General features: G+C 70.0%; 48 protein-coding genes, 2 pseudogenes and 2 riboswitches (1 of these 52 running past the window's edge). Of the genes and pseudogenes, 24 read left to right on the forward strand and 26 right to left on the reverse strand.

Annotated features, from left to right (window positions below; genetic code table 11):
• Positions 1 to 374, forward strand: partial view of a class I SAM-dependent methyltransferase gene (locus G9U51_RS09925; protein WP_166196512.1) — the 3' portion only. The gene continues 265 nt to the left of window position 1, outside the view; the window shows 374 of its 639 coding nt (coding positions 266-639); its start codon lies beyond the left edge, outside the window; the stop codon is at positions 372 to 374.
• Here the strand turns inward: G9U51_RS09925 and dapF are convergent.
• Together dapF and miaA are read right to left on the reverse strand one after the other, a co-directional pair.
• Positions 358 to 1,233, reverse strand: coding sequence for a diaminopimelate epimerase (gene dapF, locus G9U51_RS09930; protein WP_166196514.1), 876 nt, complete (start codon positions 1,231 to 1,233; stop codon positions 358 to 360). The genes G9U51_RS09925 and dapF overlap by 17 nt on opposite strands.
• Entirely contained in the window at positions 1,230 to 2,147 is a 918-nt protein-coding gene (miaA, locus tag G9U51_RS09935) for a tRNA (adenosine(37)-N6)-dimethylallyltransferase MiaA (RefSeq protein ID WP_166196516.1), read from the reverse strand. The genes dapF and miaA overlap by 4 nt, the downstream gene beginning before the upstream one ends.
• A 370-nt stretch (positions 2,148 to 2,517) precedes the next feature.
• Here miaA and G9U51_RS09940 point away from each other — a divergent pair, with 370 nt between their 5' ends.
• The 4 genes from G9U51_RS09940 (at position 2,518) to G9U51_RS09955 (ending at position 5,989) form a co-directional block, all read left to right on the forward strand.
• Positions 2,518 to 3,687 carry an RtcB family protein gene (locus tag G9U51_RS09940; protein ID WP_166196518.1) on the forward strand — a complete coding sequence of 390 codons (1,170 nt, stop codon included), beginning with the start codon at positions 2,518 to 2,520 and terminating at the stop codon, positions 3,685 to 3,687.
• Between the two features lie 118 nt (positions 3,688 to 3,805).
• A complete protein-coding gene (locus G9U51_RS09945; RefSeq protein ID WP_166196520.1) occupies positions 3,806 to 4,741 on the forward strand; it encodes a DNA polymerase III subunit beta family protein in 936 nt (311 codons plus the stop codon).
• Complete coding sequence (locus tag G9U51_RS09950; RefSeq protein WP_166196522.1) at positions 4,738 to 5,019, forward strand: hypothetical protein; 282 nt, start codon at positions 4,738 to 4,740, stop codon at positions 5,017 to 5,019. Before G9U51_RS09945 ends, G9U51_RS09950 begins: the two co-directional genes overlap by 4 nt.
• Positions 5,020 to 5,038: 19 nt before the next feature.
• Positions 5,039 to 5,989, forward strand: a complete 951-nt coding sequence (locus tag G9U51_RS09955) for a hypothetical protein (protein WP_166196525.1) — start codon at positions 5,039 to 5,041, stop codon at positions 5,987 to 5,989.
• Here the strand turns inward: G9U51_RS09955 and trpS are convergent.
• Together trpS and G9U51_RS09965 are read right to left on the reverse strand one after the other, a co-directional pair.
• Entirely contained in the window at positions 5,983 to 7,053 is a 1,071-nt protein-coding gene (gene trpS / locus G9U51_RS09960; protein WP_166196527.1) for a tryptophan--tRNA ligase, read from the reverse strand. The two genes, G9U51_RS09955 and trpS, sit on opposite strands and share 7 nt — an antisense overlap.
• A 149-nt stretch (positions 7,054 to 7,202) precedes the next feature.
• Entirely contained in the window at positions 7,203 to 8,432 is a 1,230-nt protein-coding gene (locus G9U51_RS09965) for an MFS transporter (RefSeq protein ID WP_166196529.1), read from the reverse strand.
• Between the two features lie 88 nt (positions 8,433 to 8,520).
• Between G9U51_RS09965 and G9U51_RS09970 the strand changes: the two genes are divergently transcribed.
• From G9U51_RS09970 to G9U51_RS09980, 3 genes are read left to right on the forward strand one after another with little or no spacing between them, the layout of a single operon-like run.
• Complete coding sequence (locus G9U51_RS09970; RefSeq protein WP_166196531.1) at positions 8,521 to 9,381, forward strand: LysR family transcriptional regulator; 861 nt, start codon at positions 8,521 to 8,523, stop codon at positions 9,379 to 9,381.
• Positions 9,382 to 9,383: 2 nt separating this feature from the next.
• On the forward strand, positions 9,384 to 10,061 hold the full coding sequence (locus G9U51_RS09975; RefSeq protein WP_328823414.1) for a class I SAM-dependent methyltransferase: 678 nt from the start codon (positions 9,384 to 9,386) through the stop codon (positions 10,059 to 10,061).
• Positions 10,062 to 10,070: 9 nt separating this feature from the next.
• Positions 10,071 to 10,424, forward strand: coding sequence for an ArsC/Spx/MgsR family protein (locus G9U51_RS09980; RefSeq protein WP_166196533.1), 354 nt, complete (start codon positions 10,071 to 10,073; stop codon positions 10,422 to 10,424).
• A gap of 7 nt (positions 10,425 to 10,431) precedes the next feature.
• On the opposite strand, the gene miaB is transcribed toward G9U51_RS09980, so the two are convergent.
• Entirely contained in the window at positions 10,432 to 11,976 is a 1,545-nt protein-coding gene (gene miaB / locus G9U51_RS09985; protein ID WP_166196535.1) for a tRNA (N6-isopentenyl adenosine(37)-C2)-methylthiotransferase MiaB, read from the reverse strand.
• Positions 11,921 to 13,303: an MFS transporter gene (locus tag G9U51_RS09990; RefSeq protein WP_166196537.1), complete on the reverse strand. Its 1,383-nt coding sequence runs from the start codon at positions 13,301 to 13,303 to the stop codon at positions 11,921 to 11,923. The genes miaB and G9U51_RS09990 overlap by 56 nt, the downstream gene beginning before the upstream one ends.
• A gap of 72 nt (positions 13,304 to 13,375) precedes the next feature.
• Between G9U51_RS09990 and G9U51_RS09995 the strand changes: the two genes are divergently transcribed.
• Positions 13,376 to 14,248 carry a LysR family transcriptional regulator gene (locus G9U51_RS09995; RefSeq protein ID WP_166196539.1) on the forward strand — a complete coding sequence of 291 codons (873 nt, stop codon included), beginning with the start codon at positions 13,376 to 13,378 and terminating at the stop codon, positions 14,246 to 14,248.
• Between the two features lie 25 nt (positions 14,249 to 14,273).
• Here the strand turns inward: G9U51_RS09995 and G9U51_RS10000 are convergent, their stop codons facing one another.
• The 6 genes and pseudogenes from G9U51_RS10000 to G9U51_RS10015 form a co-directional block, all read right to left on the reverse strand.
• Positions 14,274 to 14,846 carry a regulatory protein RecX gene (locus G9U51_RS10000; RefSeq protein WP_328823415.1) on the reverse strand — a complete coding sequence of 191 codons (573 nt, stop codon included), beginning with the start codon at positions 14,844 to 14,846 and terminating at the stop codon, positions 14,274 to 14,276.
• Between the two features lie 2 nt (positions 14,847 to 14,848).
• Positions 14,849 to 16,090 (reverse strand): hypothetical protein, encoded by a 1,242-nt coding sequence (locus G9U51_RS18005; protein ID WP_407941436.1) that lies wholly within the window; start codon positions 16,088 to 16,090, stop codon positions 14,849 to 14,851.
• Positions 16,091 to 16,198: 108 nt separating this feature from the next.
• Positions 16,199 to 16,396, reverse strand: a pseudogene (locus G9U51_RS18010) (hypothetical protein); the annotation flags it as partial.
• A pseudogene (gene recA, locus G9U51_RS17860) lies at positions 16,388 to 17,017 on the reverse strand (recombinase RecA); the annotation flags it as partial. The pseudogenes recA and G9U51_RS18010, both read right to left, overlap by 9 nt.
• Before the next feature lie 234 nt (positions 17,018 to 17,251).
• Positions 17,252 to 18,055, reverse strand: coding sequence for a transglutaminase-like domain-containing protein (locus G9U51_RS10010; RefSeq protein WP_166196543.1), 804 nt, complete (start codon positions 18,053 to 18,055; stop codon positions 17,252 to 17,254).
• On the reverse strand, positions 18,055 to 18,288 hold the full coding sequence (locus tag G9U51_RS10015; RefSeq protein ID WP_166196545.1) for a DUF3046 domain-containing protein: 234 nt from the start codon (positions 18,286 to 18,288) through the stop codon (positions 18,055 to 18,057). The genes G9U51_RS10010 and G9U51_RS10015 overlap by 1 nt, the downstream gene beginning before the upstream one ends.
• A gap of 77 nt (positions 18,289 to 18,365) precedes the next feature.
• Between G9U51_RS10015 and G9U51_RS10020 the strand changes: the two genes are divergently transcribed.
• The 3 genes from G9U51_RS10020 to G9U51_RS10030 all read left to right on the forward strand — a co-directional run bounded on the left by G9U51_RS10020 (position 18,366) and on the right by G9U51_RS10030 (position 24,233).
• Positions 18,366 to 23,012, forward strand: a complete 4,647-nt coding sequence (locus G9U51_RS10020; protein ID WP_166196547.1) for an ATP-dependent helicase — start codon at positions 18,366 to 18,368, stop codon at positions 23,010 to 23,012.
• Between the two features lie 6 nt (positions 23,013 to 23,018).
• Positions 23,019 to 23,801, forward strand: coding sequence for a DNA-formamidopyrimidine glycosylase family protein (locus G9U51_RS10025; RefSeq protein WP_166196549.1), 783 nt, complete (start codon positions 23,019 to 23,021; stop codon positions 23,799 to 23,801).
• Between the two features lie 129 nt (positions 23,802 to 23,930).
• Entirely contained in the window at positions 23,931 to 24,233 is a 303-nt protein-coding gene (locus G9U51_RS10030; RefSeq protein WP_166196551.1) for a helix-turn-helix domain-containing protein, read from the forward strand.
• 33 nt (positions 24,234 to 24,266) lie between these two features.
• On the opposite strand, the gene G9U51_RS10035 is transcribed toward G9U51_RS10030, so the two are convergent.
• The 3 genes from G9U51_RS10035 to rimO are packed head-to-tail and all read right to left on the reverse strand — an operon-like array spanning position 24,267 to position 26,820.
• Positions 24,267 to 24,731 (reverse strand): CinA family protein, encoded by a 465-nt coding sequence (locus G9U51_RS10035; protein WP_166196553.1) that lies wholly within the window; start codon positions 24,729 to 24,731, stop codon positions 24,267 to 24,269.
• Positions 24,728 to 25,369 carry a CDP-diacylglycerol--glycerol-3-phosphate 3-phosphatidyltransferase gene (pgsA, locus tag G9U51_RS10040; protein WP_407941435.1) on the reverse strand — a complete coding sequence of 214 codons (642 nt, stop codon included), beginning with the start codon at positions 25,367 to 25,369 and terminating at the stop codon, positions 24,728 to 24,730. Before pgsA ends, G9U51_RS10035 begins: the two co-directional genes overlap by 4 nt.
• A complete protein-coding gene (gene rimO, locus G9U51_RS10045; RefSeq protein ID WP_166196555.1) occupies positions 25,366 to 26,820 on the reverse strand; it encodes a 30S ribosomal protein S12 methylthiotransferase RimO in 1,455 nt (484 codons plus the stop codon). Before rimO ends, pgsA begins: the two co-directional genes overlap by 4 nt.
• A gap of 56 nt (positions 26,821 to 26,876) precedes the next feature.
• On the opposite strand from rimO, the gene G9U51_RS10050 reads away from it, so the two are divergent.
• Positions 26,877 to 28,055: a dipeptidase gene (locus G9U51_RS10050; RefSeq protein ID WP_166196557.1), complete on the forward strand. Its 1,179-nt coding sequence runs from the start codon at positions 26,877 to 26,879 to the stop codon at positions 28,053 to 28,055.
• Positions 28,056 to 28,910: 855 nt separating this feature from the next.
• Here G9U51_RS10050 and G9U51_RS10055 read toward each other — a convergent pair.
• The 4 genes from G9U51_RS10055 to G9U51_RS10070 all read right to left on the reverse strand — a co-directional run bounded on the left by G9U51_RS10055 (position 28,911) and on the right by G9U51_RS10070 (position 34,487).
• A complete protein-coding gene (locus G9U51_RS10055; RefSeq protein ID WP_166196559.1) occupies positions 28,911 to 30,917 on the reverse strand; it encodes an HNH endonuclease signature motif containing protein in 2,007 nt (668 codons plus the stop codon).
• 872 nt (positions 30,918 to 31,789) lie between these two features.
• On the reverse strand, positions 31,790 to 32,095 hold the full coding sequence (locus tag G9U51_RS10060) for a hypothetical protein (RefSeq protein WP_166196561.1): 306 nt from the start codon (positions 32,093 to 32,095) through the stop codon (positions 31,790 to 31,792).
• A complete protein-coding gene (locus G9U51_RS10065) occupies positions 32,092 to 33,693 on the reverse strand; it encodes a radical SAM protein (protein WP_235945882.1) in 1,602 nt (533 codons plus the stop codon). Before G9U51_RS10065 ends, G9U51_RS10060 begins: the two co-directional genes overlap by 4 nt.
• On the reverse strand, positions 33,690 to 34,487 hold the full coding sequence (locus tag G9U51_RS10070; protein WP_166196563.1) for a prolipoprotein diacylglyceryl transferase: 798 nt from the start codon (positions 34,485 to 34,487) through the stop codon (positions 33,690 to 33,692). The genes G9U51_RS10065 and G9U51_RS10070 overlap by 4 nt, the downstream gene beginning before the upstream one ends.
• Positions 34,488 to 34,567: 80 nt before the next feature.
• Between G9U51_RS10070 and G9U51_RS10075 the strand changes: the two genes are divergently transcribed.
• Entirely contained in the window at positions 34,568 to 35,608 is a 1,041-nt protein-coding gene (locus G9U51_RS10075) for a TlpA family protein disulfide reductase (protein ID WP_166196565.1), read from the forward strand.
• 295 nt (positions 35,609 to 35,903) lie between these two features.
• On the opposite strand, the gene G9U51_RS10080 is transcribed toward G9U51_RS10075, so the two are convergent.
• Genes G9U51_RS10080 through G9U51_RS10090 form a run of 3 tightly spaced genes read right to left on the reverse strand, consistent with a single transcriptional unit; the run spans position 35,904 to position 40,073 of the window.
• The gene (locus tag G9U51_RS10080) at positions 35,904 to 36,845 is read right to left on the reverse strand and encodes a hypothetical protein (RefSeq protein ID WP_166196567.1); all 942 of its coding nucleotides are present in this window, start codon (positions 36,843 to 36,845) and stop codon (positions 35,904 to 35,906) included.
• A gap of 34 nt (positions 36,846 to 36,879) precedes the next feature.
• Positions 36,880 to 37,578, reverse strand: coding sequence for an ion channel (locus tag G9U51_RS10085; protein ID WP_166196569.1), 699 nt, complete (start codon positions 37,576 to 37,578; stop codon positions 36,880 to 36,882).
• Positions 37,575 to 40,073 carry a DNA translocase FtsK gene (locus tag G9U51_RS10090; protein WP_166196621.1) on the reverse strand — a complete coding sequence of 833 codons (2,499 nt, stop codon included), beginning with the start codon at positions 40,071 to 40,073 and terminating at the stop codon, positions 37,575 to 37,577. Before G9U51_RS10090 ends, G9U51_RS10085 begins: the two co-directional genes overlap by 4 nt.
• Positions 40,074 to 40,418: 345 nt before the next feature.
• Positions 40,419 to 40,533, forward strand: a riboswitch (SAM riboswitch).
• 42 nt (positions 40,534 to 40,575) lie between these two features.
• On the opposite strand from G9U51_RS10090, the gene G9U51_RS10095 reads away from it, so the two are divergent.
• Positions 40,576 to 41,958, forward strand: coding sequence for an aminotransferase class V-fold PLP-dependent enzyme (locus tag G9U51_RS10095; protein WP_328823416.1), 1,383 nt, complete (start codon positions 40,576 to 40,578; stop codon positions 41,956 to 41,958).
• A gap of 34 nt (positions 41,959 to 41,992) precedes the next feature.
• Here the strand turns inward: G9U51_RS10095 and G9U51_RS10100 are convergent, their stop codons facing one another.
• On the reverse strand, positions 41,993 to 42,949 hold the full coding sequence (locus tag G9U51_RS10100; RefSeq protein ID WP_166196573.1) for an endonuclease/exonuclease/phosphatase family protein: 957 nt from the start codon (positions 42,947 to 42,949) through the stop codon (positions 41,993 to 41,995).
• A gap of 216 nt (positions 42,950 to 43,165) precedes the next feature.
• On the opposite strand from G9U51_RS10100, the gene G9U51_RS10105 reads away from it, so the two are divergent.
• The 4 genes from G9U51_RS10105 to G9U51_RS10120 all read left to right on the forward strand — a co-directional run bounded on the left by G9U51_RS10105 (position 43,166) and on the right by G9U51_RS10120 (position 46,151).
• Entirely contained in the window at positions 43,166 to 43,798 is a 633-nt protein-coding gene (locus tag G9U51_RS10105) for a SatD family protein (RefSeq protein WP_207948181.1), read from the forward strand.
• 31 nt (positions 43,799 to 43,829) lie between these two features.
• A complete protein-coding gene (locus G9U51_RS10110; protein ID WP_166196575.1) occupies positions 43,830 to 44,225 on the forward strand; it encodes a hypothetical protein in 396 nt (131 codons plus the stop codon).
• A 209-nt stretch (positions 44,226 to 44,434) separates the two neighbouring features.
• A riboswitch (cyclic di-AMP (ydaO/yuaA leader) is annotated at positions 44,435 to 44,592 on the forward strand.
• Positions 44,593 to 44,596: 4 nt separating this feature from the next.
• Positions 44,597 to 45,334, forward strand: a complete 738-nt coding sequence (locus G9U51_RS17865; protein WP_166196577.1) for a transglycosylase family protein — start codon at positions 44,597 to 44,599, stop codon at positions 45,332 to 45,334.
• A 79-nt stretch (positions 45,335 to 45,413) separates the two neighbouring features.
• The gene (locus tag G9U51_RS10120) at positions 45,414 to 46,151 is read left to right on the forward strand and encodes a transporter substrate-binding domain-containing protein (protein WP_166196579.1); all 738 of its coding nucleotides are present in this window, start codon (positions 45,414 to 45,416) and stop codon (positions 46,149 to 46,151) included.
• Here the strand turns inward: G9U51_RS10120 and G9U51_RS10125 are convergent.
• The gene (locus G9U51_RS10125; RefSeq protein WP_166196581.1) at positions 46,148 to 47,830 is read right to left on the reverse strand and encodes a ribonuclease J; all 1,683 of its coding nucleotides are present in this window, start codon (positions 47,828 to 47,830) and stop codon (positions 46,148 to 46,150) included. The two genes, G9U51_RS10120 and G9U51_RS10125, sit on opposite strands and share 4 nt — an antisense overlap.
• Positions 47,827 to 48,714 (reverse strand): 4-hydroxy-tetrahydrodipicolinate synthase, encoded by an 888-nt coding sequence (gene dapA, locus G9U51_RS10130; protein ID WP_166196583.1) that lies wholly within the window; start codon positions 48,712 to 48,714, stop codon positions 47,827 to 47,829. Before dapA ends, G9U51_RS10125 begins: the two co-directional genes overlap by 4 nt.
• Before the next feature lie 235 nt (positions 48,715 to 48,949).
• Here dapA and G9U51_RS10135 point away from each other — a divergent pair, with 235 nt between their 5' ends.
• Both G9U51_RS10135 and G9U51_RS10140 read left to right on the forward strand, forming a co-directional pair.
• Entirely contained in the window at positions 48,950 to 49,762 is an 813-nt protein-coding gene (locus tag G9U51_RS10135) for a thymidylate synthase (RefSeq protein WP_166196585.1), read from the forward strand.
• Positions 49,759 to 50,712 (forward strand): dihydrofolate reductase, encoded by a 954-nt coding sequence (locus tag G9U51_RS10140; RefSeq protein WP_166196587.1) that lies wholly within the window; start codon positions 49,759 to 49,761, stop codon positions 50,710 to 50,712. The genes G9U51_RS10135 and G9U51_RS10140 overlap by 4 nt, the downstream gene beginning before the upstream one ends.
• 4 nt (positions 50,713 to 50,716) lie before the next feature.
• Here the strand turns inward: G9U51_RS10140 and G9U51_RS10145 are convergent, their stop codons facing one another.
• A complete protein-coding gene (locus tag G9U51_RS10145; protein WP_166196589.1) occupies positions 50,717 to 51,913 on the reverse strand; it encodes a PucR family transcriptional regulator in 1,197 nt (398 codons plus the stop codon).
• Positions 51,914 to 52,007: 94 nt separating this feature from the next.
• Here G9U51_RS10145 and G9U51_RS10150 point away from each other — a divergent pair, with 94 nt between their 5' ends.
• The 3 genes from G9U51_RS10150 to G9U51_RS10160 all read left to right on the forward strand — a co-directional run bounded on the left by G9U51_RS10150 (position 52,008) and on the right by G9U51_RS10160 (position 55,607).
• Positions 52,008 to 53,090 carry a ferredoxin reductase gene (locus G9U51_RS10150; protein WP_166196591.1) on the forward strand — a complete coding sequence of 361 codons (1,083 nt, stop codon included), beginning with the start codon at positions 52,008 to 52,010 and terminating at the stop codon, positions 53,088 to 53,090.
• A gap of 45 nt (positions 53,091 to 53,135) precedes the next feature.
• On the forward strand, positions 53,136 to 54,314 hold the full coding sequence (locus tag G9U51_RS10155; RefSeq protein ID WP_166196593.1) for a fatty acid desaturase family protein: 1,179 nt from the start codon (positions 53,136 to 53,138) through the stop codon (positions 54,312 to 54,314).
• Between the two features lie 75 nt (positions 54,315 to 54,389).
• Positions 54,390 to 55,607, forward strand: a complete 1,218-nt coding sequence (locus tag G9U51_RS10160; protein ID WP_166196595.1) for a phospholipid scramblase-related protein — start codon at positions 54,390 to 54,392, stop codon at positions 55,605 to 55,607.
• Positions 55,608 to 55,885: the final 278 nt, after the last annotated feature.

Below are 55,885 nucleotides of genomic sequence, written 5' to 3' on the forward strand. Positions count from 1 at the left end.
TGCAGTCACCCGCGGCGACGGTCTATGCCGTCGACGTCAACGAGCGCGCCCTGGATCTCACCCGCCGCAACGCCGAACGCTTGGGCTGCAAGGGGATTCGTGCCGCGCTGCCGGATGAGGTGCCGGCCGACGTGACCTTCGACCTGATCTGGTCCAACCCGCCGATCCGGGTCGGCAAGGGGGCCCTGCACGAACTGATGCAGACCTGGCTGACCCGGCTGGCGCCGGGCGGATCGGCATACCTCGTGGTGCAGAAGAACCTCGGCGCGGACTCGCTCGCGAAGTGGATCGACGCGACGCTCGACGGTGTGGTGACCCGGCGGCACGCGGTCGGCAAGGGGTTCCGGGTGCTGCACGTCAGCCGGGCAGAGTGACCCGGCCGGTCGCGACGATCGCGGCCGGACCGGAGAGCGCGACGCGCTCGGCATCCAAGTGCACGCCGAGGCGGCCGCCCGGCAGGTCGACGGTCCAGCTGGTCTGGTCAGCCGGCCGGCCGGCCCACCACCAGGTCGCCAGCGCAGCCGCGGCGGCACCGGTGCCGCAGCTGAGCGTCTCCCCCACCCCGCGTTCGTGCACCCGCATGCTGATGTGGCCCGGCTCAAGCGCGCGGACGAATTCGACATTGGTGCCGTGCTCGGGGTGCGGGTCGACATGGGGCGCCTGGGCCAGGTCGAGGGCGTCCAGGTCCACCTTGAGCGGGAGTGCGACCACGGTGTGCGGGTTGCCGAGGTCGAGGCTGAGGGCCGGGAGCGCGTCGGCGAAGCCGTGCACCTGCACGACGCTGTCCATGCCGCGTTGCTCGGCCTCGTCGCCGCGCGCCAGCCGCCAGCCGCCGAGGTCGGTGCGATAGCTGTCGTCGGCGAGCACGGTGATCCGCTTGGTGCCGGCGCGGGTGGCGATGTCGTAGGACTGCGCGGTCTCGAGGCCGTGGGTGCGCAGGTAGTGGGCGAAGACGCGGGTGCCGTTGCCGCACATCTCAGCGGCGCTGCCGTCGGCGTTGCGGTAGTCCATGAACCAGCGGGTGCCGGGGTTGAGCTGTTGCACATCCTGCGGGGCCAGCTGCGTCGGGACGATCCGGATCACGCCGTCGCCGCCGATCCCCGCGCGGCGGTCGGCGAGGAAGCGCACGTCGGTGTCGGCGAGGTCGAGGCGCCCCTCCACGTCCTCGACGAGCACGAAGTCGTTGAGCGTGCCGTGGCCCTTGCTGAACTCGATGGTGGTCACGGGTCTCATTGTCGCTGCTCTTGGCGCACGATCGCGAGGGCGAGCTCACGCAGGTCTGCCGCGCCGGCCGGCAGCCAGTGGATGCGCGGGTCCGGCCGGAACCACGATCCCTGCCGCCGGACCAGCCTGCGGGTGGCCGCGGTGGTCTGCTCGATGGCCTCCCGCTCGGTGAAGTCACCGTCGAGTTGCTGGAGGGCTTGCTGGTAGCCGATCGCCCGGCTGGCGGTGCGCCCTGCGCGAAGTCCTTGCGGGACAAGGGATTTCACTTCGTCCAGGAGTCCGTCGCGCCACATCTGCTCGGTGCGGGCGGCGATGCGTTGGTCGAGTGCGGCCGGGTCCGCGGTGAGGCCGATGGTGACGGTGGGTTCGGCATACTCCCGCCGAGGCATCGTCGCGCTGAACGGGCGCCCGGTGAGTTCGATGACCTCGAGCGCGCGCACGATGCGGCGGCCGTTGGTGGGCAGGATCGCGGCGGCGGCCTGCGGGTCCTGCTGCTCGAGCCGGGCGTGCAGGGCCTGGCTGCCGCGCTCGTCGAGCTCCTGCTCGAGCCGGCCCCGGACGGCCGGGTCGGTCGGTGGGATCTCGAGCACGTCCAGGGCGGCCCGCAGGTAGAGGCCCGAACCGCCGACGAGGATCGGGACGCGGCCGCGCTCGCGGATCGCAGTCAGGTCGGCACGCGAATCCCGTTGGTATGCCGCGACGCTCGCCTCCTGGGTCACGTCCAGCACGTCGAGTTGATGGTGCGGTATGCCGCGCCGCTGCTTGGGCTTGAGCTTCGCAGTGCCGATGTCCATGCCCCGATAGAGCTGGCTCGCGTCGGCGTTGACGATCTCGCCGTCGAGGGCCTCGGCGAGCTCCAGCGCGAGGTCGGACTTGCCGGTCGCCGTCGCGCCGACGACGGCGACGATCGGGTGGGACGGCATACGCCCAGTATCCCGCCCCCTATCGCTGGTTGAGGGCTGGCCTTCTTCGCTGGTAGAGCGTTGTCCTTCTTCGCTGGTTGAGCGAGGGCCGAGGAACGAGGCCCGAGTCGAACCACCCTCACCACCGAAATTCGTTGGCGCGCAGCACCCTTCGTCGCGCACACTCTCCGGGTGGACATGACTTCGGTGCCGACCAGCCCGCAGCGCAAGGACCCCCGCAGCTACCGCTGCGAGGGCACCTTGCCCTGCGCGGACGCCGGCATACCGAAGGAGGAGTGAACGCTCGACCCGTTCACGACCACCCAGACGCCCGGCGATCGTTCGCCGGGCGTTTCGCATGTCCGCGACCCACCGAAGGAGGATGAAGGAGATGGAGAGAATCAATGACCGGCTGCTGAACTGGGCCAGCATCCTGGAGGACAACACTCGCGCGCAGGCGGAGCTGACGGCGTCGATGCCGTTCATCCACCCGCACGTCGCGCTGATGCCGGACGCTCACCTCGGCCGCGGCGCGACCGTGGGTTCGGTGATCCCGACGCTCGGCGCGATCATCCCGGCCGCGGTCGGCGTGGACATCGGCTGCGGCATGATCGCGGTGCGGACCCAGTTCGCGGCCGGTCAGCTGAGGGACGACCTCGGCACGCTCCGGCAGCAGATCGAGCGGTCGATCCCGTTGTCGGCCGGCGGTTTCAACCGCAAGGTCAGCCGGCAGCACACGCAGGATCGGCTGGACGAGTTGAGCACCCTCGCTCGCGAGGCGGGCTTCGACCCGGCGGCCTACGCCAAGCGGTGGGACCTGCAGCTGGGCACGCTCGGCTCCGGCAACCACTTCATCGAGGTCAGCCTCGACGAGCAGGACCGGGTGTGGCTGTTCCTGCATTCCGGCTCGCGGGGCGTGGGCAACCGGATCGCCGGACACCACATCAAGGTCGCCCAGGAGCAGGTCAGCAAGTGGTGGATCTCGTTGCCGGACAACGACCTTGCCTACTTGGTCGAGGGCACGGACGAGTTCGATCACTACCTGCGCGAGCTGCAGTGGGCGCAGCACTACGCCCTGCTCAACCGGGAGGAGATGATGGACCGCGTCGTCACCCAGGTGGAGCACTGGATGGGTGCGCCGGTGCAGCAGCAGGAGCGGATCAACTGCCACCACAACTACACCGCGAGGGAGCGGCACTTCGGCAAGGAGGTGTGGCTGTCGCGCAAGGGCGCGATCAACGCCGAGCTCGGCCGTCCGGGGCTGATCCCGGGGTCGATGGGCACCGCGTCGTATGTCGTGGTCGGCAAGGGAAATCCGTTGTCGCTCAACAGCTCTCCGCACGGTGCGGGTCGTGAGTACTCGCGGAGCCGGGCTCGCAAGACCTTCACGCAGGACCAGCTGCGGGAGGCCATGCACGGCATCGAGTACCGAGACACGGCGGCCTTCATCGACGAGATCCCGCAGGCGTACAAGGACATCGACGTGGTGATGCGGGACGCCGCGGACCTGGTCGAGGTCCGGCATACGCTCCGGCAGATCGTCAACGTGAAGGGCGACTGACGACGGGCGGCGAACCTCTGCTGAGGAGATTCGCCGCCCGTTCGGCTCGCCTCGGCCGAGCTGCTGAATGACTGACCGGCTTGACCCTGGACCAGGTCGAGGGTCTTAGCTGTGCGACGTGACGGACCTGTTGTCGATCGGGGAGCTGGCGCGCCGCTCCGGGCTGACCGTGAGCGCGCTGCGCTTCTATGACCGGGAGGGCGTGCTCGAGCCAGCCTTCGTCGATCCGAGCACCGGTTATCGACGGTATGCCGCGGCGCAGATCCGCGTCGCCACCGTCGTTGCGTCGCTGCGCCGAATCGCGTTGCCGCTCAGCGAGATTCGCGCCGTCGTCGAAAACATCACCGACCACGATCTTGTGCGCGACGTCGTTGCTCAGCACCTCGACCGGCTCGCCGACGGCCTGCGCGACGCGCAGCGCGAGGCGGCCCGACTGGACGGCATACTCGCTCCTCCGGGCGACGGCAGCGCGACCGTCGCGGCAGCCGACCTGCGCCGCCTGCTCGATGCCGTCACCTTCGCCGCCGCCACCGACCCCGAGCATCCGGTGCTCTGCGGCGTCCTGCTCGAAGCCGAACCCGGCCGCCTGCGTGCCGTCGCGACCGACCGTTACCGGCTCGCCGTGCACGAGGTGCCCGCCGACGTCGACGGGGTATGGCGGTGCGTCGCGCCCGCCGCGTGGGTCAGCGGCCTCCGCGAGCTCTCCGCGGCCACCACGATCAGCCTGACTGGCGAGACCGTCCGAGCCGTCAGCAACGGCGAAACCCGTTGGGCGACAACGATTGACGGTGACTTCCCCGACTACGCACGGATCCTGCCGACGGACGACCGCGCCGGGCAGCCGCTGGGCCAAATCACCACCACTCCCGCGGTCGACGGGCTGGTGCGGATCGACGATCACGACGTCACGGTGCAGCGCGCGTTCCTGCTCGAGGCGACCGAGGCAGCCGACGGACAGGCCACTCTTGCGCTCGACGGCCCCATCACCCCCCTGGTGATCCGCAGCTCCGACGGCGCGGTCAGCCTGCTCATGCCGGTGCGGACCGACCCATGAGTGTGCTGGTGCACGAATGCCGCACCTGCGGCCACAACGCGACCTGGCACGAGTCGCGCGAACGCGCCTACACCGCGTGCCGCTGCTGCATCGCCGGCACGGCCGATCCGGACCCGGAGCCCACGCTGCGCCCGACCTGGACCTCCCCTGGCGGCCGACTGGAGCCCCTCGCGCCCCCAGGAACGGTCCGCAACGAGCGAACCATGCACCAGACCGTCACCTGTGACTGCGAGGCGTGCCGGGCGGCATACGACCACCACTCGACGCGCTCCCCCTGAGCGGTGATCTACTAGAGGCGTGAGCATCTTTCGCCGCAAGCGGACCGCTCTGCCCGAGCCCGACCCGGAGGGTCCCCGCGACGAGCACCTGCCGATGCTGTCGGTCGACGAGGCCGCCGCGGTCGCCCGGCTCGTGCGCGAACGGCTCGCCATGCGCGGCCGCGAAGGAGTCGTCGGCGCCGGAGCATTGCGCCTGGACGACGGCACCGTGCTCGGGCTGCACAATCTCGCCACCGCCCTCGTCGGCCGCCCGTATGCCGAATGGCCGGCCGCCGTGGACCGTCACCTGCGGGTGCTGATGGACTCCTTCGACCGCTCGGTGACCACCGCGGCCGATCCCCGCTCGGTCTACGTGCGGCTGCGCGCCACCTCGGACCTGCCCGCCCCGGTGACCTACGACCCAGCCGAACCCCTGCCCGGCATTGTCGCGATCCTCGCGGTCGACGAGCCCCATGTCGTGCGCGAACTGCTGAGCGGCGATCTCACCGAGGTGGGCGGCGACCGCGACACGGCTTATCGCAACGCGTGGGCCAATCTGGCTGCGCTCCCCGTGCCTGCGCATGACACGATCACACCGGACACCGATGCGCCCAACTCGATGATCCACGTCTTCACCGCCGAGGATTTCTTCGGCGCGAGCCGGCTGGTGGTGCTGCCCTCGCTGCTCGAACGGGCGATGGGTGCGGCGATTCCGCCGCACGGCGTGCTCGTCGCGGTGCCCAACCGGCACCTGCTGCTCGTCCATTTCCCCCAGGACGAATCCGTGCTCCTGGCCGCCCACGCGATGATCGCGATCTCCCGCACCGAATCGAGCGGCCGGCCCGGGCCGATCAGCAGCGAGCTCTTCCACGTCACCCCGGATCTGGTCGGCACCCGCCTCAGCAGCACGACCGACGACGGCGTCAGCTTCGAGGTCACCGGCCCGGTGGAGGACATGTTCCGCTCCCTCGGGCTACTCGACGATCAGTAGGCCATCCCCATCACCGCCCGCACGGTCGCGAGCGTGGCCTCGGCGATCGCAGTGGCGCGCTCGTTGCCCTCGCGCAGCACTGCATGCAGGTATGCCGGGTCGCGCGCGAGATCCGCACGTCGACGCCGGTGCTCGGCCAGACCGTCGTTGATCGCTTGTGTCACAACGGCTTTCAGCTTCGCCGCGCCACCGTCACCGATCTCGTCGGCGAGTGCGGCGGGGTCCTGGTCACGGAAGCCCGCGGCGATGGTGAGCAGGTTGGCGACCTCGGGACGCCGGTCAGGCTCGAAGGTGATTCGGCGCTCACTGTCCGTGCGAGCTCCGCGAATCAGCATCGCGGTCTCGTCCGCCGTGGCACCCAGCCGGATGGTGTTGCCCCGGCTCTTGCTCATCTTGTGCCCGTCCACACCCTGCAGCAGCGGCGCCGAGGTCAACAGGGCGTCCGGTTCGGCGAAAACCGACTCACCGCCGGCATACCTGCGGTTGAAGCGGCGCGCGATGACGCGTGTCTGCTCGACATGCGGCAGGTTGTCGCGCCCCACCGGCACCACCGTGCCGTGGCAGAAGAGGATGTCGCATGCCTGGTGCACGGGATAGGTGAGCAGCAGACCGGACATGGGCCGCCCGTCGGTCGCCTCGAGCTCGGCCTTGACCGTGGGATTGCGGCGCAGTTCGGCCTCGGTCACCAGCGAGAGGAAGGGCAGCATCAACTGGTTCAGCGCGGGCACCGCCGAGTGGGTGAAGATCGTCGTCCGGGCGGGATCGATGCCGGCGGCGAGATAGTCCAGCAGACAGCCCATCACGTTGGCGCCGATGTCGCCGACACCGTCGCGGTCGGTGATGACCTGATAGTCCGCGATGATGACGAAAGACTCGATTCCCTTGTCCTGCAGGGCGATTCGGTTTCGGATGCTGGCGAGATAGTGGCCGATGTGCAGCGGTCCCGTCGGCCGGTCACCGGTCAGCACGCGCAGCCGATCACGGCCCGGTGCGGACGGGTCGTCGATCAGCGCTTGCAGCGTGTCGCTGCGGACCTGGGCAGCCTGGAAGCTGTCGTCGGGCATGGTGCTCCTTGTGGGTTCGTGCCCCACGCAGACCTGCTGCACCACATGCGCATCGCCGCCTGCGAGAGGCGGCGATGAGTGATCTCGGGGTATGTCTCGTCGGGCCGCCTACGAGGACGGCCACCACTGCTGGATGCGAGACATGGCGATCAGGTTAGCCGACGGGCGTGGCGGCGACGCAGCAGCGGCAGGACGGCGGCAAGCAGCAGCGCGAGGACGACGAGGGTGGCGACATAGCCGACGACACCGCTCCAGGCTGCCGCCGAGTAGGCGATGCCGGCCGTCGCGCCCAACACCGAGCTGCCGAGGTAGTAGGCGAACAGATAGAGCGCGCTCGCCTCGGCTCGGTGGCGGTGGGCGATCGAACCGACCCACCCGCTGGCCACCGCGTGCGCCCCGAAGAAGCCGGCGGTGAACACCAGTACGCCGGTGATGACGCACACCAGATTGGCCGGCAGCGTGATGAGGACACCGACCAGACACACCACCTCGGAGACAACGAGCACCCGCTTGCGGCCGACCCGGTCGGCGAGGCGGCCCGCCATACCGGAGGAGACCGTGCCGGCCAGGTAGAGCAGGAAGACCAGGCCGACGACCGACTGCGGCAACGCGAAAGGCTTTGCCAGCAAACGGAATCCGAGCATGTTGTAGACCGCGACGAAGCCGCCCATGAGCAGGAAGGCGGTGCAATAGATCGCGAGCAGTCTCGGGTTGCGCAGGTGGTCGAGCACATTGGCGGTGGTGACCCGCACACCGACCGGGTTCGCCTCGAAGTAGACCGAGCGCGGAGCCTGCGCGAGAAAGGCGCCGGTGAAGGCGAGGGCGGCCAGCGCCGCAGCCTCCAGCGCCCAGCGCCAGCTGGTGTGGTCGAGCACGAAGGACGCGAGCACCCGCCCGCTCAGGCCACCGATCGTCGTCCCGGCGACATAGCGACCCATCGCGGCGCCGAGGTCGTCGCGGTGCACCTCCTCGGCGAGATAGGCCATCGCCGTGGCGGGCACCCCCGCGAGGGCGATGCCCTGCAGGCCACGCAGGGCGAGCAGCAGCGGCAGGTGGTGCGCGAGCGGCACGAGCAGGCCGAGGACGGCAGAGGTGAGCGCCGCGATCGCCATCGTGCGGACCCGGCCGAACCGCTCGGACAGCGCGCTCGCCGGGATGATCGCGAAGGCGAGCAGGCCGGTCGTCGCCGACACCGCGAGGGCTGCCGTCGCCGGGCCGGTGCGGAACTCGCGGGCGAGTTCGGGCAGCACGGCCTGGGCGGCATACATCGCGACGAAGGTCGCCATCCCGGCGGCGAAGAGCGCGAGGGTGATCTGGCGGTAGCCGGGTTCGCCGCGCCGGTAACCGGCGGCGGGGCTGCGCTGCGCGAGGTCGGTCATGATGCGACCAGTCTGGTCGCGCGATCGTCATAGCGGAAATGCGTGACGGACAGATGATTGATGCTGTTGGTGCATTAGCGTGATGGCCATGCGCGATGCAGTGCACTGGCTGGTGGTGCTCGCCGAGGAGGAGAACGTCACCGCCGCGGCCGATCGGCTGGGCCTGACCCAGCCGACGTTGTCCCGCATGCTCGCCCGGCTCGAGCGCTCGCTCGGCCAGCAACTCTTCGATCGACAGGGTCGACGAATCACGTTGAACGACAAGGGTCGTGGGTATGTCGACCACGTGCGGCGGGCCGATGCCGAGCTGGCCCTGGCCGAGCAGTCGCTGCGCGTCGACCAGCCGCGGGTGATTCGCTTCGGTTTCCTGCACTCCTTCGGGACCTGGCTGGTGCCCGCGCTGATCGGCCGGGCTCGCACCCGCGATCCGGGGCTGCGCTTCGAGCTGGTGCAGGGTGCCGCCGACGAGATGGGGCGCCGGGTGCTGGACGGTTCACTCGACCTGGCGGTGGTGTCACCGCGGCCGACCGATGCCGCGCTCGCGTGGCGACTGATCCGGCGCCAGCATCTGCACCTCGCCCTCCCCCGGGATCACCCGCTCGCGGCATCGACCCGGCTGCGGATGGCCGACCTGCGCGGTGAGACCTTCGTCGGACTCGAGCAGGGCTACGGCATGCGGCGGCTCCTCGATTCCGCTTGTGCCGCAGCGGGTTTCGAACCCACCATCGCGTTCGAGTGTCAAGAGTTGAGCACCGTCGCCGGCCTGGTGGGTGCCGGCGTCGGGGTCGCGCTGCTGCCCGTCGAGGACGCGCCGCACTACCCCGCCGGCGTGGTCACCGTGCCGTTGGACGGCACGGACACGGCCCGCGACATCGGCGTTGTCTGGGCGCGACGCCGATCACTGCCCACGCACGCCCTCGCGGTCCGCGACCTGTTGCGGAGCAGCTGACCGTGCCCGGCTGCAACCCTCGGTCCACCGACTCCTCGGCGCTGCGCCGGGTGAGCGCTGGACTCGCCGCCCTGAACGCACGGCACCCGTGGAGTCACAACGATCACTTCCACGGTTGGATCCTGCGACATCTGCCGTCCGCACGTGGGGCGGCGCTCGACATCGGTTGTGGCACAGGCGGACTCGCGATCGCATTGGCCGACCGGTTCGAGCAGGTGACGGCGATCGACGCGGACGCCGCGATGGTGCGCGCCGCCCGCCTGGCAACTGCGGCTCTGCCGAACGTCGCGGTCCGGCAGAGCGGACCCGAGGACGTCGAGGGTCGGTTCGATCTGGTCACGATGATCGCGGTGCTGCACCACCTGCCGCTGCGTCCCGCACTGCTGCGACTGCGCGAGCTCGTCGCCCCTGGCGGTCGGGTGCTCGTCGTCGGGCTCGCCCCTCCGGCGTCGGTGAGCGACACCGTGTGGGACCTGTCCTGCGCCGTGACGAATCCGCTCATCGGCCTGGTCAAGCACCCGCGGGTGGCTCGGACGCCGTTGGACCGGGCACCCTTCCCCGTCGCGGAACCCAGCGCGACTATCGCCGAGATCCGCAGTGCCACACGGGAGGTGCTGCCCGGCTCGCGGCTGCGCCGCCGCGAGGGATTCCGCTTCACGCTCGCCTGGACCGCACCGTAGGTTGGGACCATGGCCGAGTTCACCCTGCTGCACAACCCCCGCTGCTCCACCTCGCGGGCCGCACTCGATGCCGCCGAAGGCGCTGACGTCGAGGTCGTCCGCTATCTCGACACGCCCCTGTCGTATGCCGACCTGCTCGCCCTGATCGGCAAGCTCGAGGATGCTCCGGGCGACCTGGTGCGTCGCGACGCGCGATTCAAGGAGCTCGGCCTCTCCGACACGGACGTCGAGACGCCCGAACAGGTCGCCACGGTGCTCGCCGAGCATCCGGCGTTGATGCAGCGGCCGGTGCTGGTGCGCGGCGACCGCGCGATCATCGGCCGGCCGAAGGACCGGGTGCCGGCGTTCCTGCGCGGCGAGTAGTCGGAGTTCAGCGGATGTCGCAGGCCGGCACCGCGACCGGAGCCGGTGCGCCGATGGACGGCATACCGAGGGAGACGGCCGGCTTGGCGGCAGCACCTGGGGTGCGGCCCTCCTGCAGGGCCTCCCACGCGTCGCCACCGCGCGACCGGCGGACCGCGAAGACCTCACCGTCGGCGATCAGGTGATGGGGCGCGGCATACGTGATCTGGACCGTGGCGAAGTCGCCCGGCCGCGGCCGCTCCGCACCCTCGGGGACGGTGAAGTGCACCAGGCGGTTGTCCTCGGCGCGCCCGGACATCCGGCCGGTGTCAGAGTCACGCCGGCCCTCGGTCGGCGCGACGAGCACCTCGACGGTGCGGCCCTCCAGCGCACGGTTTTCGTCCCAGGAGACCTGCTCCTGCAGCTCCAGCAAACGGTCGAACCGTTGCTGCACAACGGATTTCGGCAACTGATCGGGCATCGTCGCGGCGGGCGTGCCGGGGCGGATGGAGTATTGGAAGGTGAACGCCGAGCTGAACCGCGCAGCCTCGACCACGCGCATCGTCTCGGCGAAGTCCTCCTCGGTCTCCCCCGGGAAGCCGACGATGATGTCGGTGGTGATCGCCGCGTGCGGGATCTGCTCGCGCACCCGCTCGAGGATGCCGAGGAACTTCGCCGAGCGGTAGGACCGCTTCATCGCGCGCAGCACCCGGTCCGATCCGGACTGCAGCGGCATGTGCAGGCTCGGCATCACGTTGGGCGTCTCGGCCATCGCGGTGATGACGTCGTCGGTGAAGGCCGCCGGGTGTGGTGAGGTGAAGCGCACCCGTTCCAGACCCTCGATCTCGCCGCACGCGCGCAGCAGCTTGCCGAAGGCCAGCCGGTCACCGAACTCGACGCCATAGGTGTTGACGTTCTGACCGAGCAGGGTGACCTCGACGACGCCCTGGTCCACCAGTGCGCGGATCTCGGCCAGGATGTCGCCGGGCCGGCGGTCCTTCTCCTTGCCGCGCAGCGACGGGACGATGCAGAAGGTGCAGGTGTTGTTGCAGCCGACCGAAATGGACACCCACGCGCTGTAGGCCGAATCGCGCCGGGTGGGCAGCGTCGAGGGGAAGGTCTCCAGCGACTCCAGGATCTCCACCTGGGCTTCGGCGTTGTGCCGGGCACGTTCGAGCAGCACCGGGAGAGCTCCGACATTGTGGGTGCCGAAGACGACGTCGACCCAGGGGGCGCGCCGGGTGATCTCGGCGCGGTCCTTCTGCGCGAGGCAGCCGCCGACCGCGATCTGCAGGCCGGGGTGGGCGTCCTTGAGCGGACGCATGTGACCGAGCGATCCGTAGAGCTTGCCGGCGGCGTTCTCGCGCACCGCGCAGGTGTTGAACACCACGACGTCGGGGATCTCCGGCCGGTCGGCGGCGCCGAGGGATTCGGCGTCGACGAAGCCCGCCGTCTCCAGCAGACCGGCAATCCGCTCGGAGTCGTGCACGTTCATCTGGCACCCGTGGGTGCGCACCTCATAGGTCTTGGCCATGACCGCACAAGGGTACGCGCGCTCCCGCTGCGTCCGCATATCCGCACGTGCTGTGCTGCCGATCCGCGGACACGCGGCCGTCGGTCGCCCCTGCGTCCGCATATCCGCACGTGCTGTGCTGCCGATCCGCGGACACGCGGCCGTCGGTCGCCCCTGCGTCCGCATATCCGCACGTGCTGTGCTGCCGATCTGCGGACACGGGGTTGCCCGTATGCCGGCCCGCTACCAGCGCGGTCGCCGTCGTGAGCAGCCCCGCCGCCACCAGGGTGGTGCGGAAGCCGAGCGTGGCCAGGATCGGACCGCCGGCCAGCATCCCGAGCGAGGCTGTGGCGTTGACGATCGTGGCCTGGCCGCCCATCAGCGTCCGCCGGGTCGCACCGGCCGAGGTCGTCGTGATCGCCCGGTTCACCGCGGCGATGCCGAGCACCAGCGTCGCGCCACCCAGCGCTGCGGAGGTGGCGATGCCGATCTCGCTGTCCCACAACGCCATTCCCACCCACGCCAGACCACCGACCGACCACGCGAAGCGAGCCAACGCTCGCGTCGGGCAGCGGGGAACGATGCGCGGGGCGAGCGCGGTCGCGATCAGCGACCCGAGGCCGTAGCCCGTCATACCCCACGCATAGAGCACACCCGGCCGCCCGAGTTCGACACCTCGGACGGCGAGGCCGAGGCTGAAGGCGAACCAGGTCGCGCAACTCATTCCCCGCATGACCCAGCCGCGAGCGACATCGGTGCGGCCGCGCAGGCTGGCCCGGATGGTCGGGTGTTCCTGGGGTTCGTCGTCGGGCACGGCAGTCCCCGGGACCGGCCAGACCGCCATCGCCGCCCCGACCTGCACGACGGCGACCACCGCAAGGACCGTGACACCCGATCCGAACCCGACCGCCACTGCGCCGACACCCGGCCCCACGAGCATGGCCACCCGGCGCAGGCCGTCCTGCCAGGTCAGCAGCGTGACCGCGTGCTCAGGGCCGATGCGGTCGCCCACCTCAGCGATCAACGCCGCCGCGCCCGGGATCGCCAGTGCCTCGAAGATGCCGATCACCAGGTCGGCTGCGACCAGAGTCGCCGGGTTCATCCGATCGAGCACGGCAAGCAACGGCAGCAGGCCGAGACCGACGGCCATGCACGCCCGGACCAGGGCGACCCGGTGCCCGCTGTTGACCCACTGCCGGGCGCGTCTCGTCCACCACGGCGCGAGCAGCGACGGTATGCCGGCCACGCCGCCGACGATCCCGGCCATGGCGACGCTGCGGGTCTGGGCGAGCACGACGAGAGGTATGGCGACCTGGGCCAGCCGGAAGCCGAAGTCCTCCACGAAGCCGGAGCCCAGCATCAGGGCGGCGTCATGTCGTGGAGTCACCCCATCACTGTCGCGGTGCGCACCGGTGCCGGGTAGCTGGCGGGGACGAGCGACCCGTCATAGATTCACCCTATGAGCGCCATGCCTTCGGTCGATGATCTGGAGCTGATCGCGCAGATTGCCGAGACCGGCTCGGTGACTGCCGCCGCACGCCGGCTGCATGTGGCCCAACCATCGGCGAGTGCACGCCTTGCCCGCATCGAAAGAGCCGTGGGCACAACGCTTTTCGAGCGTGACACCACCGGTGCGCGCCCCACCGCCGCAGGCTCGGCGCTCGCCGATCAGGCGCGCCACATCCTCGGCCACCTAGCGGGCGCGTATGCCGCGGCCCGGGACGCCTCCCAGGCGGATTCGTTGACGGTGGGCACCTTCGGCAGCCTCACCGCGTCGCTCTTCCCGGCGTTGGATGCCTTGTTGCCGCAGGTGTCGATCGACCAGGTCACCGACCACGGTGACGTGCTGGCCGCGCTCGTCGCCGAGGGCCGGATGGACGCCTGCGTCATCGCGATCGCCGACCAGATCCCGATGCCCACCGGAGTGGTCGTGCACCCGCTGGGCGAGGACGAGCTGGTGATCTTCCGGGCGGTCGGGGTGTCACGTGCGGGGCGCGGGCGGCTGCCGCTGCGCGAGCGGCAGGTGGTGTTCACGACCTATGACACGCGCAGCGATCTGTTGCGCGCCGACCTAGAGCGGTGGGGCGCGACCGCCCGGCTCGGCATCACCTTGCAGACGACGGTCGCGATGGCCCGGCGCCGGGGACATCTGGCGGTGCTGCCGCGCTCGGCGGTCGCCTTCGACCTGCGCGAGGGCGAGCAGGTGGATCCGCTCCCGACACCGCGCAGGTTGCGGCTGTCGCTGGTCACCGGGCGCGCCGCCGATCCGCGGCTGATGCGGGTGCTGCCGGGGTTGCGGCGTGAGCTGGGGTTGCGACCACCGAAAAGCTGATCGGCCCGGGTTGCCCCCGAAGGGCCTAATCGCGTTGGTGCTCAGGGGCGTCGGCGATGGCTTCGCGGATCACCTGCCAGGACACCGAGGAGCTGTATCCCTTGCGGGCGAGCATGCCCGCGAGCCGGCGGGTCTGCACCTGGGCGTCCAGGCCGTGCATGGTCCGTAGCTTCTTGGCGACCAGCTCGCGGGCGCGGTCCGCTTCGTCCTCGGGGTCGATGCGTTCGAGAGCGTCGGCGACCACCTCGTCGTCGATGCCCTTGCGCCGTAGCTCCTGCCCGAGCGCCCGCTTCGCCAAGCCGCGACCGGTCTGCTGGGAGCGGACGATGGTGTCGGCATACGCCGCGTCGTTGACCAGGCCGACCTGTTCCAGCCGGTCCAGCACGGTGCCCGCCACCTGCGGGTCACACCCCTTGGCGGCGAGTTTGTCCTCCAGTTGCTTGCGGCTGCGTGGAGCCATCGTCAACTGCCGCAACACGATTGCGCGGGCGATGTCGTGCGGATCGGGCTCGCGGTCGTCCCGACGCGGGTCCTCCGGCGGCGCCGGCGGGACAGCCTTGAGCCTGCCCCGCCGGGACCGTGATGGTGGCGTCGGCACGCTCAGAAGTCGACCGCCGCCTCGGCCGGCTCGTCGTCCTTAGCCTCACCCTCGGAGCTCTCGGGCTGGACGCCGATGCCGAGCTTGGCCTTGATCTTGCGGTCCAGCTCTTCGGTCAGGTCGGGGTTGTCGCGCAGGAACTGCCGCGCGTTCTCCTTGCCCTGGCCGAGCTGGTCGCCCTCGTAGGTGTACCAAGCACCGGCCTTGCGGACGAAGCCGTGCTCGACGCCCATGTCGATCAGGCCGCCCTCGCGCGAGATGCCCTGGCCGTAGAGGATGTCGAACTCGGCCTGCTTGAACGGCGGGGACACCTTGTTCTTGACAACCTTGACGCGGGTGCGGTTGCCGACCGCGTCGGTGCCGTCCTTGAGGGTCTCGATGCGCCGCACGTCGAGCCGGACCGAGGCGTAGAACTTCAGCGCCTTGCCGCCGGTCGTCGTCTCGGGGCTGTTGTGCACCATGACCCCGTCGACGAAGTAGTTGTGCGTGCCACCGACTTCGATGTCGAACCGGTGCATCGAGCGAGCCTGCGGCTTCACGTGCACATCCAGCACCCGTGACGGCACCAAGACCTCGCGAGGCTCGACGAACTCGGGCTCGGTAGCGAACTTTCCTTGATAGCGCGGCAGCAGCTTGTACGCCATCGACGGGTGTACGTGCTCGGCAATGACCTCCTGGAAGCGGTCCGTGCCGGCCCGTGTCATGCTGAGGACAGCGACCTCACGGGCCCCGCTGGAGCGCACGCCGCAGGCGACCCCATGGACGTCCCTCAGATAGCTCGCAACCCGCTCACGACTCGCCGGGCTGAATGCCTCCACACAGATCTCGATCCGACCACTGCCGCCCTCTGTCCGCTGCTGCAGTCCCTTCGAGCGGATGCTGAGCGACCCGTCGTCCATGTACCAGACGGCCAGGGCCAAGGGTGTGAGTGCCTTCAAGAAATCTTCGGTGATGTGCTTCTTACCGTCACCCCAGTAGACGACCTCGCGCAGCTCGCCGAGTTCCGGCAGTGGCGTGAGGTCCACGTGGACTGCTCCGGTCGGACGCATCGAGCGGCTCTGCCCGATGTTGCCGAACATCGAACACTTCCAGTCGAGATAGTCGACCTGCCGGGCACCGTGTCCCATCCGGAAACGCACGCCGTGACGATCACGAGTGTTTGCAGCCAAGTGACCGTCACCCATCAAGCCACCCAAGATCACCTGCCACTGCTGGTCGCTGAGGCGCGCAGTCTCACTCGTCATGACCCGGTCACCCGCGATGATTTCGCCGGCCTCGCGCCATCCACCGGGAGTACGGATGAGGTGGTTCTCGGTGGCCGCGAACTGAGAGCGACCGTTGCCTCCGGACTTCTCGACCGTGAACTGCAGGAACCGGTCGGTGGGCCCGTTGTCGAACCAATTGGTCACCGGACGATTGACGATGCGATTCGAGTCGGGGTCGTAGGTGCGCACCTCGACGGGAAGCTTCTGATTGACGATCTTGCCGATCTTCTCCGTCGATCCATCGGCGAGGGTCACCCGGGTGCCGTAGGAGAAGCACCCGAACATGACCCCGATCTTCTCGCGCAACTGGTTGATGAAGATTGCGGTGGTGCCGGTGGAGTTCAGCGCACCGGTGATCTTGCGCAGCGCCTGGCTCATCAGCCGGGCCTGCAGACCGACGTGGCTGTCGCCCATCTCGCCCTCGATCTCCGCGCGCGGCACCAGGGCCGCCACCGAGTCGATGACGATGATGTCGAGGGAGCCGGAGCGGATCAGCATGTCGGCGATCTCCAGCGCCTGCTCACCGGTGTCCGGCTGGCTGACCAGGAGCGCGTCGATGTCGACACCGAGCTTCTGGGCGTATTCGGGATCGAGCGCGTGCTCGGCGTCGATGAACGCCGCGATGCCGCCGTTCTTTTGCGCGTTGGCCACCGCGTGCAGCGCGACGGTGGTCTTGCCCGAGGACTCGGGGCCGTAGATCTCCACCACCCGGCCGCGCGGCAGGCCGCCGATGCCGAGGGCGACATCGAGGGCGATCGCCCCGGTCGGGATCACCTCGATCGGCGGGCGAACGTCGTCGCCGAGCCGCATCACCGATCCCTTGCCGTGTGCCTTCTCGATCTGGGCCATGACGGCGTCCAGCGACTTCAACTTGTCGCCGTGACCCGGTCCTGCGATGACTGCCATGAGCTCAACTCCCTGCGTGATCGTCGTGGTCGCGTCCACCGGCGACCGTCCGCGCACCGCGTGCCCGCGGCGGATGAGGTCAGACGCTAGATGCGAGGTCCGACAGTCCGGGAGAACCCATCCCGCACGCTGTGGATGACCAGACCTTGTGGTCCTCGGCACCTGTGGAAAGCGTACGCCACCATCCGAACACCCGTACGAAGGAGGCCGCGTGTCGGCGTGTCGGGCCAGCGGCTACCGCGACAGCAGCAGCAACCCGCTGTGGTCGTCCAGCGGCAACGGCCCGTCCACCACCGCGGACACCTCGATCGACTGCAGCGTCACCGCCCCACCATAGCTGGACAGGAAGGAGGTGTCGGCGGCGTCGCGCCCGGTCGCGATCCGCAGCAGCGACTGCCGCGGCGCCAGCCCGGTCGCGTCCAGCACCCACCAGGTGTCGTCGACATACGCCTCGACCACCGCGTGGAAGTCCATCGGGTCCAGGCCCGGTGCGTAGACCGCCACCAGCCGCGCCGGCACATCCTGCGCGCGCAGCAGCGCGATCACCAGATGCGCGAAATCCCGGCAGACGCCCTCCCCCTGCAGATAGGTCTGGGTGGCACCGTCGGTCGGGCGGCTCGCGCCCGGCACATAGAGCGTGCGCCCGGCCACGAAGTCGCGCACGGCGAGCACCAGCTGGGCGCCCTCCAGCGTCCCGAAGCGTTCGCGGGCGAGCACGGCCAGCTCGTCGGACTCGGCATACCGGCTCGGCGTGAGGTAGTCGAGTTGATCGGCGACGGTCTGCTCGACCGAGGTCTCCGCGCCGTCGGCGTCCGCGCGATAGCTGATCGCATAGTCACCCGGCTCGGCGTCCAGCACGTGCAGCACCCCGCCGTGGCGGGTCGGCACCTCGCGCACGGAGCAGTCGGCTCCGTCGCGGCGCACGAGCAGTTCGTCCTCGATCGTCAGGCCCGGCACCCGTGCGGGCACCAGGGCCAGCACCAGCCGCGCGCGATCGGCCACGGTCGCGGTCAGTTCGACGGTCACCCGGCGGCGCATCACTCGGCTCCCTTCTCACGCAATGGCAAGTCTCGACCCAGCCAACGGTTCGCAGGCACCTGCAGGTCCACACACAAAGCCCGCCATACCTCCCGCGGTGCGATGCCCGCCTCCAAAGCCTGCGCGGGGGTCCGCTCGCCCAGCGACTGGATCACGTGGTCGCGCACCAGCGAGCGCCCGTAGGCGTCGCCGAACTCGTCCTCCACCAACCGCCAGAACTCGCTCACCCGCACCCGCCCAGTCTCGCAAACCCTCAGGTATGCCGGCCGCGGGGCCTTTGTCGGTGCCTCGTGGCACGCTGGTCGCTGCCATGACCGATGTCCTCGAGCGCTTCTCGCCCGCCACAGCGAGCTGGTTCCGCGCGTCCTTCAGCGAACCGACCGCGGCCCAGGCGGGCGCCTGGGATGCGATCAGCCGCGGCGAGCACACGGTCGTGGTGGCTCCGACGGGCTCGGGCAAGACGCTGTCGGCCTTCTTGTGGGCGCTCGACCGGATGGCGAAGGAGCCGGTGCCCGAGGATCCGATGCGCCGCTGCCGGGTGCTTTATGTCTCGCCGATGAAGGCGCTCGCGGTCGACGTGGAGCGCAACCTGCGCTCGCCGCTCGTCGGCATCAAGCACGCGGCGACCAGGCTCGGGCTGCCCGAGCCGGAGGTCGGGGTCGCGGTCCGCTCGGGCGACACCTCGGCGGCCGAGCGCCGGGCCTTCGCCAAGCGACCTGCGGACGTGCTCATCACCACCCCGGAGTCGCTCTTCCTGCTGCTGACCTCGGCCGCGCGAGAGGCGCTGGCCGGCGTCGAGACCGTCATCATCGATGAGGTCCACGCGGTCGCCGGCAGCAAGCGCGGCACCCACCTGGCGGTCTCCCTCGACCGGCTCGATGCCTTGCTGCCCCAGCCGGCCCAACGGATCGGTCTATCGGCGACGGTGCGGCCGGTCGAGGAGGTCGGGCGCTATCTGACCGGTGGTCGTCCGGTGACGATCGTGCAGCCGCCGGCCGACAAGCAGTGGCAGCTCGACGTCGTCGTGCCGGTGCCTGACCTGGCCGACCTCGGCGCCTCGGCCGACGACCAACCGCTGACCGAGCCGGCCGACCCGCGCGAGCGCGCCTCGATCTGGCCGCATGTCGAGGAGCGGATCGTCGACCTGATCGCCGAGCACCGCTCGACCCTCGTCTTCGCCAACTCCCGCCGTCTCGCCGAGCGCCTCACCGCCCGGCTCAACGAGATCTGGGCCGAGCGCCTCGACGAGCCGCTGCCCGAAGACACCTCACCGGCTCAGCTGATGGCCCAGTCGGGAGCCTCGCGCGGCGCGCCGCCGGTGCTCGCCCGAGCTCACCACGGCTCGGTGAGCAAGGAGCAACGCGCCGACATCGAGGACGCCCTCAAGGCCGGCCGGTTGCCGGCGGTCGTGGCGACCTCCTCGCTCGAGCTCGGCATCGACATGGGCGCGGTCGACCTGGTGATCCAGGTCGAGTCGCCGCCGTCGGTGGCGAGCGGATTGCAACGGGTCGGCCGGGCCGGCCACCAGGTCGGGGCGGTCTCCCACGGCGTGCTCTTCCCCAAATACCGCGGCGACCTGGTGCAGACCGCGGTCGTCGTCGAGGGCATGCGCGCCGGCACGATCGAACAACTGAAGATCCCCGCCAACCCCCTCGACGTGCTCGCCCAGCAGATCGTCGCGATGTGCGCCATGGACGACTGGAGCGTCGGCGACCTCGAAGCGTTGCTGCGCCGGAGCGCGTCATACATCTCGCTCACCCGGCCGGTGCTGGAGTCGGTGCTCGACATGCTCGCCGGCCGCTACCCGAGCGAGGAGTTCGCCGAGCTGCGGCCCCGGATCGTGTGGGACCGGGTCGCCGACACCCTGTCAGCGCGTCGCGGCGCTCAGCATCTGGCGGTGATCAGCGGCGGCACGATCCCTGATCGCGGCCTCTTCGGCGTCTTCCTCGCTGGTGGCGACGGGCCTGGCCGCCGGGTCGGCGAACTCGACGAGGAGATGGTCTACGAGTCCCGCGTCGGCGATGTCTTCACCCTTGGCACGACGAGTTGGCGGATCGAGGAGATCACCCACGACCAGGTGCTCGTCACCCCGGCGCCCGGCCAGCCGGGCCGGTTGCCGTTCTGGCGCGGCGACAGCCTGGGCCGCCCGGCCGAGCTGGGCCGCGCCGTCGGAGCCTTCGTGCGCGAGGTCGGGAGCGCCGACGACGAGCGGGCCCGCGAGCGGGTTGCGCAGGCCGGCCTCGACGCCTGGGCCACCGACAACCTGATCGCCTATATCCGCGAGCAGCAGGACGCCACCGGTCACCTGCCGCACGACCGCACCCTCGTCATCGAGCAGTTCCGGGACGAGCTCGGCGATTGGCGGATCGTGCTGCACTCCCCCTTCGGCGCGCCGGTCCACGCCCCGTGGGCGCTGGCGATCGGCGCGCGCCTGCGCGAACGCTTCGGTGTCGAGGTGCAGGCGATGCACGCCGACGACGGCATCGTCCTGCGCCTGATGGACCTCGATCTCGACGAGGGCTCACTCGCCGCGCAACTGACCGAAGCCATCACCCTCGACCCGGACGAGGTGGCGCCCCTGGTCACCGAGCAGATCGGCGGGTCGGCGCTGTTCGCCGCGCGCTTCCGCGAGTGCGCGGCCCGCTCGCTGCTGCTGCCGCGGCAACGCCCCGGCCGCCGCCAGGCCCTGTGGCAGCAGCGTCAGCGCGCGTCCCAACTGCTCGAGGTCGCGCGCGGCTATCCCACCTTCCCGGTCGTGCTCGAAGCCGTCCGCGAATGCGTGCAGGACGTCTTCGACGTGCCCGGCCTGACCTCGTTGATGCGCGATCTCGCGGCCCGGCGGGTGCGCTTGGTGCACGTGGAGACCGCCACGCCGTCCCCCTTCGCCAAGAGCCTGCTCTTCGGCTATATCGCCCAGTTCCTGTATGACGGCGACTCACCTCTCGCCGAACGTCGCGCCGCCGCGCTGGCGCTCGACCCGGCCCTGCTCGCCGATCTGCTCGGCGGTGAAGCCGCCTCGCTGCGCGACCTGCTCGACCCGCAGGTCATCGCCGACCTCGAAGCCGACCTGCAGCGGCTGTCTCCGGAGCGGCAGGCCCGGCATACCGACGACATCGCCGACCTGCCCCGCGTGCTCGGCCCGCTGTCGATCGAGCAGCTCCGCGCCCGCACCGCGCCGGAGGTCACTGACGAGGCGTTGAGCACGGCCCTCGAGGAGTTGGTGGCGGCTCGCCGGCTGATCGAGGTGCGCTGGGCCGGCAGCCCGCGGTATGCCGCGGCCGAGGACGCCGCACGGCTGCGGGACGCACTCGGTCTGGCGCTGCCACCCGGCATACCTGCGGTGTTCCTCGAGCCGGCCGACGATCCGCTCGGCGACCTCGTCGCCCGCTATGCGCGCACCCACGGGCCGTGGAGCATCGGTGAGGTCGCGGCCTGGTCGGGTCTCGGCCGCGCTGTCGTGCAAGACACCGTCCGCCGTTTGGTGTCGGCCGGCCGCCTCGTCGAGGGCGAGCTGCGTCCCTCGGGTACCAGCGACGGCGCGCTCGACCTGTGCGATGTCGAGGTGTTGCGCGTCATCAAGCGGCGCTCGCTGGCGGCGCTGCGCTCCGAGGTCGAGCCGGTGCCCGCCCCGGCATATGCCTCCTTCCTGCCGCGCTGGAACTCCGTCGGCGGCCGGGCGCGCGGCCTGGACGGGGTGGCTCGTGCGGTCGAGCAGCTGGCCGGGGCGCCGGTGCCGGCGAGTGCCGTCGAGACCTTGGTGCTGCCCGGGCGGGTGTCCGGTTATGCGCCGGGCCTGCTGGACGAACTCATGGCGACCGGCGAGGTGATCTGGCAGGGACACGGCTCACTCGGCACCGACGATGGGTGGATCTCGCTGCATCTGGCCGAGCATGCGCCGTTGACCCTGGCCCCGCCGGACGAGACCGCCGACCTGGGTCCGGTGCACCAGACGCTGCTGGACACCCTCGCCGGTGGCGGGTCGTGGTTCTTCCGCAGCCTGGCCGACAGCGTCGCCGACACCTCCGAAGCAGCCATCACCGACGCGCTGTGGGATCTGGTCTGGGCCGGGCGGGTCACCGGTGACACCCTCGCGCCGCTGCGTGCGCTCGTCTCCGGTGGTCGCGCGGCGCACAAGGTGCGCTCGGCCGGTCCGCGCCGGGCCCGCTACGGGCGGCCCGGGGCGCTCGGCGCGCGCCCGTCGCGACCCACCTCCGGTGTGGGTCGCGGGGGTCCACCGAGTGCGGTCGGGCGGTGGTCGTTGCTGCCCGAGGTTGTCCCGGAGGGCACCGAGCGCGCGCTCGCGACCGCCGAGGTGCTGCTCGATCGTTATGGCGTCGTGACGCGCGGTTCCGTTGCGGCAGAAGGGATTCCAGGCGGGTATGCCGGGGTCTACCGCGTGCTGGCTGCCGCTGAGGAGCGCGGCCGGGTGCGACGCGGCTACTTCGTGGAAGGGCTTGGCGCGGCCCAGTTCGCCACGGCCGGCGCCATCGACCGGCTGCGAGCGGCGGTGTCCACACCTGGCGAGGAGACCACGCCCACGCGCCGCAACCCGTGGGACACCGGCGGCGCCGCACCCGACCCCGAACGCACCCTCGTGCTCGCCGCGGCCGACCCGGCCAATGCCTTCGGCGCGGCGCTGCCCTGGCCCGAGCGTGCCGACGACGGTGGCCACCGTCCGGGGCGCAAGGCCGGCGCGATGGTGGTGCTGCACGACGGCGCGCTCGTGCTCTATGTCGAGCGCGGCGGCCGGTCGGTGCTGACCTGGTCGACCGACGGGGAGGTGCTCAGCGCGGCGGCGGCCGCGCTGGCCGCGACGGTGCGCGACGGTCGGTTGCGCGCCATCACCGTGCGGTCGATCGACGGCGAGCCGGCACTGGGCACCGACCATCCGTTGACGAAAGCGTTGTCCGACAACGGTTTTCACACCTCGCCGCAAGGTCTGCGGTTGCGCCGGTGAGCGGCTGTGCCTGAGGGCGACGCCGTCTGGCGGGCCGCGCGCCGGTTGCACGGTGCCCTCGCCGGTGCGGAACTCGTCGGGGTCGACCTGCGGTGGCCCCACCTGCCCGAGGTCGAACTGCGCGGCCGGACCACGCTGGAGGTCGTGCCGCGGGGGAAGCACATCCTGCATCGCGTCGAGGGCGGCGTGACGATCCATTCGCACCTGCGGATGGACGGCTCGTGGCGCACCCGCCCGACCGCGTCGGTGACGCCCCGGGTGGCGGCCGCGCACGACATCCGCGCCATCGTCGCGACGCAGCGGACGGCCGCGATCGGGCGGCTGCTCGGCATGCTGGACGTCGTGCCCACGGCCGAGGAGCACCGGTTGGTCGGTCACGTCGGACCGGACCTGCTTGGTGCCGACTGGGACGCCGCCCTAGCGGGCGACCACCTGCGCGCCGCTCCCGACCGTCTGCTCGGCGATGCCCTGCTCGACCAGCGCAATCTCGCCGGGCTGGGCACGATGTGGACCGCCGAGGCCTGCTTCGCCGCCGGTCTGGGTCCATGGATCCCGGTGGGCGCGATCGATGATGCTGCACTGGCCGAGTTGCTGGGGCACGCGCACCGGCTGCTGAGCGAGGCGATCCGGCATACCGCTCCGCCGCCGTTGGCGGTCTACCGGCGGCACCTGTGCGAGCGGTGCGAGGGCCGCATCGCCGCGGGCCGGATCGGCACGCCGCCCCAGGAACGCAGTCTCTATTACTGCCCGCGCTGCCAGCCCGGGCCGTCGCCGACGAGCACGCGATGAGCGCCCCGCTCCCGCCGCGCACGCGTCGCGACCCGCCCGGTGCACGAAACCCACCGGCGCCCTGTCGGTGCGGCGAGTTATCGTGAAGGCGCACGGGTTCGCACCGGACGTTCTTCTCGAGGAGGCGACATGATCCTGTTCCGCCAGGAGTTGGGCGATGTCCTGCGTGCCGAGCGCGTGCAGCAGGGGCGCACCCTGCGCGAGGTGGCCGCCGAGGCCAAGCTCTCGCTGGGCTATCTCAGCGAGATCGAGCGCGGTGAGAAGGAAGCCTCCTCGGAGTTGCTGTCCGCCGTATGCCGCGCGCTCGACGTTCCGCTGTCGATGACCCTCTCGCTCGTCTCCGAGCGCGTCGCCGCCGCGGAGCAGCTGACCGCACCGGTGCCGCTTCCGCTGCCGGCCGACCGCCGCGTGCCGGTGGTCTCCGCCGCCTGAGCGAGCGGGCACCTATCGCTGCGCGAGCGGGCCTCAGCCTGCGTGCGTGATGAGCAATTCCAGCGCTGCGTGCACCGTCGCTGCCCGGATCGCCGCCCGGTCTCCGTCGAGCGTGAGCTCGCGCACCTCTGACCCGTCGCTCCACGCCACCGCGACGAACACGCGCCCCACTGGCGCGCCGCCCTGGGGTTCGGGCCCGGCGACACCGGTCGTTGCCACGCCCAGGTCGGCGCCGAGCACCCGGCGGGCACCGCGGGCCATCTGTTCGGCAACGTCCGCCTGCACCGGCCCACCGTCGGCCAGCAGCCCAGCATCGACACCGAGCACGGTCGCCTTCACCTCGGTTGCGTAGCTCACCACGCCACCGCGCACGACCGCCGAGGACCCCGGCACCGAGGTCAGCGCGGCCGCCACCAATCCACCGGTCAGCGACTCGGCCGTGCCGACGGTGCGACCGGACGCGGTCAACGCAGCGATCGCGTCAGCAGCCGACGTCATACCCGCTCGCCCCGACGCAACCGCAGCGCACGGAAGACATAGTCGACGCCGGTCAGCACGGTGACGACCACGGCGAGGAGCAGGATCACCCAGGCCACGACATTGGGCCAGCCGACCAGCGGCAGCACGAACAGCCCGACCGCGACCGCCTGCAGGAAGGTCTTGACCTTGCCGCCGCGCGAGGCCGGCAGCACGCCGTGCCGCAGGATCGACAGGCGCAGCAAGGTGATGCCGATCTCGCGCACCAGGATCACGATGGTGACCCACCACGGCAGCCGGTCGATCAGGCAGAGCCCGATGAGCGCCATACCCATGAGGGCTTTGTCGGCGATCGGGTCCATCATTTTGCCGAAATCGGTGACCAGCCCGCGCGACCGGGCGAGTTCACCGTCGATGCGGTCGGTGAGCGAGGCGAGCGTGAAGACCGCGAACGCGCCGATCCGCAGGCCGTGGTCCTGACCGCCGCGAGCGAGCAGCAGCCAGCCGAAGACCGGCACGAGCGCGATCCGCACCATGGTCAGCGCGTTGGCGATATTCCAGTTGCTGACGTTCTGGCTCGGCACGGTCGCCGGGTCGGGCACGAGTTCCGGCAACCGCGGGGACCCATCGGGGTTCCGCAGCGGTCGGCGCTCGGTCACCGAACCGCCACCCAGTCGATGCCGAGCGTGTCGACGACGGTCGCCTCCACGAGGTCGCCCACGGCGGGCAGCGGCTCGTCGTCGGGCCAGTCGAACAGGGTTTCGCCGTCGACATCGGGCCCTTGTTGGGCGGCACGTCCGCGCACGGCGAAACCGTCCTCGTCCGCCGGGTCCACCGACTCGACGAGCACCTCGACGCGTTCGCCGACGCGTTCGAGCGCGCGCTGGTTGGTGAGTTCCTCCACGAGGGCGCGCAGGTGGTCGGCGCGGGCCTCGACCTCCGCCTCGGGCAGCTTCGCGTCGTAGGTCTCGGCTTCGGTGCCGTCCTCGTCGGAATAGCCGAAGACGCCCACGACATCCAGCCGCGCCTCGATGAGGAAGTCCGCGAGCGTCTGCACGTCCTCCTCGGTCTCGCCCGGGAAGCCGACGATCACATTGGACCGGATTCCGGCGTATGGCGAGCGTGCGCGCACCTGCTCGAGCAAGGCGAGGAACGCTTCGGGCGATCCGAACCGGCGCATCCGGCGTAGTAGCGACGCGCTCGCGTGCTGGAAGGAGATGTCGAAATAGGGCACGACACCTGGGGTCGAGGTCATCACGTCGAGCAGGTCGGGGCGGATCTCGGCCGGCTGCAGGTAGGACACCCGCACGCGCTCGATGCCGTCGACCGCGGTGAGCTCGGGCAGCATCGTGTCGAGCAGCCGCAGGTCGCCGAGGTCCTTGCCGTATGACGTGCTGTTCTCGCTCACGAGGAAGATCTCGCGGACGTCGTGTTCCCCCAGCCAACGCGCCTCGGCGAGCACGTCGGCCGGACGGCGGGAGACGAAGGCGCCGCGGAAGGACGGGATCGCGCAGAACGCGCACCGCCGGTCGCACCCGGAGGCGATCTTCAGCGGTGCCCAGGGGCGGCCGTCCAGGCGCGCCCGGATCACCCGCTGCCCGGCCATCGGCGACTCCACCCGCACGTCCGCGGGCTCAGCACTGTCGCCGTGGCCAGGGGTGGCCACCGCGGCGCCCTGGCGCGCCACCGGCGACACGGGCAGCAGCTTGCGCCGGTCTCCGGGCGTGTGCGCCGGCGGGGCATGCCCGGCGAGGATCGCGCTCAGGTGAGCCGACATGTCGGCATACGAATCGAATCCGAGCACCGCGTCGGCCTCGGGAAGTTCGGCGGCGAGCTTGTTGCCGTAACGCTCGGCGAGGCAGCCCACCGCGACAACGGCCTGGGTGCGCGCGTGCCCCTTGAGGTCGTTCGCCTCAAGCAGCGCGTCGATGGAGTCCTTCTTGGCCTGCTCGACGAAGCCACAGGTGTTGACGACCGCGACATCGGCGCTCGCGGCGTCCTCGACCAGGGTCCAGCCCTCGGCCTGCAACCGGCCGGCGAGCTCTTCGGAGTCGACCTCGTTGCGTGCGCATCCGAGCGTGACGACGGCCACGCTGCGCTCGGAGGTCATGGCCCCACTGTAGTGAGTGACGGTGGGTGCCCCGACCACGTGATGTGATGTGGCGTATGTCGACCGATCGCCTCGCGCACGTGCGTGACCTGCTCGCTGCTCACCCCCTCATCGACGGGCACAACGACTTGCCGTGGGCGGCGCGTGATCTGGCGAGATATGACTGGGATCAGGTCGACATCGCAACCGACCTCACCGGGCGGACCCACACCGATCTGGCGCGGCTGCGTTCGGGAGGTGTGGGCGCGCAGTTTTGGTCGGTCTTCGTGCCCTCCAATCTGCCGGGCAGCGCCGCGGTCACCGCGACGCTCGAACAGATCGACGCGGTGCATCACCTGATCGGCCGGTATGCCGGGGACCTCGGGCTCGCCCGCACCGCGGACGAGGTCGAGCAGGTGTTCCGCAGCGGTCGGATCGCCTCGCTGCTCGGCGCGGAGGGTGGGCAGTCGATCGACTGCTCGCTCGGCACTCTGCGGCTGCTCTATGTGCTGGGCGTGCGCTATATGACGTTGACGCACAACGACAACAACCCGTGGGCCGACTCGGCCACCGATGAACCCGCCCACGGCGGCCTCACCGACTTCGGCCGCGAGGTCGTGCGTGAGATGAACCGGATCGGCATGATGGTCGACCTGTCGCATGTCTCGGCCGACACCATGCGCGACGCCCTCGCGGTCACCGAGGTGCCGGTGATCTTCTCCCACTCCAGCGCGCGGGCCGTGTGCGACAGCCCCCGCAATGCCCCGGACGACGTGCTCGAGAGCTTGCGCGACAACAACGGGGTCATCATGGTGACCTTCGTGCCGGCCTTCGTGTCGCAGGCGGTCGCCGACTGGCGCGCCGAGGCGTGGGCGGCTGCGCCCGCTGCGGGGGTCGATCCCAAGGATCATGTCGCCTTCTCCGCGTTCGCGGCAGAGCGTATGGCGAAGGTTCCGGTGCCCACCGCGACCCTGGCCGATGTCGTCAAGCATTTCGAGCACATTCGCGAGGTCGCGGGCATCGACCACATCGGTGTCGGTGGTGACTACGACGGTGTCGACGTGTTGCCCGAGGGGCTCGAGGACGTTTCGGGGTATCCGCGGTTGTTCGCTGCCTTGGCCGACCTCGGGTGGAGCGACGAGGACCTGGTCAAGGTCGCCGGCGGCAACCTGCTGCGGGTGATGCGCGAGGTCGAAGCTGGCGCCCGCCAGGCCCAGCAGACCCGCGGCCCCAGCCTGGTGACCTTCACGCCCTGACGCCAGCACCGACCTCTTCTCGTCGGTTGAGCAAGGGCGAGGCGCCAGCCGAGCCCGCATCGAAACCCGTTGCAGCCCAGGCATTTTCGATGCGCTCGCCAGGTCTGGGCCGAAATCACTTTCCCTAGCGAGACCTCAACGGTGGGGCTGGGTGGCGGGAGGCGGCAGCGCCCCTTCGGGATGCGCCCCACCGGGAGCGGCGCCTTCGGCGCTTGCGGCGCCGCCGCCCAGCGCCCGCCGGAGCATCCCTACGGGGCGCCGCCTACCTCCCGCCCGCTCCGTTAGTTGAGCGCCGTCCTGAGTAGCGCGACGAAGGAGCGCGCGTCGAACCAGCAACGCTGGTTGAGTAAGGGCGAGGCGCCAGCCGAGCCCGCATCGAAACCCGTTGCGCCACAGCTGGTTTCGATGCGCTCGCCGGGTCTGGGCCGAAATCACCTTTCCCTAGCGAGACCTCACGGTGGGGCTGGGTGGCGGGAGCCTTCGGGATGCGCCCCAACGGGAGCGGCGCCTTCGGCGCGTGCGGCGCCGCCGCCCAGCGCCCGCCGGAGCATCCCTACGGGGCGCCGCCTACCTCCCGCCCGCTCCGTTAGTTGAGCGCCGTCCTGAGTAGCGCGACGAAGAAGTGCATGTCGGAACCCATGTCGAAAGAGCAACGCTGGTTGAGCAAGCGGAGGAGCGCAGCGATGACGCGCGTCGAAACAGCAACGCTGGTTGAGTAAGGGCGAAGCGCTAGCCGAGCCCGCATCGAAACCCGTTGCGCCACAGCTGGTTTCGTTGCGCTCGCCCGTTCCTCGCTCGCTTGCCCTTCGACTCGCTGCGCTCCCTCAGCACGGCGCTCAACCAGCGCAGGGGTCGTCAGCTGGTGTCCGGGTCGATGGCGTCCGGGTCACTGGTGTCGGTGCTGGGTTCGGTGGTGTCCCAGTAGGTTTCCAGCAACCCCGGCCAGGTCACGTACACCCGACCGGCCGGGCTGGTCCAGGTGCACCGGCCTCCCGGGGTCATCGTCACCGACCACCCGGATTGTTTGGTGCGGTGATGCCGCCGACACAAACATTGCAGGTTCCAGTCCGCCGTCGGACCGTCCGGCCAGGCGACCACATGGTCCAGGTCGGCAAACCTCGCCCCACGCGTACACCCAGGGAACCGGCACCGCTGATCGCGGCGTTTCACCCGCTCCCGCATCGACTCCGGCGGCCGATACGACTTACTGATCGCCTGATCGTCCAGGCGGTAATCCACCGGGTCGAACCCCCGGTGATCCGTGGTCACCTTCGACGCCGTGAACGCCGGGTGCCCGATCAACTCAGCCAGATCACTCCCGGTGATCGGCCCCGCCGTCGGATGCTGCACCACCTCCTCCGGGCCAACACCACCAGGCGAAGCAACCTCGTCGACCTCGTCGACCTCGTCGACCTCGTCGACTTCAGCGGGTTCGTTGGCCGTGGCCGTGCCAGGACGCTGGTCACCCGCAGCAGCGGTGCTAGCCGTTTCGCTGCCCGCGGTCTCCGCCGCGCCGTCACCCTCGTCAGCGTCAGCGTCAGCGTCGGCGTCGGTGGCGGTGTCGGCCGTGACGTCCGCGGCATTGGCGGTGGCGGTGTCGGTGTCGGTCGTGATGTCCGCGGCATCCTCGGTGGCGTTGGTGTCGGGGGTGTAGGTGTTGCACGCCGCCTGGGGTTTGAGCACGTCCACGTGCACGGTCAGGGACACGTTATGCATCGCGAGTTCGAACAACGCCGCAGCCCGGTGCTCCCCCAAGGTGTACGGGTCACCACCGGGGGTGCTCGCGTACTCCAGCCTCCGCGCAGCAGCACGCGCTTCGACCGCGTCCCTCAACGCCGCTGCTTGCCCGGTCGGCATCGCCGCGGTCAACAACGCCAACCCCGGCACCGAGTGCGGGTCCAACCACACCCCGGTCTGCTGCGCCTGCGTGCGCTTCTTCGTCCGCCGCGCCGCCGAAGCCTCCAACCGCTCCACCAACGTGCGCGCCGAACGGCGGGCCACACTACGCGCCCGATACTGCACCCCCCGCTGCAAGATCAGATCCTCCACCTGCTCACAGGTCTCCGGGCGCGCATCAGCAACCTCCCGCCCCAGGGTGGTCGCGGTCGCCCAATTCACCTCACCGGCACCGACCTGCTCCAACACCCGCGGCAACCGGGCGGTAACCAGCGCAGCATCCTCGATCAAGCCACCAGCCTCATAGTCGCCCAGCCCGAGGGCGGGACCGACTTCTTCGTGCGCCAACGCTGCCTGATACCCCACCGGGTGTTCCACCGTGGGCCCCAGCACCCCCGCCGCGGAATGATCCGCCGGGTCAGCCTGATCAAACCGGGCAAACCGGGCCACCGCCCGCGCCCGCACCGCCAAGGCTTGCTGAGCCACCGCATGCGCCGCCGCCACCGTCGCCAGATACCGCTGACGCAACCGGTTGGACCGCTCCACCTCAGCCGCCTGCTGCGGACTCAACACCCCAGCCGACACCAGCAATGACTCCGGCATCGCAGCGAACGCGTCCGGCACCCCCGCCCGCGGGTCGGTCGGCACCTCAGTGTCAGCGAAAAACCGGTCCGGGGCACCCGGGGCGAACGGGTTAGCTTCACTCAACCGGTCGAACACGTTACGGGTCAGCACGCTGATCGCGGCCAACTGCACCTCAACCAGGTCGAACCCGCGCATCCCGGCAACCTCGGGGTCGGTCGCCACCTCCATCGCCGCCGGCAGCCCGTCTTCGAAAAGCACCGACTCGATGAACTCCCGCGCACCAGTGGACTCAGCTCCGATCCCACCAGCCGCCTGCACACTCACCGCCTCCCGGGCAGCACCATCGGTGCTGCCCGGGAGGGTCGGTGCGGTGATCGGCATACCCCACAGTTTACCCGAACAGGTGTGCGGATGAAAGACGTTGTGGACAGTTTTTTCGTTGTGGCACAACAGTTTTCGAGCCACCTGGCGCGGGCATACCCGGTGCGGTCGAGTATGCCAGCCACCACCGACAACACCCGGGGTCCACCAATGGATTCGACGCGGGACTCGCAAGCTCGCCCCTTGCTCAACCGGCGTCGAGGTCAGGGCGGTTTCGATGCGCTCGCTCGTTCCTCGCTCGCTTACTCAACCGGCGTTGAGGTCAGGGCGGTTTCGATGCGCTCGACCGGCGTTGAGGTCAGGGCGGTTTCGATGCGCTCGCTCGTTCCTCGCTCGCTTACTCAACCGGCGTTGAGGTCAGGGCGGTTTCGATGCGCTCGCTCGTTCCTCGCTCGCTTACTCAACCGGCGATGGGGTCAGGGCGGTTTCGACGCGGGACTCGCCCGTCGACTCACTCTGCCCCTTGACAGCGGATACCTACGACTAACCGCTGGACGAGCTGATGACGGCCACGCAGATCCCGGCGAGTATGACAAAACCGACAGCTCCAGCGATCAGCAAGTAGGCAAAAACCTGGAGAGCGATTTCCCATCCGCTTTTCGGCGGTTTCGGCGGTTTCGGCGGAGGTCGCATCGGCCCGCTAGGTGGCGGCATCGGGCCAAACTGTCCCGGGCCGCGCCATCCCGGTGGCCCCTGTCCTGGGCCGCCCTGCGGCGGACCGCTGCGCGGGGGCACCGGAGCACCCAGTCCTGATCCGCCCTGCCCTGAACCGCCGTGAGATGGATTGCCCGACCACCCCTGCGGCGCACCGCTTCGCGGCGGCGCATAAGGCTCGTCCTCGCGCGGATCGCGTTCGCGCTCAGGAGGATTCGTCACAGCCCCCACCCTCCCTGCGTCACGCGCCAGGCAAAACCCAGCACGGCCAGCACCGTCAACACCCCAAGGTAAACCAGCACGACGCGCGTGTCCCCCAGCAGACAACGCGACCTCAGCAATCCGGCCCGCCGCGCCCGCAGATAACCGGAGAATCCGAGCCCGGCGAACACCAGCACAGCGAGCGGCCCGAGCAGCCAGCCGAGCAGGCAAACCGTGGCAAAGACGCACAACCGCAACGGATCACCGCCGCGCGGGTCCTCAACCTGTAGACGCTCGGGCACCACTTGCCGAGGATCGCTCATCGCAGGTCCTTCCCGATCGCGGTCGAGATGCGCTGATCGCTGAGCGGACGCCACGCCTGCACGGCGCAAAACGGCGCACACTGATGCGCGCCGCCCTCTCCGACCGTTGCCACGTGCACACAACACTGGGTCAACCGCTCTTCGATCATCGTGTTGATGTCCATGAACGGTTTGACCGTCACCCGCACCACACGTTCGCCGAGCAGCGCCCGCAACCGCGCGGCGCCGCCCGGCAGCTTTCCCGACGCCAGGGTCGCGAGGGTGCCCACGCCCAGATCACACGCCGCGCAGATATCGCCCCACACCCGCGCCATCGACGGGTGGGACAACGACGACTGTTCCGACAACAGGTCGAGGATCGAGGACTTCACGACCTTTCTCAATTCCGCGGGAAGCTGTTGATCCGCAATGCGATTCGCGACCAAGTCGGGTGCCAGGTCGAGTAGTTCGAGCATCCGGTCGTGACCGAGCAGCGAGGTGAGCGAACGCCATACGCCCGAATCGTCGCGCAGCAGGTAACCCACCGAGCAACAGTGCGGGTGCGAGCACGGCAGCGCCGTGAGGTCTGACCAGGTCACCCGCCCGGAGGTCTGCGGCCCCAGCCGAGCGAGGACTCCCGTGTGGGTGAGCCGGTCCATCGGGTCGATGCCGCTCGCGCGCCCCGAGCCGAAGACAGGTTGGATCGTCACTCCCCCGATGTATGGCGTCGCCAGGGCTCGCTCGACGACCGCGCCGATCTCGTGGTCGTTGACCCCGAGCTGGGCGGTCATCGTGAGCGTGGTGAAGACCCCCGCCTCGGACAACCGCATGATCGCCGCCTCCTTGAACCGCCGCAGGTCGGCTCCGCGGTGGTGTACCGAGGCGGCCGCGCTCGGGCCGTCATACTGCAAATAGACCTCGACCCGCTCCCGATGGCGAGCCAAGGTCGCGAGCAGTTCATCCGACTGCGCGACGAGAAGACCGTTGGTATTGATGAGGATTCGCACGATCGGGCGCTTCACCAGCTCGTCGAGCAGCTGCGCCAACTGCGGGTGCAGGGTCGGCTCCCCACCTGACAGCATGAGCACATCGATGCGCCCGTTCTCCCGCGACAACCGGGTGTCCACCGACGCCAGCACATCGGCGACGGAGACCACGGACGCCCGCGCCGGCGCCGACTCCGCAAAACAGGTCGGGCACTTGAGGTTGCAGTGCTCGAGCAGGTCCTCCAGCAGAATGCAGGTGTGCTGGGTCTGCATCTCCGGCAACCCGCGCAGGTATGCCGACGGCAGCGGGTCGAAGTTGCCCTCCGCGTCCGGGACGTGCAGCTTGGTCGGAGCCGTCCACTGCTCCAGATAGCGCAGGATCTCCGGCGACTCGTCGTACAGCGTGCGCACCAATCCGTGTGTGGCACAACCGCGTTCGAGCCACACCCGGTCGTCGCGCACCATCAGCCGAGCAGCCAGCCGGTGCACCTGACTGAGCGGACGCTCCGGCTCCGCCTCGTGGCACAGCGGACAATAAGCATCGACATAACGATGAATCCGGTCGCCCCGCAACGGCATTCCCGCCCCGACCGTCGCCCGGCCAGCACCTGCCCTCGCATCGGTGGTCGTCATGCCCGCACCTCACTCAGTCGTCCTCCGACCGCGGCCGGCTCCCTGAACCCTCCGTGGCGAGCCCGCCAGGCGATCCGCGCGAGCAGGAGCGGCACGGTCACCACCAAGAACAGCTGCGGCCGCGTCATATCTGCCCAGACCACTTCGTTGCCCCTCACGAATTCGACGAAGAAGCGGAAGACGCCATACGCCGCCATGTACCAGACGAATAGCGTCCCGGCGCGAAAGTCCTTGTGCCGCAACCACATCCACATCAACCCGAAGCAGACGGCGTGAAAGGCGATCTCATAGGCGAAGGATGGATGCAGCGGTATGCCGGCCGGTGCGCCCGTGCGCGCTGCCTGGCTCGGTGACAGCGTGATGCACCCGGCAGGACAACCGACCCAGGCAGTTCCGGGCTTCTCGGTGAGCAAACAGCCGATCCGGCCCACCACCATTCCTGCGGCGACGGCCGGAGCGAACAGGTCGCCGGTGCGCAGGCGGTAACCAGTGAGCTTCTTGCCGACATGCACGCCCAACCAGGCACCAACCAGACCGCCCAGGATCGACCGGTTGCCGTAGAGCCACTGCTGCACCGGCGAGGCGTTGCGGCTGAGATCGAGATGCTGCAGCCAGGTGCCCATCCGCATGAAGATCGCACCACCGACCAGCGCGGCGGCCACGATGTACAGCAGTCGCGCGTCGCCGCTGCGGCCCCGCCGCCGGGCCTCCACCACGAACACTCCGGCCGCCACGCCGACGCCGAGCCCGACGAAGAGCTCGTGGATATCGACCGGACCCCACCTGGTCAGCATCGCCCCATCCTGGCCCATCCGGCGCTGCGCTCGGCGCCAACGCCGCCGTGCACACCGGCCCGGCGTTTTAGACTCCGGTCGTGAACTCGCCCGCCCTCGTCGTCCCCGCGGTGCTGCTCGCGCTCGTGCTGGTGGCGAGCGGGCTGCTCAAGGCCCGCGACACCCGCACCGCCGAGGACGCATTCGTCAGCCTGCGGTTGCCCGCCGTGCTCCGGCGGTTGCGCGCCCCACTGCTGCTGCCGTATGCCGAACTCGTGCTCGCCGCCCTGCTGCTCCTCACCCCCGCCCCGCTGTATGCCGCGGTCGCCGTCGCGACCCTGCTGCTTTTCCTCGCGTATGCCGTGGTGGTCGCCCGGGCGCTACGGTTCCCCGAACCCGTGGAGTGCTCGTGCTTCGGCCGGCTCGGCACCGGCGAGATCACCGGCCGCACCCTGGTGCGCAACGGTCTGCTCGTGCTGCTGGCAGCCATCGCCGTGATTGACGCCCTGGCCGGCCACAGCGTCGTCGGCCGGTTGCGCGATTTCGACGGCACGGCATGGGGCTGGCTCGCCGGGGTCCTCGTCGCGGTGGTGGTGACCGCCGTGGTGACGGTCGGCTCGGGCCGCGACGGCGGTCGGCATACGGCTGGCCGCGCCGACGGGCGGCATACGGCAGGTGACGCCTTCACGGAAGGCGACGAACTCGACTACCAGCGCCAGCCGATCCCCTACGGCAGCCTGCGCAGCACCGACGGCGCGATGTTCACGCTGTCCGAGCTCGCCGCGGAGCAACCGACGCTGCTCGTCCTGCTGAGCATCGGCTGCGGGCCCTGCGTGCGCACCATGAACCTGCTGCCGGCCTGGGCACCGCAGCACCCGATCCTGCGGGTCGTCGCCGTGCCGTCGTCGGAGGCCGCGCCCGAGCAACTGCCCGACCTGGGCGCGTCGATCACCTGGATGTTCGACCCCGAGCGGATGCTTGCCCGCACCTTCCCGCTGGGTTATCCGAGCGCGGTGCTGCTCGGCCGGGACGGGCTGCTCGCTGGCGGCCCGGTCGGCGGTTACGAACAGATCGCCGCCTTCCTCGACGACATCGCCACCGAACTCGCCGAGGTCGAACAACTCACCGAGGCGTCCGGATGATCAGGGCTTAGGCAGTCGGCGGCTGCGCGCCCTTCTCGCCGCCTCTGCCCTCGCCTCCGGGCCTCGCTGCGCTCGTGTCCGCGGGCTCAGTCGGCGGCGCATCCTTCCCGCCGCCTCTGCCCTCGCCTCCGGGCCTCGCTGCGCTCGTGTCCGCGGGCTCAGTCGGCGGCGCATCCTTCCCGCCGCCTCTGCCCTCGCCTCCGGGCCTCGCTGCGCTCGTGTCCTCAGCTCAGTCGGCGGCGCATCCTTCCCGCCGCCTCTGCCCTCGCCTCCGGGCCTCGCTGCGCTCGTGTCCTCAGCTCAGTCGGCGGCGACCGAACCGCACCAGCGCCGCCGCCAGACCCACCAGCCAACCGGTCCCGACCACCCAGAAACCACCCGTCATGACCGCACGCTCGATCATGTCGATATTCGGGGTGCGCTCGGCCGCCACGGCCAGGCCGGCGGCCTTGGCGACCACCGCCGCGGGCACGCTCGCACCCCAACCCGCCAGGAAGAGCAGCCCACGTGCGCCAGCACGCCCGGCCGAGATCGCCGCCAACAGCACGAGCACGAAGACCAGCACGCCATACGCACCGGCAGCCACACCGGTAGCGGGCACGAAATTGCCACCGACGTTCAGGGCAGCATCGCCCGGCCAACCCGCAGAGAGCACATCGGTGAGCAACCGACCGATCCCACGCGGCACCTGCCGAGCCTGCACCAGCCAGGCGGCGACCGCCATCGACGCGCCCGCAACCACCCCAGCGGCCAGCGCCGGCGGGAACGGGTTGTACCGCTTCTCCACATCACGCGGCGCGGGGTAGCTCTCCCGGTCCTTGCCGTATGCCGGGGTCGCGCTCCCCTCAGCCCTGCCGTATGCCGGGCTCCCGCTCGGCTCACCATCGAGGTCACGGTCACGGTCCCGGTCGAGGTCACGGCCGCGACCGAGATCCCCATCGCGGTCGAGGTCGCCGTCGGTATCCCGGCCGGCGCGTCGGTCATGCTCGTCCTTGCCCGGACCGTCCAGCCGGTCGTTCCAGTCGTCATCGCGAGCGGTCGGCCCGGAGGCCCCGGCAGCGCGTTGTCCGGGCGGGGTGTAGCGGCGGGCCGTCCCACCCCGGCGCGGCCCGGCCTCGTCTCGCCCGAGCTGCGAGGTTCCCTCGCGGTCGAAGGCCGCGGTGTCGCCGGACGTGTCACGCCCGATGAACTCGTCCCGGCGGAACTCCTGCGTGCGGTCGTCGTCCCGGTTGCTCATCAGCTGCTCCTTGATCGGTGCGATCCAGTCAACGTCAGTTTCCGTCGTTCTTGCGCAGATGCAGGATGGTCAATCCGACCAGGCGCGCGACGACGATCGCCAGATAGTTCACCCCAGCGAGCTGCTCCATCATCACCATCGAGCGGGCGTGTCCCCCGATCGGCGAGATATCCGACAGCCCGGTCCCGGTCATCGTGGTGAACGACAAGAAGAGCAACCCCATCCACGACAACAGTCCGTCGTGCGAGGCGGCGAATTGCGACGGCCCCCAGATGACCTGCACCGCGTCATACACATAGGCGAAGCCATAGGCGACCACGGTGAAGCAGGCACCGGTGGCGAACAACTCGTCCTTGCCGACCACGTCGTCGGCGAACATGTACCGCAAAATCCCGTATGCCGTGTAGCCGTAGAACGCCGCGTGGGTGACATCGGTCGCGATCGACACCGCAGCCACGTCCGGGAGCAGAAGTTGCACGAAGGTCAGCACCATCGCCGGCACGCCGAGCAACAGCGAGACCCAGTTGAGCGCGGGAGTCCGGCGCACGGCATACACCGCGATCGCCAGCACGAGCATCTGGATGATCGAGAAGATCGACCGCCCGACATCGGAGTTCTCGGTGAACGGGTAGACCACGATGCCGAGCAGTTGAGCCACGAGCAGCACCCCGCTGGGGTGCACCCGCATGGCGTGCCAGAGCCCGCGGCCGGGGATCTGGGCGGCGAGGGTCATTCGGTCCTGCCGGTGAGCTCCCAGGCATCCTCGGACTCACCAGTGCCCTCGTCCTGCGCGTCGTAGACCTCGTCGCCGCCCGGCACGTCCTCACCGCGCAGCAAGGCGAGCGTGGTCGGCAGGTCGTCCGGCTTCACCAGCACATCGCGCGCCTTGGACCCCTCAGACGGGCCGACGATCCCGCGGCTCTCCATCAGGTCCATCAGCCGGCCGGCCTTGGCGAAGCCGACGCGCAGCTTGCGCTGCAGCATCGAGGTCGAACCGAACTGGCTGGAGATCACCAGCTCCGCGGCCTGCAGCAGCAGGTCGAGGTCGTCGCCGATGTCCTCGTCGATCTCCTTCTTGGGCGCGTTGACCGCGACGTCATCGCGGTAGGTCGGCTTGAGCTGTTGCTTGACGTGCGCGACGACCTCGTGCACCTCGGATTCGGTGACCCAGGCGCCCTGGACGCGCATCGGTTTGCTCGCGCCCATCGGCAGGAAGAGCGCGTCACCCTGCCCGATGAGCTTCTCCGCGCCGGGCTGGTCGAGCACGACCCGGCTGTCGGCGAGCGAGGAGGTCGCGAAGGCCAGCCGCGAGGGCACATTGGCCTTGATCAGGCCGGTGACCACATCGACCGAGGGCCGCTGGGTCGCGAGCACCAGGTGGATGCCGGCGGCCCGGGCGAGCTGGGTGATGCGCACGATCGATTCCTCGACATCGCGCGGCGCCACCATCATCAGGTCGGCGAGCTCGTCGACGATCACCAGCAGATAGGGATAGGGCTGGATCACCCGCTCCGAGCCGGGCAGCGGCTGCACCTTGCCGGCCCGCACCGCCTTGTTGAAGTCGTCGACATGCTTGTAACCGAAGGCCGCCAGGTCGTCATAGCGCGTGTCCATCTCGCGCACCACCCACTGCAGGGCCTCGGCGGCCTTCTTGGGGTTGGTGATGATCGGCGTGATCAGGTGCGGGATGCCGTCATAGCCGGTGAGCTCGACCCGCTTGGGGTCGACCAGCACCATCCGCACCTCGTCCGGGGTCGCGCGCATCATGATCGAGGTGATCATCGAGTTCACGAAGCTGGACTTACCGGCGCCGGTCGCACCGGCGACCAGCAGGTGCGGCATCTTGGCGAGGTTGGCGATGACATAACCACCCTCGACGTCCTTGCCGACGCCCATCACCATCGGGTGGTCGTTGCTGCGCGCGGCCTGGCTGCGCAGCACATCACCCAGGCTGACCTTCTCGCGGTCGGTGTTGGGGATCTCGATGCCGATGGCCGACTTGCCCGGGATCGGCGACAGGATGCGCACGTCGGCGCTCGCGACGGCATACGCGATGTTCTTCGACAGCGCGGTGACGCGTTCGACCTTGGTGCCCGGGCCGAGCTCGACCTCATACCGGGTGACCGTGGGGCCACGGGTGAAGCCGGTGACCTGGGCGTCGACGTCGAAGGACTCCAGCACCTTGGTCAGCGCCTCGACGACGCGGTCGTTGGCGGCCGAGCGGGTCTTGTGCGGGGCGCCCGGCGCGAGCAACTCGTTGGACGGCAGCGTATAGGTGACATCGCCGGCGAGCGCGAGCTGCTCGACGCGCTGCGGCAACGGCGTGGTCGGGGGCGCCTGGAGCTCGGACTTCGGTGGGTTCGCGAGCACGGGCGGCGCGCTGGGTGCTTCGGTCGCCGGAGCGTCGGCCTGCTGGTCGTATGCCGGGGCGTCGCCTTCGGGCACCTTCTCGCCCGGGCGCAGCACCCGCCCGGACTTGGTGCGGCGTGGCACGACGACGGCTGCCTGCTCGAAGGCCTCGTCACCATCCAGCTGCGGGTCGTCGTCGCTGGGGCGCTTGCGGCGGCCGCGGCGCTTGGGCTTGGCTCCGTCGATCTGCTCCCCGTGCAGGTCGAGTGCGACGGCGTCGACCGGGCCGTCCTGCTGCTCGTCGCGATCGGCCAGGTGACCGTAGAACAACCGGTCGGTCACCGCGCGCACCCGCTCGGGGATGCGGTGCACCGGGGTTGCGGTAATCACGAGCAGGCTGAAGAAGCCAAGCAGCAACAGCAAGGGGGTCGCGCCCCACGCGGTGATGCCGGCCACCAGCGGCGAGGAGGCGAGGAAGCCGATCATGCCGCCGGCCGCCTCGATGCCTTCGCGCGGACTCGGGGCGGGCACGCCCTTGGCGATGCTGACCAGACCGCAGGCCGCAACCATGAGCAGGACGAAGCCGATGCCGATGCGGTTGGTGGCGTGGTCGCCACGCGGCGAGCGCAACATCCGGACACCGAGCAGCAGCAGCACGACCGGCAGGGCCAGCGCGACCATGCCGAAGGTTCCGGCGACCACGGTGTGAATGAGCGAGCCGAAGAAGCCGGACAGTCCCCACCACTCACCAGCCGCCACCACGATGGCGGCGGCGATCAGGCTCAGGCCGGCGCCGTCGCGGCGCAGCTCGGGGTCGAGGTCGCGCGCCGAGTGCCCGACATGCCGGGCGGCACCACCGGCGACATGCGCCACACCCATCCAGGCGCCGCGAGCCGCGCGCAAGGGCAGCGGCAGCCCGCCCGAGGCCGGCTTGCGGCCGCCACGGGCGGTGCTGCCGGCCGCCTTCTTCGCCGGCGGACGGCTCGAACTGCGCCCACTGCTGGGGCGGGTCCCGGAGCTGCGGCTGCGGGAGGGCGATGACTGACGGGTGGCCACGGCGCCAGCCTAGCCGTCCGTCACACCAGCCCCAGGGATCACACGCCGCCGGTGGGTTCGGCGCGAATCCGGGCCGGCGGCTCGGCATACCGTCCGAGTGCTGGACCGAGCGTCCAGGCTGCGAGATGGGTGGACGGGCCGGCGGGGACCGCTCTAAAGTCCCGGCCAGGTCATGAGTCTCAGCGTCAAGCCCCGGCTTGCTGAGCGGCAACCCTCCTCCGCGGTGGGGTGCTCCGGGTGACGACCGGGCCGACCTACGCCCGTGGGCCGGCAAGCGCGGATCACCGGGTGAGTCCCAGTGGTCCACCGACCACGAGGAGTGACCGTGTCCGTCTCCGCCCCGAACCTCCCCTCGACCGAGGCCCCCACCCGCCGACTCTCGCTCGTGCCGGAGGGGGTGACGCCGCCCCCGGCCGCCGTCGCCGAAGGGCTGCCGCGCACCGTCCACCACGAGCTCGGCGTGCCGACCATCGACCGACGAGTCGTCGACTTCGCCAATTTCGACCACGGCGCGACCGCGCCGGCGCTGATCTCGGTGACCGAGACCGTGGAGAAGGTGCAGCGCACCTACGGGTCGGTGCACCGGGGTGCCGGCTACACCAGCCGGCAGACCACCGCGTGGTTCGAGCAGGCCCGGCGCGAGATCGCCGACTTCGTCGGTGCGCGCGCCGACGACCAGGTCGTCATCACCCGCAACACCACCGACGCGTTGCGCCTGCTCGCCCACGCACTGCCGCGCCGCACCCAGGTCTTCGCCTGGGAGTCCGCTCACCACGCCGCGCTGCTGCCGTGGTCGTCGGCGCGGACCACCCGCCTGCCGGTGCCACACAGCGCCTCCGACGCCCTCGAGCTGCTGCGTGAGGCGCTGGCCGCCAGCACGGCGCGGCACAAGATCGTGGTCATCACCGGTGCCTGCAATGTCACCGGCGAGGTCTGGCCGGTGCGCGAATTGGTCGAGGTGGCAACGGAATTCGAGGCGCGCACGGTGCTCGACGCTGCCCAGCTCGCCCCCCATCACCGCGTCGACATCGCCGACTGGGGCGTCGACTGGGTTGCCTTCTCCGGCCACAAGACCTATGCGCCGTATGGCGCGGGCGCGCTCGTCGGCCGGACCGACTGGCTGGACGCGGCGACGCCATACCTGCCCGCCGGAGGCGCAACGCGAGCCGTCGGCGCGCGCGGGGTCCAGTGGCAGACCGGGCCGGCGCGGCACGAGGGCGGCACGCCGAACGCCGTCGGTGCGATCGCGCTGGCCGCGGCCTGCTCCGCGCTCACCCGGCACCGCGAGCGGATCGAGGCCCACGAGCGGGTGCTGCACCAGCGGCTGCGCGAGGGGCTCGAGGCGATCCCCGGCGTGCGGCTGGTCCACGCGCTCGGGCCCGAGCGGCCCAATGTCGGCGTGGTGAGCTTCACCATCGACGGGATCGACTGCTCGCTGGTGTCCCAGGTGCTCGCCGACGAGCACGGCATCGCGGTGCGGGACGGCCGGTTCTGCGCTCACCTGCTGTGCGACGCGATCGTCGGCGGGCGGGGCTGTGCAGTGCGCGCCTCGATCGGCCTGGCGACCCAGCCGCACCACGTCGAGCGGCTGATCGCCGGGGTGCGCCGGCTGGTCGAGCACGGGCCGGCCTCGGCATACGACCACACCGACGCGGGCTGGGTCGCGCGCGAAGACCCGCGACTCGTGGACGAACCGCTGCCCTGGTGACGCTGCACGCTTCAGTTTCCGGAACTGAAGACTTTCACTTCACCCTGATCCTGGCCCAGACGGCCCGGTGATCCGTGCTGGGCACCGCGTCGGTGCCCGCCGCCACCACGCCTAGGTCGCGGGTGAGGACGTGGTCGAGCTGCACGAAAGGCGGGTAGGCACGCCCCTGCGGCCAGGTGCGCACCCAGCCCGCCCCGGCCGCGGCATGGGCGTCGGTCATGGTGTCCGCAACGGCACGGTAGGCCGGCATCGCGCTCGAGGCGTTGAAGTCGCCGACCATCAGCAGCGGTATGCCGCCCGGCTGGGCCCGCCGCCAGCTGGCAAGCGCGGCGAGGTCGGCACGCCAGCGATCGGCGAGCTCGGGCACCGGCGCCGCCGGGTGCACGGCGCGCACGGTGACATCGCGGGCAGCATGGACCACGACCTCGGGACTGTCCCCGAATCGGCCGCCCGGATACGGCTCGCCCGGGTTGGCCGCTCGCAGGGTCAGCCGGTGCGTGCTGCGGACGATCGTGCCTCCGATGTCCGGTCCGGCCACTCCCGCCTGCTGGGGCAGGATGTCGCTGAGACCGGCGGCTTCGAGTCGTTTGAGCGCGCCGGGCGTGCACTCGGTGAGGACGAGGATCGTGGCGCGGCGCTCGCGCAGGAGCCGGACGATGCGGCCCGCGTCGGCAGCGCCGACCTCCATATTGACCGCGACAACGACGTCATCGGACGCGTTCGCGGCCACGGTGTCCGGGACGAGCGCTCTGACCGCGAGGGTGCCCGGAACGAGCGCGACGACGAGGGTGGCCGCGCACAGCCGCCACGATCGCAGCGCTGCCGCCACCGCGACCAGGACGCCGGCGGCGATGCCGAACACCGGGAACACCGACTGCAGCTGCGGCATCCGGCCGGTGCGATCGACCCAACGCGTGGCGATCAACAGCGCGACGATCACCGTCAACCCGGCCACCACCATCTCGGCGGCGCGCCGTCCCCCTCGCTTCACGCCGGGATCATGTCACCTGGGCCCAGCGTCCGCAGATCCGCACCACCCCTCGTGCGCCCACGCGGACACACGCGTGAGCCCCCGCGCAGGGTCCGCAGATCCGCACCACCCCTCGTGCGCCCACGCGGACACGCGAGCGGAAACCCACGGCATACTCCATGACAGCTATCAGCTTCACTTCCCACTTCTGAAGCTTTTCGCTTTATCATGGCCGATGTGAGAACCACCACGTATGCCGTGATCGCCGATGTGGTGCGCTCGCGCGAGCACGCCGATCAGGTCGCCCTGCATGACCGGTTGCTGAGCGCGCTCGCCCGGTCCACCGCGACCCATCCCGCGACCCGCCCGCTCGGGATGACGACCGGGTCGGACGAGTTCCAAGGCAGCTACGACACCCTCGGCGCAGCGCTCGCCGCGACCGTCGACCTGCGCCTCGACCTGTTGCCCACCGTCGACATCCGGTGCGGCATCGCGCGTGGTGCATCAACGACGCTGACCGACCGGCCGGGCGGTGCCGACGGTCCCGCCTGGTGGGCCGCGCGCGCGGCGATCGAACTCGTCGAAGACCGCGCGAGCAAGCCCGCCACCGCGACCGCACGGGTCTGGTATTCGGCCGACGACGACCCACGCGCCCCCGCGGTCAATGCCGCGCTCGCCTCGACCGACCAGCTGCTCGCGGCACTCGACGAACGCGGCCTCCGACTGCTCGCCGGACTGCGCGCCGGCCGTTCGCAGGCTCAGCTCGCGACGGCCGAGAAGATCAGCGAATCCGCTGTCTCCCAACGGATTCGGCGCTCGGGAGCCTTAGCGATCGTGACGGCGGCGCAGCTGCTGTCCGAGCTTGACTGACCCTGTCACCGCCGCCCGATAACGTGGCCGCATGACCCAGGTGCTGATCGTCGTCGGGCTCGGCCTGGTGGCCGTCGTGCTCGGTGGTCCGCTGACGGTTGGCGTGTTCAAGATCGTCGACCGCTCCCCCGCGCAGCAGCACACCCCACACACCTCACCGATGACCGACGACACGCTCGAGTCGGCAGCGAGCCTGCTGCGTGGCGGCACCTGGATCGGTGTGCTCGAGCGCATCGCGATCTACGCCTCCCTCGTCGCCGGCTGGCGCGAGATGGTTGCCGTCGCCCTCGCGATCAAGGCCCTCGGCCGCTACCCGGAGCTGCGCAGCGGGGACAACCCGGCGGTCGCCGAGCGGTTCATCATCGGCACCTTCGTCAGCGTGCTGTGGGCCTGCGCAGCGGCAGCCCTCGCGATCTGGCTGAGGTGACCGCCGGCGGCATACGAAGGGGTGGGATCTATACCAGAACGCGCTGATCGCGCCACGCCGAGGGGCGGGCGAGTTTGAACTCGCTTGACCAATTGCTTACTGTCGAGTCTGGTGTGCACCCCGACCGCGCACCACGACAACCCAAAAACCATGGGCCGACGTCCCCTGCGCCGGCCCGTATGCCGGTGGCAGGCGCGCCGAACCTCGCCGACTGCCACGCACCGGGAACCTCCCGGCGGTGTTGCGAGGGTGGGGGACCCACAGATGTCCACCCACGGTGGCTTGGGGTGAAGCCGGTTCCGACCGGCCGGGCAACCTGACCGTCCGAACCCGACAGCTAACCCCGCAGGCGCACGTCAGGAAAGGAACCCATGTCCTCTATCTCGATCAGCAAGCGCGTGCTCGGCCTCGGCCTGGCCAGCGCTGCCACCGTCGGTGCGGGCGCCGTCAACGCGACCCAGGCCCACGCTGACACTTCCGTTTGGTACCGCGTCGCAGCCTGCGAGAGCGGTGGCAACTGGAGCATCAACACCGGCAACGGCTTCTACGGCGGCCTGCAGTTCACCCAGCAGACCTGGGCGGGCTATGGCGGTCTCGCCTACGCCCCGCGCGCGGACCTCGCGAGCGTCTCGGCTCAGATCACCGTCGCCCAGCGCGTGCTCGCGGGCCAGGGCCCCGGCGCCTGGCCGGTGTGCTCGGTCAAGGCCGGGCTGACCCGCAGCAACGGTGGTGGCGGCGTTTCCGCTCCGCCGCAGCAGGCTGCCCCGGCCCCCGCGCCGAAGCAGCAGACCGCGCCGAAGCGGCAGGCCGCCCCCCAGCAGGCCGCGCCGAAGAAGACGCACAAGCACACCTCGCGTTCGACCGCTCGCCCGCAGGCGCAGTCGACCAAGGCTCCGGCCTACACCCCGAAGCACCACCACGCTCCTGCCACCCAGGCCCGCAAGGCCGTTGGCAAGTCGTACACGGTGCAGGCCGGTGACACCCTGTCCAAGCTCGCCCAGCGTTACGACGTGAACGGTGGCTGGCAGGCGATCTTCGCGAACAACCGCGGCACGATCAGCAACCCGAACCTGATCTTCGTCGGCCAGATCCTGCAGCTTCCTGCCTGATCTGTCCTCGCGGCCAACGGCCGTCGTCCCCTCGCGGGACGGCGGCCGTTTCGCATGTCCGGCTGACAAGATTGCCGGTATGACGTCCTCCCGCCTCACCGCCGCCCTCGCCCCCACCGGCACGCTGCGTGCGGTCATCAACCTCGGCAACCCCGTGCTCGCCGGCGGCACCGCGAGCGATCCGACCGGCGTCACCGTCGACCTGGCGCGTGAACTCGCCGACCGTCTCGGCGTGCCGGTCGCCTTCACCACCGTCGAGGCGGCCCGTGACTCGTTCGCCGCGCTGACGGCCGGCGAGGTGGACCTCGCCTTCCTCGCCGACGAGCCGGCCCGCGCGGCCGAGGTGACGTTCACCGCGCCATACCTGCTCATCGAGGGGGTGTATGCCGTGCCCGCCGACAGCGACCTCGACCACGCCGACGACGTCGATCGGCCGGGGAATCGCGTTGGGGTGAAAGAGGGTTCGGCATACGACCTGTTCCTGACCCGCACGCTGCAGCACGCCACGATCGTGCGCGGCAGCGACGGCCTGGAGGTCTTCGAGTCGGCCCGGCTGGAGGTCGCGGCCGGCATCCGGTCGGCGGTGCAGGCGCAGGCCGAACGGTTCGACGTGCGCGTGCTCGAGCCGGCCTTCATGCAGATCGCTCAGGCGATCGCAGCGCCCAAGACGTTGCCGCCGGTCGCGACGTCCTACCTGCGCGCCTTCGTCGAGCACGCCAAGTCGACGGGGTTCGTCGCCGACGCCCTGCGGCGCGCCGGCCAGCAGGCCACCGTCGCTCCCCCGGTGACTTCACCGGAGCGGCGCGAATCGAGTTAGGCGTCGATGACGATCGGGATGATCATCGGCCGGCGACGCAGCTTGCCGCCGATATAGCCGCCGACGGCGCGGCGGATGATCTGCTGCAGCTGGTGGGTGTCCTCGACGCCCTTGCGGCGCGCGTCTTCGAGGGCTTCCTCGATGCGCGGGCGCACCTTGTCGAAGACCGCCTCGTCCTCGGCGAAACCGCGGGTGCGGATGTCGGGGCCGGCGGCGATCTTGCCGGTGTTGGAGTCGCGCACCACGATGATCGTGACGAAGCCCTCGTCGCGCAGGATGCGCCGGTCCTTGAGCAGCGTCTCGTCGGTGGTGCCGACGAGCGAGCCGTCGACATACACATAGCCACACGGCACGACACCGGTGATCGACGCACGGCCGTCGACCAGGTCGACCACCACGCCGTCCTCGGCGACGATCACATTCCGCGCGGGCACACCGGTGAGGATCGCCAGGTCGGCGTTGGCGACCAGGTGGCGCCACTCGCCGTGGATCGGCATCACATTGCGCGGCCGCACGATGTTGTAGCAATAGAGCAGCTCACCCGCGCTGGCGTGGCCGCTGACGTGCACCAGGGCGTTGCCCTTGTGCACCACCCGAGCACCGAGGCGCATCAGCCCGTTGATCACGCGATAGACGGCGTTCTCATTGCCGGGGATGAGTGAGCTCGCCATCAGCACGGTGTCACCCGGCCCGACGTCGATCTGGTGGTCCCGGTTGGCCATCCGCGACAGCGCGGCCATCGGCTCGCCCTGCGAGCCGGTGCAGACCAGCACCACCTGGTCGTCGCGCAGGTCGCCGAGCTTCTTGGCGTCCACGAGCAGCCCGTCCGGCACGTGCAGATAGCCCAGGTCGGCGGCGATGCCCATATTGCGCACCATCGACCGGCCGACCATCGCGACCTTGCGGCCGTGCGCCTGCGCGGCATCCAGCACCTGCTGCACCCGATGCACATGCGAGGAGAAGCAGGCCACGATGATCCGGCGCTCCGCGGTGGCGAAGACGCGCTCGATGGCCGGGGTGATGTCGCGCTCCGGCGTGGTGAAGCCGGGCACCTCGGCATTGGTCGAGTCGGTGAGGAACAGGTCCACACCCTCCTCGCCGAAGCGCGCGAAGGACCGCAGGTCGGTGATCCGGCCGTCCAGCGGCAGCTGGTCCATCTTGAAGTCACCGGTGATCAGCAGGTTGCCACCCGGCGTGCGCAAGAACACCGCAAGCGCGTCCGGGATCGAGTGATTGACCGCGACGAACTCACAATCGAAGGGGCCGAGCTTCTCGCGCGAGCCCTCCTTCACCGTGAGCGTGAAGGGGGTGATGCGGTGTTCCTTCAGCTTGGCCTCGACCAGCGCGAGCGTCAGCGTCGAGCCGACCAGCGGGATGTCCGGCTTGAGCCGCAACAGGTAGGGCACGGCGCCGATGTGGTCTTCGTGGCCGTGCGTCAGCACGATCGCGTCGATGTCGTCCAGCCGGTCCTCGATGTATTCGAAGTCCGGCAGGATCAGGTCGACGCCGGGGTGGTCCTCGGGGAAGAGCACGCCGCAGTCGACGATGAGCAGGCGGCCCGCATACTCGACGACCGTCATATTGCGGCCGACCTCCCCGAGGCCGCCGAGCGGGACGACGCGGACGCCGCCCTTCGGCAGGGCGGGGGGCGGACCTAGTTCGGGATGGGGATGACTCACTTCACTCCTGCAGCGGTGAGCCCCGCGCGCAGGATGTCGCGGTGCTCGGGGGTGGCGGGGAGCAGCGGCAGGCGCACCGCGTCGGAGTCGATGACTCCGAGCTCGGCGAGTGCGGCCTTGGCCATGATCGCTCCCTGGCTGGTGTTCATCACCGCGTCGACCGCGGGAATCAGCCGGGTATGGATTTCGCGCGCGGTGCGCAGGTCGCCCTGGTCCACCGCCGCGATCAGCTGGGCGTAGTCATCGCCGGCGACGTGGCCGACGACCGACACCAGCCCGACCGCGCCGACGGCGAGCCAGGGCAGGTTGTTGACGTCGTCGCCGGAGAACCACAGCAGGCCGGTCTCGGCCATCAACTGGGTCGCGGCGAAAAGGTCGCCCTTGGCGTCCTTGACGGCCTGGACCTCGTCGATCTCGGCGAGCCGGCGGATGGTGTCGGAGGCGAGCGCCGTCGCGGTGCGGCCGGGGATGTCGTAGGCCATCGCGGGCAATCCCGTTGCGCCACAGACGGCACGGAAGTGTTCGACGATGCCGGCCTGGGTCGGCTTGTTGTAGTAGGGCGTCACGATCAGCACGTTGTGGGCACCGGCGGCGGCCATCGCCTTCGCCGCGTGCACCGAGTGCGCGGTGTCGTTGGTGCCGACACCGGCGGTGATCCGTGCGCGGTCCCCCACCGCGTCGACGACCGCCTTGACGGTCTGGACGTTCTCCTCATCGGTCGTGGTCGCCGACTCGCCCGTGGTCCCGTTGACCACGAGGCCGTCGTGGCCGTGATCCACGAGGTATGCCGCGAGCGCCGCCACCCCGTCGTAGTCGATGGCTCCGTCGGGCTTCATGGGCGTGACCATCGCGGTGATCATGCGGCCGAAGGGGGTGGAGGTCATGGCCCTCAGGTTATCGGCTGCACCCGACGGGCTCGGCACCGACCGGGCCGCACTGGTCGCAGAAAGTGATCGCGCGTTGCCACCCGCTCGGGGGTCCGGGTGGCAACGCGCACAGATGACATCGCGCGGCCGTCCCGGCCGTTACCGCGGTTGAATGTGATCTGAGTCACATTCAACCGCGAAGCGCTGGAACGCAGCCCGAGCACTGTCGGGGCTGGGTCCTACGATCGGTGCCGTGCAGCAATACCTCGATCTGCTTGACCGCATCCTCGCCGACGGAGCGCGCAAGGACGACCGCACCGGCACCGGGACGCTGTCGGTCTTCGGCCACCAGATGCGCTTCGACCTGCAGGCCGGCTTTCCCGCGATGACGACCAAGAAGCTGCATCTGCGCTCGATCTTCGGCGAGCTGCTGTGGTTCCTGCGCGGCGACACCAATGTGCAGTGGCTGCACGAGCGACGCATCACGATCTGGGACGAGTGGGCCGACGAGAACGGCGACCTCGGTCCGGTCTACGGCCACCAGTGGCGGTCCTGGCCCACGCCCGATGGCCGGACCATCGACCAGCTCGCCCGGCTGATCGACGGCATCCGCACCAACCCCGACTCCCGCCGGCACATCGTCTCGGCGTGGAATGTCGCCGATGTCGACGAGATGGCGCTGCCCCCCTGCCACACGCTCTTCCAGTTCTACGTCGCGCCGGCGGGCGAGGACGGCATACGGCGGCTGTCCTGCCAGCTCTACCAGCGCTCGGGCGATGTCTTCCTCGGTGTTCCGTTCAATATCGCGTCCTACGCGCTGCTCACCCACATGGTCGCCCAGGTGACCGGGCTCGGGGTCGGCGAGTTCGTGCACACGATCGGCGACGCACACCTCTATCTCAACCATCTCGACCAGGCGCGCGAGCAGCTCACTCGCACCCCCAAGCCGCTGCCCCGCCTCGAGCTCAACCCGCAGCGCACCTCGATCGATGAGTTCGAGCTGGAGGACATCCGCCTGCTCGACTATGTCGCCGATCCGACGATCAAGGCGCCGATCGCGGTATGAGCGGTCCTCCCGGCCGGCCGTCCGGTCTGGTCAGCCTGATCGCGGCCCGTTCTCGCGGCGGGGTGATCGGTCGCGACGGCGGTATGCCGTGGCACCTGCCGGCCGACCTGAAGTACTTCAAGCGCACCACGATGGGCCACCCGATGATCATGGGGCGGCGCACCTTCGAGTCGATGGGCGTGCTGCCCGGGCGGCGCTCGATCGTGGTCACCCGGCAGCCGGACTGGAGCGCCGACGGTGTCGAGGTGGCCCACTCCCTCGACCACGCCCTGGCGCTCACCGGCGACGAGTCGGTCTTCATTGTCGGCGGCGCCCAGATCTACGAGCAGGCGCTGCCCTTCGCCGACCGGATCCTGCTCACCGAGATCGACATCGATGTCGACGGCGACACCTTCTTCCCGGCCTTCGACCCGCAGCGGTGGCGGGAGGTCTCCCGCGAGCCGCAGGACGGTTTCGCCTGGGTCGTCTACGAGCGCCAGCCGCCGCGCACCACGCTGTATGCCGGACCGCGCGTCGGCCGCGAGGCCCGGCAGAAGATCGGCGCCTCGGTGGCGGTGCGCGACGCAGACCGGCTGCTGCTGACCAGGCGGCAGGACAACGCCCTGTGGTGCCTTCCTGGTGGTGGCATCGACCCCGGCGAGACCTTCGCCGAGGCGGCGGTGCGCGAAGCGCGCGAAGAGACCGGTCTGGCCGTCGAGGTGGAGTCGGTGCTCGCGGTCTACACCGACCCCGACAAGATCGCGGTCTATCCCGACGGGCACTCCAGCCAGACCTATGGCGTGTGCTTCCGGGCGCACGTCGTCGGGGGCGAGGCCGGGCGATCCGATGAGGTGACCGAGGTGGCCTGGCTGACCGCGGACGAGGCGAGCCGGGTGCCGATCATCCCGCTGCACCGGCCGTTGGTTCACGCAGCCTTCGAATCCCCTTCCGCGCCAACGCTTTTCGTCTGACCGGTCACGGCCGGGCGGTCGTCTCCGGTGCGCTCAGGCCGAGCACCAGCCGCAGCAGCTGATCGGGGTCGGTGAGGCGGTCGCCATACAGCTCTCGCAGTTGTTGCATGCGATAACGCACGGTCTGCGGGTGCACGTGTAGGCGCTCGGCCACCTCCTCGCGGCGGCCCTGCAGCAACAGCCACAGGCGCAGGGTTTCGGCCAGCCGCTCGGCGGTCGCGGGTGGCAGCTCGGCCAATGGCTCCAGTGCTTGCCGGCGCAGGTCACCGGTCAGTTGGGGGTCGGCAGCGAGGGTGAGATCGGCCAGGTGCTCCTCGCAGTCGATCACGTCCTCGCCGAGCCCGAGCCGGGCGGCACGCTGGGCCCGGTCGACCGAGACGCGCACGTCATGCCAGGGGCGGGCCGGGCCGATGACCGCGGGATAGGTCGCCAGCCGCTTGACCAGCCGCCGGCGCTCAGTGCCGTCGGCGTCGGGCACCAGCAGCACCACCTGGTCGGAGCCGGTGACCTCCTCCCCCACCCGCAGGGTCCGCTCGTCGAGTGCGCGCCGCACCGTGTCGGCCGCCTCCGCCGGCAGCCAGACCGCCGACAAGGTGGCGGGTGGGTCCCAGCTCGCGTTCTGCGCCAGCCGGTCCAGTTGATCCAGGTCGGCACCGGCGAAGAGCGCTGCCGCGAGCCGGTCGCGCCGCCGCTCGTGGGTGTGGCCAGCCTCGGCGAGCGCGTCGGAATGGCCGGCGACACTCGAGGCCGACAGCGCGTCGATATAGGCGAACATCACGCCGGCGAACCCGGCCATTGCCTGGGCGTCCACGCCCGCGGCCACCAGCCCGGCGGAGAAGTCGGTCCACGCGAACCGCGCCCCGACGCGGTAGGCCGCAAGCAGGTCATCGACCGGCCGGCCCGCGGTCGCCTCGCCGCGGCCGAGCAGATAGGCACCGTCGATCGAGGGCTTCATCGGCACCGCCGGGTCGGCGCTGCCGGCCGAGGTCACCAGGTTGAGGAAGCCGGCGAGCGCCTGGTGCACCGCCTGCTCGATGGTGCGCCCGAGTTCGCCACTGAACGCGCGCCGATACCCCGGCACCTCGGCGGTGATCGCCTCGACACACCCCTCGGCCAGACGCGGCAACTCCTCGCGCAACCGCTCCAGATCGGGACGGGACAGCACTCCCGCGATGACATCGGTCGACGCGTGGGTCGGCATACGGCCTCCTTTTGTTCGCTGCGCACAAGATTAGCCGAGAAATTCACTCTCGCACCGGCGCATTTTGGCACCCAAGGTGCGCGACGATGAACGCGTGACGACCGATGCGCCCGCTCCCTCCTCGGTATGGCGTGCGCGCGCCTTCCGCTTGGCCAAGGCGCTCACCACGCCGCTGTTGCCCGAGGACTATGTCGACCTGTTCGACCCGCTGCGCTCCCCGACGCACCTGCGCGGGCGAGTGCGAGAACTCGTGGCCGAGACCGACGACGCCCGCACCGTGGTGATCCAGCCCGGTCGTGGGTGGGCGGGGCACGTGCCCGGCCAGTACCTGCGGATCGGTGTCGACATCGACGGCGTGCGGATGTGGCGGGCCTACTCGATCACCTCCGGCCCCCGCGACGACGGCATGGTCGCGATCACCGTCAAGGCGATCACCGGCGGCGCCGTCAGCACCCACCTGGTCGAGTCGCTGCATGTCGGCCAGCTGGTGCAGATGGAGCAGGCCGACGGTGAGTTCGTGCTGCCGAAGGTGCTGCCGGAGAAGATCCTGCTGCTCACCGGCGGTTCCGGCATCACCCCGGTGATGGGCATCCTGCGGCACGCCATCGACCAGCTCGACGATGTGGTGCTGCTGCACTCGGCGCCCCGCCCTGAGGACGTGATCTTCGCCGACGAATTGCGTGAGCTGGACGACCAGGGCCGCATCCGGCTGGTCGAACGGCATACCGACACCCACGGCATGCTCGACACCGACGAACTCGAACGCCTCGTGCCCGACTGGCGCGAACGCGAGACCTGGGCCTGCGGACCGGCCGGCATGCTCGAGATGATCGAGAAGCACTGGGCGGCCACCGGCACCCCGCATCTGCTGCACACCGAGCGCTTCCGCCCGGTCACCGTCGAGCCGGGCAAGGGCGGCACGGTCTACTTCACCGGCCTGGAGCGCGAGCTGGAGTGCGACGGTGCGCGTCCGATCCTCGACCAGGGCGAGGAAGCCGGCATCCTGATGCCGTCCGGATGCCGCATGGGCATCTGTTATGGCTGCGTCCTGCCGATGCGCGAAGGCACCGTCCGCGACCTGCGCAATGGCGAAATCACCACCGCCCAGCCGGGTGATGGCGTGCTCATCCAGACCTGCATCAACGCGGCGGCCGGCCGCTGCGACCTCGACCTGTAAAAGACCCTCCGCTCCCCCACGACCCCAACCCGAAAGGACGACGCAATGACTGCCCTGCAGAAGAAGGACGTCAACCCCGTCGCACATCTCACGCCCCAGGACATCGAGTCACTCGGCAAGGAGCTCGACGCCGTGCGCCAGTCCGTGCTGGACACCCGCGGCGCCCGCGACGCGAAGTACATCCGCACGATGATCGACGTGCAGCGCAAGACCGAACTCGCCAGCCGCGCGCTGCTGCTGTTCTCCCGCTGGAAGCCGGCCTTCGTCGTCGGCACCGTCGGCCTGACGGTCTCCAAGATCCTGGAGAACATGGAGATCGGGCACAACGTCATGCACGGCCAGTGGGACTGGATGCGTGACCCGAAGATCCACTCGACCACCTACGAGTGGGACAACGCCTCGCCGGCCAGCCTGTGGAAGCACAGCCACAACGAGCTGCACCACACCTTCACCAACGTGCTCGGCCGCGACAACGACCTCGGCTACGGCATCATGCGCGTCGACGAGGACCAGCCGTGGGTGCCGTTCTACCTCGGCCAGCCCGCCTGGAATTTCATCAACGCCTGCTTCTTCGAGTACGGCATCGCCGCCTACGACCTGGAGCTCGGCAAGTACTTCAAGGGCCGCAAGGACAAGGCGCGGTTCAAGGCCGACGGCAAGAAGGTGCTCAACAAGATCGGTCAGCAGATGACCAAGGACTATGTGATGCACCCGGCGCTCGCCGCGCTCACCGGGTCCTGGAAGCAGACCCTGTTCGCCAACTACCTCGCCAACCTGGGGCGCAACCTGTGGACCCACTCGGTCATCATGTGCGGTCACTTCCCCGAGGGCGTCGAGACCTTCACCAAGACCTCGATCGCCGGTGAGTCCCGCGGCGACTGGTATCTGCGCCAGATGCTGGGCTCGGCCAACATCAAGGGTTCCAAGGCGATGCACATCGCCACGGGCAACCTGAGCTACCAGATCGAGCACCACCTGTTCCCCGACCTGCCGTCCAACCGCTACCAGGAGATCGCGCCGCAGATCGAGGACATCTGCCGCCGCTATGGCCTGCCCTATGTCACCGGCAGCCTGCCGCACCAGGTCGGTTCGGCCTGGCTGAAGGTGATCCGGTTGTCGCTGCCCAACCACCTGGCCAAGAAGCTGAAGTTCAGCCGCGGCCGCAAGCCGGTCCAGCCGACCGCGCTGCCCTCGCGCACCGCGCCGCAGACCGCTGCTGCCTGACCTTCGCGCGGGTGTCTCGACGCCGCGTCGCTCCTTCGGTGGAGCGGCGCGGCGTCGTCATGTGAGGATGACGCCATGACCAGCCCCGCCGCCGGGTGGTACCCGGACCCGTCACAGCCATCTCGCCTGCGCTACTGGGACGGCTCGACCTGGACCGACTTCACCAAGCCGGCGCCCGCTTCGTCCACGGCAGCCGTGCAGGCGTCGACTCCTGGACAGCCGTCCTCGTCTGACTCGTCGGCGGCGCCGGCCGATCCGTACGCCGCCCAGCGTGCCGGCCAGTCCCAGCCCGCCGACCCCTACGCGGCGCAGCGCCCGCAGTCCGACCCGTATGCCGGCCGCGGCCAGTCCCAGCCCGCCGATCCCTATGCGGCGCAACGCTCGCAGGGCGGCCACGGCTACGGCCAGCAACCGCAGCCGGGTGGCCAGGGCTACGGCCAGCAACCGCAGCAGGGTCACCCGCAGTACGGCCAGTACGCCCCCGGCACCCAGGGCTCTGGACAGCCGCCGCAGTACGGCCAGTACGCACCGGGGCAGCAGCACCCCGGCCAGCAGCCGGCATACCTGCAACAACAGCCGAACCGCAGCGGACTCGAGCAACGGGTGCACGACTTCAACGACTCGATCGCGCAAGGTTATGGTGACCAGAATTTCGGCGGCCACATGCAGGGGCAGGCCGGCGCGCGGATGGCCGAGGCGGGGCGCAATGTCCTCACCGAGCGCACGCTGATCGTCAGCCAGAAGCGCAAAATCATCGAGGTCACCAACGAATACACGGTCTACGCCCAGGACGGGTCGACGCTCGGCGCCGTGGTCGAGGTCGGGCAGAGCGGGCTGAAGAAGGCCGTGCGGCTGATGTCGAATTACGACCAGTTCCTCACCCACAAGCTCGAGGTGCGCGACAACGGCGGCCGGGTGCTGCTGCAGCTGACCCGGCCGGCCAAGGTGTTCAAGTCGACGGTGATCGTGAGCGATCCGGGTGGCCGCGAGATCGGCCGGCTGGTGCAGCGCAATGTCTTCGGCAAGATCCGGTTCGGCCTGGAGGTCGGCGGTCAGGAGATCGGCTCACTCAACGCCGAGAACTGGCGCGCCTGGAATTTCGCGTTGCTCGATGCCCAGAACCGTGAAGTGGCCCGGGTGACCAAGACCTGGGAGGGGCTGCTGACCACCCTGTTCACCACGGCCGACAACTACGCGGTGCAGATCCATTTCGACCTCCCCGATCCGCTGCGTTCGCTATGCGTGGCTGCGGCGCTGACGATCGACACAGCGCTCAAGCAGGACGACCGGTAGCGACCTTCGGCCCGCGCCACCGGCACACAACGCCCACTTGGGCGATCCGCGCCACCCGAGCAGGCGGCCACCGGCACACAACGCCCACTTGGGCGATCCGCGCCACCCGAGTAGGCGGTCACCGGCACATAACGCCCACTTGGGCGATCCGCTGAACCGCCCCGGGTCTGGTGGAGGCATCGATCCAACGAGAAGGTGGATTCATGCCAGCACCGAGGAAGTATCCGGATGAGTTGCGCCAGCGCGGTGTGCGCTTGGTGACCGATCTGCTTGAGGAC

It is taken from the genome of Metallococcus carri (assembly GCF_011440275.1).
GTDB lineage: Bacteria > Actinomycetota > Actinomycetes > Actinomycetales > Dermatophilaceae > Metallococcus > Metallococcus carri.

Coding starts and splice junctions, on each gene's coding strand:
- dapF (WP_166196514.1), bottom strand. CDS start 1,233: ATGAGACCCGTGACCACCATCGAGTTCAGCAAGGGCCACGGCACGCTC.
- miaA (WP_166196516.1), bottom strand. CDS start 2,147: ATGCCGTCCCACCCGATCGTCGCCGTCGTCGGCGCGACGGCGACCGGC.
- G9U51_RS09940 (WP_166196518.1), top strand. CDS start 2,518: ATGGAGAGAATCAATGACCGGCTGCTGAACTGGGCCAGCATCCTGGAG.
- G9U51_RS09950 (WP_166196522.1), top strand. CDS start 4,738: ATGAGTGTGCTGGTGCACGAATGCCGCACCTGCGGCCACAACGCGACC.
- trpS (WP_166196527.1), bottom strand. CDS start 7,053: ATGCCCGACGACAGCTTCCAGGCTGCCCAGGTCCGCAGCGACACGCTG.
- G9U51_RS09965 (WP_166196529.1), bottom strand. CDS start 8,432: ATGACCGACCTCGCGCAGCGCAGCCCCGCCGCCGGTTACCGGCGCGGC.
- G9U51_RS09970 (WP_166196531.1), top strand. CDS start 8,521: ATGCGCGATGCAGTGCACTGGCTGGTGGTGCTCGCCGAGGAGGAGAAC.
- G9U51_RS09980 (WP_166196533.1), top strand. CDS start 10,071: ATGGCCGAGTTCACCCTGCTGCACAACCCCCGCTGCTCCACCTCGCGG.
- miaB (WP_166196535.1), bottom strand. CDS start 11,976: ATGCGGACGCAGCGGGAGCGCGCGTACCCTTGTGCGGTCATGGCCAAG.
- G9U51_RS09995 (WP_166196539.1), top strand. CDS start 13,376: ATGAGCGCCATGCCTTCGGTCGATGATCTGGAGCTGATCGCGCAGATT.
- G9U51_RS18005 (WP_407941436.1), bottom strand. CDS start 16,090: ATGACGAGTGAGACTGCGCGCCTCAGCGACCAGCAGTGGCAGGTGATC.
- G9U51_RS10010 (WP_166196543.1), bottom strand. CDS start 18,055: ATGCGCCGCCGGGTGACCGTCGAACTGACCGCGACCGTGGCCGATCGC.
- G9U51_RS10020 (WP_166196547.1), top strand. CDS start 18,366: ATGACCGATGTCCTCGAGCGCTTCTCGCCCGCCACAGCGAGCTGGTTC.
- G9U51_RS10030 (WP_166196551.1), top strand. CDS start 23,931: ATGATCCTGTTCCGCCAGGAGTTGGGCGATGTCCTGCGTGCCGAGCGC.
- G9U51_RS10035 (WP_166196553.1), bottom strand. CDS start 24,731: ATGACGTCGGCTGCTGACGCGATCGCTGCGTTGACCGCGTCCGGTCGC.
- rimO (WP_166196555.1), bottom strand. CDS start 26,820: ATGACCTCCGAGCGCAGCGTGGCCGTCGTCACGCTCGGATGCGCACGC.
- G9U51_RS10050 (WP_166196557.1), top strand. CDS start 26,877: ATGTCGACCGATCGCCTCGCGCACGTGCGTGACCTGCTCGCTGCTCAC.
- G9U51_RS10055 (WP_166196559.1), bottom strand. CDS start 30,917: ATGCCGATCACCGCACCGACCCTCCCGGGCAGCACCGATGGTGCTGCC.
- G9U51_RS10060 (WP_166196561.1), bottom strand. CDS start 32,095: ATGAGCGATCCTCGGCAAGTGGTGCCCGAGCGTCTACAGGTTGAGGAC.
- G9U51_RS10065 (WP_235945882.1), bottom strand. CDS start 33,693: ATGACGACCACCGATGCGAGGGCAGGTGCTGGCCGGGCGACGGTCGGG.
- G9U51_RS10070 (WP_166196563.1), bottom strand. CDS start 34,487: ATGCTGACCAGGTGGGGTCCGGTCGATATCCACGAGCTCTTCGTCGGG.
- G9U51_RS10080 (WP_166196567.1), bottom strand. CDS start 36,845: ATGAGCAACCGGGACGACGACCGCACGCAGGAGTTCCGCCGGGACGAG.
- G9U51_RS10085 (WP_166196569.1), bottom strand. CDS start 37,578: ATGACCCTCGCCGCCCAGATCCCCGGCCGCGGGCTCTGGCACGCCATG.
- G9U51_RS10090 (WP_166196621.1), bottom strand. CDS start 40,073: ATGGGTGTGGCGCATGTCGCCGGTGGTGCCGCCCGGCATGTCGGGCAC.
- G9U51_RS10110 (WP_166196575.1), top strand. CDS start 43,830: ATGACCCAGGTGCTGATCGTCGTCGGGCTCGGCCTGGTGGCCGTCGTG.
- G9U51_RS17865 (WP_166196577.1), top strand. CDS start 44,597: ATGTCCTCTATCTCGATCAGCAAGCGCGTGCTCGGCCTCGGCCTGGCC.
- G9U51_RS10120 (WP_166196579.1), top strand. CDS start 45,414: ATGACGTCCTCCCGCCTCACCGCCGCCCTCGCCCCCACCGGCACGCTG.
- dapA (WP_166196583.1), bottom strand. CDS start 48,714: ATGACCTCCACCCCCTTCGGCCGCATGATCACCGCGATGGTCACGCCC.
- G9U51_RS10140 (WP_166196587.1), top strand. CDS start 49,759: ATGAGCGGTCCTCCCGGCCGGCCGTCCGGTCTGGTCAGCCTGATCGCG.
- G9U51_RS10145 (WP_166196589.1), bottom strand. CDS start 51,913: ATGCCGACCCACGCGTCGACCGATGTCATCGCGGGAGTGCTGTCCCGT.
- G9U51_RS10155 (WP_166196593.1), top strand. CDS start 53,136: ATGACTGCCCTGCAGAAGAAGGACGTCAACCCCGTCGCACATCTCACG.
- G9U51_RS10160 (WP_166196595.1), top strand. CDS start 54,390: ATGACCAGCCCCGCCGCCGGGTGGTACCCGGACCCGTCACAGCCATCT.